The 57,671-nt window shown below is 41.8% G+C and carries 16 protein-coding genes (2 of these 16 cut by a window edge); 5 read left to right on the forward strand and 11 right to left on the reverse strand.

Going from position 1 to position 57,671, the window contains the following annotated elements; genetic code table 11:
* The 10 genes in view from N473_RS20385 to N473_RS20430 are tightly spaced (at most 44 nt apart) and all read right to left on the reverse strand, a layout consistent with a single transcriptional unit that may run on beyond the window.
* On the reverse strand, window positions 1–1,295 hold the beginning of the coding sequence (locus tag N473_RS20385) for an efflux RND transporter permease subunit (RefSeq protein ID WP_063369522.1). The gene continues 2,014 nt to the left of window position 1, outside the view; 1,295 of the gene's 3,309 nt are visible here — the first part of the coding sequence; its start codon is at window positions 1,293–1,295; its stop codon lies beyond the left edge, outside the window.
* Window positions 1,296–1,317: 22 nt separating this feature from the next.
* Window positions 1,318–2,487, reverse strand: a complete 1,170-nt coding sequence (locus N473_RS20390; RefSeq protein ID WP_063369523.1) for an efflux RND transporter periplasmic adaptor subunit — start codon at window positions 2,485–2,487, stop codon at window positions 1,318–1,320.
* A complete protein-coding gene (locus N473_RS20395) occupies window positions 2,480–5,578 on the reverse strand; it encodes a cyclic peptide export ABC transporter (RefSeq protein WP_081221312.1) in 3,099 nt (1,032 codons plus the stop codon). Before N473_RS20395 ends, N473_RS20390 begins: the two co-directional genes overlap by 8 nt.
* A 44-nt stretch (window positions 5,579–5,622) precedes the next feature.
* On the reverse strand, window positions 5,623–10,017 hold the full coding sequence (locus tag N473_RS20400) for a non-ribosomal peptide synthetase (protein ID WP_063369524.1): 4,395 nt from the start codon (window positions 10,015–10,017) through the stop codon (window positions 5,623–5,625).
* Between the two features lies 1 nt (window position 10,018).
* Entirely contained in the window at window positions 10,019–11,038 is a 1,020-nt protein-coding gene (sbnB, locus tag N473_RS20405; protein WP_063369525.1) for a 2,3-diaminopropionate biosynthesis protein SbnB, read from the reverse strand.
* Window positions 11,028–12,056 (reverse strand): 2,3-diaminopropionate biosynthesis protein SbnA, encoded by a 1,029-nt coding sequence (gene sbnA, locus N473_RS20410; RefSeq protein ID WP_063369526.1) that lies wholly within the window; start codon window positions 12,054–12,056, stop codon window positions 11,028–11,030. The genes sbnB and sbnA overlap by 11 nt, the downstream gene beginning before the upstream one ends.
* Complete coding sequence (locus tag N473_RS20415) at window positions 12,053–16,312, reverse strand: non-ribosomal peptide synthetase (RefSeq protein WP_063369527.1); 4,260 nt, start codon at window positions 16,310–16,312, stop codon at window positions 12,053–12,055. The genes sbnA and N473_RS20415 overlap by 4 nt, the downstream gene beginning before the upstream one ends.
* 40 nt (window positions 16,313–16,352) lie before the next feature.
* On the reverse strand, window positions 16,353–25,358 hold the full coding sequence (locus N473_RS20420) for a non-ribosomal peptide synthetase (protein ID WP_063369528.1): 9,006 nt from the start codon (window positions 25,356–25,358) through the stop codon (window positions 16,353–16,355).
* Between the two features lie 4 nt (window positions 25,359–25,362).
* Complete coding sequence (locus N473_RS20425) at window positions 25,363–29,880, reverse strand: MupA/Atu3671 family FMN-dependent luciferase-like monooxygenase (RefSeq protein WP_063369529.1); 4,518 nt, start codon at window positions 29,878–29,880, stop codon at window positions 25,363–25,365.
* A 3-nt stretch (window positions 29,881–29,883) separates the two neighbouring features.
* Window positions 29,884–45,936, reverse strand: a complete 16,053-nt coding sequence (locus N473_RS20430; protein ID WP_196766443.1) for a non-ribosomal peptide synthetase — start codon at window positions 45,934–45,936, stop codon at window positions 29,884–29,886.
* Window positions 45,937–47,139: 1,203 nt separating this feature from the next.
* Here N473_RS20430 and N473_RS20435 point away from each other — a divergent pair.
* The 4 genes from N473_RS20435 to N473_RS20450 all read left to right on the forward strand — a co-directional run bounded on the left by N473_RS20435 (window position 47,140) and on the right by N473_RS20450 (window position 52,948).
* Window positions 47,140–47,865: a TetR/AcrR family transcriptional regulator gene (locus tag N473_RS20435; protein ID WP_063369531.1), complete on the forward strand. Its 726-nt coding sequence runs from the start codon at window positions 47,140–47,142 to the stop codon at window positions 47,863–47,865.
* 18 nt (window positions 47,866–47,883) lie between these two features.
* Window positions 47,884–48,996, forward strand: coding sequence for an efflux RND transporter periplasmic adaptor subunit (locus tag N473_RS20440; RefSeq protein ID WP_063369532.1), 1,113 nt, complete (start codon window positions 47,884–47,886; stop codon window positions 48,994–48,996).
* Window positions 48,996–52,094, forward strand: coding sequence for an efflux RND transporter permease subunit (locus tag N473_RS20445; protein ID WP_063369533.1), 3,099 nt, complete (start codon window positions 48,996–48,998; stop codon window positions 52,092–52,094). Before N473_RS20440 ends, N473_RS20445 begins: the two co-directional genes overlap by 1 nt.
* 152 nt (window positions 52,095–52,246) lie before the next feature.
* Window positions 52,247–52,948 (forward strand): hypothetical protein, encoded by a 702-nt coding sequence (locus tag N473_RS20450; protein ID WP_063369534.1) that lies wholly within the window; start codon window positions 52,247–52,249, stop codon window positions 52,946–52,948.
* Between the two features lie 136 nt (window positions 52,949–53,084).
* On the opposite strand, the gene N473_RS20455 is transcribed toward N473_RS20450, so the two are convergent.
* Window positions 53,085–55,532 (reverse strand): TonB-dependent receptor, encoded by a 2,448-nt coding sequence (locus N473_RS20455; protein WP_063369535.1) that lies wholly within the window; start codon window positions 55,530–55,532, stop codon window positions 53,085–53,087.
* 391 nt (window positions 55,533–55,923) lie between these two features.
* On the opposite strand from N473_RS20455, the gene N473_RS20460 reads away from it, so the two are divergent.
* A protein-coding gene (locus tag N473_RS20460) for a M3 family metallopeptidase (protein ID WP_063369536.1) crosses the window boundary here: on the forward strand, window positions 55,924–57,671 show its 5' portion. Its footprint extends 403 nt past the window's final position; 1,748 of the gene's 2,151 nt are visible here — the first part of the coding sequence; its start codon is at window positions 55,924–55,926; the stop codon falls past the right edge of the window.

Here is a 57,671-nt window from a genome sequence, read left to right on the forward strand (position 1 = left end):
CGTTTGCCCATTTCTTTATGGCGGTAAATATTCTCTAGAACAACGATCGCGCTATCTATCACCATCCCAACAGCAAACGCCATACCAGACAATGACACTATATTAATAGAACGCCCTGCCGCTATAAGTACAATTACAGAGCTCACGATTGATATAGGCACAACAATTGAGATAATACCTATTGCACTGACATTACGAATAAATAAGAATAAAGTTGCTGTTGCAAATAAGCCACCAAGAAGAATATTTTCAAGTACCAACTCAATCGCATTTTCAACATATACGGATGTATCATATGTTTGAATGAGTTCTAAATTACCATTCAAGCCAAGCTCAGCAGCTTTTTGGGCTAATACACCACCTTCATCATTAATACTTTGCAATTCCGCTTTTAATAAAGCCATGACCTCCAACACGTTGCCACTGTGCTCTATGTCAAATGAGAACATTGGCATTGGAATACCGCGCACTCTGACCCAATTTTTAGCTTCTTTATAACTTAATTGCAGATGCGCGAAATCGCTGAGCCTAATTGCTCCTGCTTCAGTACGCTTAATCATTAAATTTTCAAGTTGAGAAAACGCCTTAAAACGACCAATCGTACTTACTTGAACATCAAGCTTACCATTGTTGATTGTTCCCCCCGAGTAGCTGACATTGTTTTGCCTAAGAGCAGTAACTAATTGAGAATAACTTAATCCAAGAGATGCCATTTTTGCTGTATCTATCACAATTGTGACGTCTTGCTCTTTTGCCCCCATCATTCCTACTTTTGCAATACCAGGAATACGTTCGAGGCGGGGTCTCAGGCGTCGATCCATAAAACTGTACAATGTTGTGGTATCAAAGTTTGGATCTGATGAAGACAATGCGGCCCAAGCAATTGTTGCAGCTTGCGAAGGATCAAACTGTGAGACGATCGGCTTTGTTACGCCAACAGGATAGAATGGTACCTCGTCCAGCTTTTGAGCTACCTGCTGCATAGCTTGTTCGAGTTCAACATGGTAATCAAACTCTAATACTATATTGCCTCTGTTGTTTCTACTCGAACTCACCATAGACAACAGCCCCTCGATGTTCCCTAGTACCTGTTCTTGTTCAGATACAACTTCAGACTCAATTTGACTTGGTGTCGCGTTCTCCCAAAATGTATCTACACTTAGATACATAGAGCTCACAGTTGGCGTCATTCTCACTGGTACATTAGAAAATGCCAACACGCCGATCATAAAAGCAGTGACCACAGCAACAATCACTGTCACTGGGTATTTCAAAGATTTTTCAATCAATTGCATGATTTTATTCCATTAGCCTTAACTACATTTTATTCATGTGTGTCAGTGTCAAAGTCTCGATTACAGTGACTGGTGCATTACCAAGAAGGCGTAAGTTGCCTTCCACTACCACTTGATCACCTTGTACCAACTGATGATCAGCAGCTAACGCTACAAAATTCCCTTGTTGAAATAGTGGTTCTACTGCAACAGGGACAGCTTGCTGCTCACTTTCCCCCTCACTTTGTGCTGTCACCACTTTATAAACCAACGTTCCCAAATGATTCTTAACAATTGCACTTTGAGGCACAAATAAAAGTGGCTGGCGCTCTCCGTAGCTCACCCAAGCCGTTAAATTCATACCAGGAAACACTTTCATCGCTTCTTTAGGTAAATCAGCAACCAAATAGAAAGCGCCTGAAGACTTATCAATATTTTGTACAACGCGCACTTGGTCAGATACATAGGTAAGCTCACCTAACCTTACTGTAATAGGCTGAGATTTAAGTTGCTCGATATGTGGTGAAAAACGCGCTGGCACTTCAATCCACGCTTCAAGTTGATTAGATGAATACATCGCAATTGCAGACTCTCCAATTGATAACCATTCACCAAGTTGCGCTGTCCGCTCTGTTACTCGACCATCAAATGGTGCTCGAATGACGCTGTCGAACAATCGAATTTCTAACAGCGCCAGTTCGCTCTCGTAAGACTCAAGAAGAGCTTTGGCTGCTTCATATTCTGTTTTTGAACTGGTCATTTTCGCAGCAGCATTGCGCAATACTTGCTGTGATACTGCGCCACCTACTTCTGTAGAGCGCAGAGCCTGATAATCACTTTCAACATCTGTCGATATAGTTTTATGCTGTAAAACGATATGCTTTTGTCTTTCCACTTCACTTTTTTGTTTTGCCAACAATGCCCGTAAACGAGCACTGTCCAAGCTCAATAAAGCATCTCCTTTTAAAACTTCATCTCCAGGGTTTACAGCCACTTCTGAAACTAAACCACTCTCTGCAGCAGCAAGGTTAGCGAACTCCTTTGCTCTAACATGGCCAACTGCTTTGTAACTCGGTGACGTAGAAAATTGATAAACTGCGTTGACTCTTACAATCTGATTTGCGCTTACAGACCAAGGCATTGCGAACAGCATCGCAACCATGCCAACAGCTATAAAACAATGAGAATACGATTTCACTTTACAACTAAGCATGCAATTCCTCTTTATCCAATAGGCTCATTTGGCCCATTTCCATTTTTATGATTGTGTCTGCAACATGAAAATAATGATCATCGTGTGAAATAACGATAACAAGCTTATTTTGACGCTTAAGCTCAGGCAAAATACCTTCATAAAAGACTTTTCTGAATTTCGGGTCTTGATCAGCAGCCCATTCATCAAATAAATAAACTGGTCGTTCATCTAGGTGACTCACTAGTAATGCAAGTCTTTTTCTCTGCCCAGTCGATAACTTGGTCGAAGAAACAACACCTGACTCGATAGAGACAATGCCCGTTAAGCTCAATGCCTCCAGATGGGAATCGATCTCAGCTCGCTTGCTATCAGCCTCAACCCCATAAATTTTTTGAAACAGGTGATAATCACAAAAGATCGCAGTGTAAAGTGCACTCAATTGTTCTGAATTCACTACATGCCCATCAACTGTAACCTGGCCTTTATCTGGTCTGTATAATCCAGTAATTATTTTTGCCAATGTAGACTTACCACTTCCATTACCACCCGTAATAAAAGTGACTTCCCCAGCTTTAAATTCAAAGTTTATTGGTCCAAGCATAAAGGATTGACGTTGGCCTGAACCATCATGTGATTGATAGCTATAAGTCACATCAGATAGGCGAATGCTATGCGCATTTTTCGATTTTTGAGCTAGTTGTTGTGGTACCTTACTTTCGAATTCATTAAGGTAATTGGAAAACTCAGTAGCTCGACCCCACGCGACTTTAATCTGCATAAGCTGCGGTATATTTTGCAAAATACCATTCACTGGACCTGTCATATATAAAAAGACCAGTACAAAAGTTGTGACATCTGCCGCAGATAAATTACTGAATAACACAGGGTAAATAAACGCCACAAAACCAACCACAACGGTGAACAGTAACTCACCCATGACTAAGACATTTACAAACTTTACGCCTGATTTGACATTGCTTTGTCTGTAATCCTGACAACTTATGTCCATATCTTTGCTAAAGGCATGACTTTTCTTCTCGTTAAGATTTAACTCCTTCAACCCAGAAATTAAGTCATTAATAAAATGAAAAAAGTGTTCTTGAATCGTTCTTGCTTTTTCGATGTAACCATTAACTCGCATACCTGCAATAAAAAACATCGTAATGGCAACCAATACCACCCCTAGGGCAAGCAGTAGACCGGTCAAGTTCACCGTTCCTAAATATATAAAACAGAAAAATAACGTGGTTGCAGAGGTAATAATTGAAATTAGAAAATGCGGAAACTGACTGATCAGCTCTGCGTCGTTATTCAATACCGTTTGAATCTTTTCTTTTTCAACCTGTTCCATTTTAAAATAAGGTGATCTGAGAATTTTATTCACCATCTTCATTCTCATTTCATAGACTGTTTTATGGGTGATATTAAGTACTTGCGTACGAACAATTTTTTGCCCTGCTACATACAAAATCATGCCGAAGAAGAAAATAATATAAGACTGGTTCGCCAGTGGATCATCCATATGAATTGCCATATTGATGGTAAAAATACACAATGTATTTCCAAGTCCACTTATTGCACCTAAAGTTGCATTTGCAAACACCTGCTTATCATCTTGTGCTCGCCACGACATGCTAAATATTAAATAGAGGATGAAACTAAAAGCAGATATTTGTAATGCGATTAAAGCAGGAACAAATGAGGCAGGAGCCCATACAGATACTACGTCCCACGTCACACCTGCAAAAAACAGCTGTGGAATGGTATACAAGCAAACTGCTAAACCAGCCATAAATACTGAGCTTAATAGCAATTTATTAAGCATACCTAACGGGCTACTAATAAACTGTCTTTGGCCTGTAACCGCTTGCTTAATCGCACCACCTAAAAACACCAAACAAATCAGAGTAAAGGGTAAGGTTACCGCCAACACGATTGTAGACACCGTATCCACGTTACGATATTGATCTGCCTCTAATGACTGAGGTTGCACACCCTCGAGTAGGCTATTAATGCCTCGTGCAATATCTTCTGTATTACTCGAATTAATGTTTGCTAATACCGCAATTGCACGACCTTTGTGTGGCTCAAACATAATAAATGAACCAAATGCAGGATTAGAACCGCTGTGCTCATAACGTCCAGCACCTGATTGGATTAACCACCAACCGGAAGCATAAGACCCACCAGTAGCCGAAGGTAGAACCTGTCTATTTGGCACTAAACTCGCTTCAAAACTAGCTTTCAGCAAAGGTGGAAGCTCTTTTTCGCCTGTAAGTAGTTCAAGCCATGTCGTAATATCACGAATATCACTGTTTAAATATGCAGCTGGCGCATTAGCCCGATAATAAGGGGCTTCATAAGGTTTCGCGGTGCCCAGATAAAAACTATGCCCTGAAGCAAGCTGTTCATCTGAAAAGTGCGTATTGGCAAGGCCAAGAGGCTTTAAGATTTGTGCTTCCACGTAACTTTCAAAACTTTGCGATGTCACTCGCTCAATAATCGCCCCTAACAGGTCGTAGTTAATTGTTGCGTACTCAAATCGAGATCCCGGTTGATACTTTAGTTCCATCCCTTTAACGTCTGTAACCAGAACAGATAACGCATCCGGTGAATCAGATACACGCAATATCGATAGCGTATCACTGCCAATACCAGAAGTATGGTAGAGCAAATCATGCACTGTCACCTTGACGTGCTGACCACCGTAGGTCAACAACATGTCATCTAGATATGTATCAATGCTATGTGCTAGCTCAATTTTACCCTGCTGTACCAAGTATTGAATAGCAAGCCCCGTAAAGGCCTTAGAGTTGGAAGCCAACTCAAATCGAGAATTTGCATCAAGTGGCTTACCAGTTTGTGAATTTGAAAAACCAACAACACCTTGATATATCAGCTGACTCCCATCAAGTACTACAGCGGCTACACCTGGAAGCCCTTGCTCCTCAGCTTGGTTTTTAATATAGATCCCGATTTCAGAAGCACTGTCATTCGTTTTAATTATTGTCTGAGGCAGTTCAACTTTATTTGTGTTTAAGTAATAAATTGCTCCCACAAGAAAAATGCATGTGAGCACAACTACTTTCATATATCTTCCAGCTAACATTCTAATCTCCTTCGCTAGCTTATTTAACCTTGATAGCCCATCAACTACTGCAGTAGCTCTTCTAAATCTGCCATATCTAAATCAACGGTAGAGAAGTCAGAAGGCGTAAATTCAACTTCATTTGAAGACATGCAACACTCCACAACCCGTTCAAGCTGCTGCAGATAATTGTCAACAAACGCTTGCATTTGATCGTGAGAGATTAGGGCATGGCTATAATTTATTTCGACTACAATTTGCGCATTTAACACCGCTATATTCATTTCAAGCGGTGCACTAAGGCTGTTGTTTGGATCTTGATACAACGCTAAATTGGTCAATTTGACCTGCGTCGTATCAAAGTTATCAGACATGTCACCCAAAAAATTAAAGCGCATTGTTTGAGCTGGTAATTTCGAATTGGTTGCCTGTAAATGACTCATAAATCCATAGCTTTCGCCATGATCAGGTATTGCTGCATATGCTTCTTTAACCTGCTTAATAGTGTCAGCCAAAGAGCCAAGGTTAAGTGGCAACTGCCACGGATAAATCGCAGTAAACCAGCCAATAACATCACTCAGAGCTAGCTCGTTGTGCCGCCTTCCATGGCTCTCTAATTCAATTGTGACAAAGTCACTTTGGCCGACTTCATTTAAAGAGAGCGATAACGCACTCAGCATCAATAACAGTGGTTCGGTACTAAATCTGCGATTTGCTTCGGAAAGTAACTGCAAACTTAGGTCACTAGGTAAGGTTTCTCTTATATTTGACAGTGTTGAAGCTGGCACTTTGCCCAACAACTTTGGATCAATTCGAAATAAGCTTGAGATGCTGCTAAATTGACTATGTGTATTTGTCCAGTAAGTATGTGCAATATCACTGACGGTATACTGGCTTTGAAACTCCGTTGCTTTTTTCAAGTTATAATGTGGAGGCTTTGATTCATAGCGCTCATTTCGAGTATATGCCTCGAGCGCCCGATTGATTTGAGAGACAAGCAGTCGCCATGACACCCCATCAACAACCAAATGATGGATGCACAATGTCAATTCGTTCGGCTGCCATCCAGCACTGCACAACACGCCGCGTGAAATATCTATATCACCGCTAAGCAAAGCGGGATCTGTCGTGTTTTTTAGCAACAAAGGTTTATATTGGGTATAACGGGGTAATTTGTGACCTGAGTCCCAAGCCAAACTCAACTCATCGTATTGCGACAACACAGCATTTAACAGTTGTTGCATGCACTCTTTTGTCATTGGCTGTTCCAAAGACAGAGTAGCAATATGGCAATAACCATTAGGGTTAACCAAGTTCAAATTGTTAAACCATGCCATCGCTGGGGTTGGTAACACTTCACCTTGCCTGTCTTCTGACTGCAAGGCTTCGCGCTTAGCAAGCAAGATACAATGACCTGTCATCGTGGCAAAATTTGAGCTGCTGAGGATACTCTTGACTTCTAGGCCTATGCCCTGTTCTTTCAATAAAGCAGAAAGCGAGATAGCTTTAATTGAATCTCCACCAGATAAGGTAAAATTATCACTTTCGGTGAGATTATCTCGACCTAAGATTTTACAAGCGGCTTCGATAAGAACGGTTAAAACTTCAACATCTGCATCAACGCTGACAGGGCTAGCAATTATTTCCTCAGGTTCAGGCAATTTGTCAGTATCGACCTTCCCATTTACCGTCAATGGTAGCGTTTGAAGCTCTACAAAAAATGACGGGACCATATAGGTGGGTAAACTACCTTCAACCCAAGTATGCCAATTGACCTTAACTTGCTCATCAAGCGCAAGGTAAGCACATAAAAACTTGGCATCGCCTCGCATTTTTACAACGACTTTAGCGTCTTTTACCTGTTTGTGAGCACGTAAACATTGCTCTACTTCACCGGCTTCTATTCGATAACCATTTAGCTTTATCTGGTGGTCTCGTCGTCCATAGAAGTGGATCACCTCCCCATCACTGCTTGCTATGTCACCAGTTTTATACAAACGGCCTTGCTCAAAAGGGTTTTTTATAAATGCGCGTTTCGTTAACTCAGGTGCATTTATATAGCCCTTAGCAACACCGGCGCCACCAATATATAATTCCCCTTTTTGGCCATCTAGGACTGGCTCTAAGTATTCATCTAAAATATAAATAGCAGTATTTGCAATCGGCAAACCAATTGCTACGTCACTCCCCTCTGCCTGACGCCCATCAAACAAGTACGTCATCGAGCCAACCACGGTCTCTGTAGGCCCATACTCGTTAAATATTCTAACTTTTGCCCCTATTTTCTGCTGCAGTTTATTTGCCGCATCAATACTTAGGCTTTCTCCACCTAAAACAAACGTATATAGCCTTGAGTCAGACTTAATGATCTGATTGAGTAAGCTAAGATGAGCAGGTGTAAGCTTAATCACATCACACACATTATCCATGACAATGTCATGCAGAATATTCTCTTCATCATTAGGCGGATAGACAACAACCTTAGCGCCTGTTATTAAGGGGCAATAGATAGATGTCACAGTGAGATCAAAGGCTGGTGAAGAATAAAACGCCATGGCGCTTTGATTACCTTGCAAATACGTCTTTGCAGCCCAGTTGGCATAGTTGGCAAACCCACCATGAGTCACATCAACCCCTTTGGGCTGCCCAGTAGAACCAGATGTAAAAATAATATATGCACTATCGTTTGGCTCAATACTTGGCCAACTAACTTGCTCATCATGCCCATCTGAATCAATAAATAAGCTCGCGACAGCGGTAGGAGTAACCTTGAGCGACAGGTGAGTAGGTTCATCACTCACAAATATCACACTCTTGGTTTGCTCCAGTACATAGTTCACTCTGGTGGCTGGTGTTGTAATATCAATCGGGCAGTATGCGGCACCTGTTTTTAAAATAGCTAACATGACTACCATGAGCTCCCAGCTAGGTGCCATGGAAATAGTTACAATATCTCCGGGGGCAACTCCCCTATGATTTAACTGCAACGCCACGGTGTTGACCTTGCTGACAAGTTCCGTATACGTTAACTGAAAACCTTTCTGCTCAATCGCTATACCCTGCGGAAACTGCTTACTAATGGCTTCTATTTGGCGAACAACATCTGTAAATGGCTGGGGATTTTCGTCAATCAAATTATAACGGGACAATAGCTGTTGCTTAGTTGCCCCATCCATACTTTGCAGTTTTGAAATACATAATGAACTGTCATCTTTTAGCTGCTGCAAAATATAAAACAGCTGTTTACTCATTTGTTCAATATCATGGGCACGGTAACATGAGCATTTATAATCAATATATAATTTACTCGGGGCTGTATCCGTCTTCGGCGTTAGAACCCATTGCAGATCATGGTCTTGTGCCCCGCTGAAGACTTCGAAGTTACGTGCTGGTACGTCACCATAATGCTCGACATTTTGTCCTTTGTAATAGTTAACGGACATATGATACAAACGCCGTTGCCCACTTTTGGCTAGCGCCAACTCCGAAACCAACTCTTCATACGGGTATTTCTGATGGCGATAATCGTGACGCAATGTCGAACTCACCATATCAATAAACTCAATCAGAGTAGATTGTTCATTAACCAAGAACCTGGAACACACTGTGCTCGTCAGCATCCCAAGCTGCTCTTTAGACTTTGCACATGTGCGATTAAAAACAGGTAACCCTAAAGTAAGATCCGCTTCCCTTGTACGTAGATACATTTGCAATAATGAAGTAGCAACAAGCAAAGTATTTTCTGTACAGCCATACGTTTGGCATAATTGCTCAAATAAAGCGTTTTGCTCGCAACTCAAAGAATGTACATATCGTTGTGAGCGAGCATCATCTCCCGCTGGAAATACACTTAAATCCGGTAATGAGTCAAACTTACTCTGCCAATATTGGGCATCTTTTCTATAACGCTTTGAATTAAAATATTTCTCTTCTTGCTGGAAAAGAAACTCAAAGTCTGTATCCACTGCATCAGTACAAGCAGTCACATCGCAATGATTATATGCGTCAGAGAGCTGGCGACTGATTTGTGCAAATGTCCACCCGTCGGCAATGAAATGGTGCAGTTTAATAAAGAACCCCTGCGTATTATCATTTCCCTTTAGCAATATAAACTCAAATAATGGCGCATTTTCAAACGGCATAACTGTCGCCATTTGTTGCGACGCCCAGTCTAATATTGCATTTTGAACATCTGGCTCTACAAAGTGCTGTACAGGCAACCTTTTCGACTCGATATCACAGAGCACTTGAACGTGCTCTCCCTGAATACAGCGGTACTGCATTCTAAGTATCGGGTTAGCGTTTAGAAGCTGAATAAAGCAGTGATTAAGTCTGTTAAAGTCAACTTCACCATCAAAAATGACGACGCCACCCAAGTTGTGCATAGGGCTATCCGGCATCATCAATTGTGAGTAGCAAACGCGCTTTTGAGCACTGAGCAATGAATACTTCTTAGTCATACTACACCCGGTTCATATCGTAGAAAAAATCGTCGATCTGAGTAGTTTCATCAGATTTTGCAGCCTCGCTATAAACTTTATAACCTACTGCAAGATCTAGTATCCCCATCCCAAATGGCGAAAATACGACCGGTTTATCTCTTGCTGGCGCAGCTTTACCTGCTAGAATTTCAGCTAAAGTGCCAGTGACAAAATCACGATTGCCGACTTTCTGCTCGGTAAGGTGTGGTGAAGTATTCGCTTTCATACAATGCTCCACATCATCAAACACATTATGAGAAGCAAGGATCACTTCAGGACTCAGATCCCGCAAAGAGACGTGTAACACGATGGGATTGTGAGAAAACGCACTTACATTGTGAATGTGTGGCTCTCCTGCTGATGTGGCAAATGTAACGATGTCACTTTGCTGGATTAATGCGTCGGCACTATTGGCTATCATAATCTCTGTATCTTTTAGCTGTGCAAAGTCCTTTTGTATTCGCGCTTTAAACTGCTCAGCATATGCTTCATTTGTATCGAACAAATGAAGATTTTCGATTTCCCAACCACACCCAGCGAAAAACGCAATAATATAGCGTGCAATAAGACCAGTACCGATCACTCCTAAGTTAGCAACTTTCTTTTGCTTGTTATTTAAATGATATGCTGCAGATACCGCAGACGCTGATGTTCTAGAAGCACTGATAATACTCGATTCCAGACAAGCAAAAGGATAACCAGTTTCTAGGTCATTCAAAATTAAAACGGCCGATGCTCTAGGGATACCTTGTTGAATATTTTTTGGAAAACTCGAAATCCACTTCATGCCGCTTACTTTTAATGCATCATCAATATATGCAGGCAAAGCAATTATCCGCGCTTCTGGTTTTTTCTCAAAACGTAAGAAATAGCTATCAGGGTTATGCGCGTTGCCAAGCTGATAAGCAAGGTAAGTTTTCTCAACGATATCAACTATTCCCTGATAGTTGGCACTTACAACGTCATTGACTGACTTGCCGCTAATCACTTCAAACTTCATAATCTAATTCCTTTATTTTCACATCATCGGAAGTATTTTTACTCTTGTAGGGGACGATCTCAGGTAGCGAGCTAAACCGTTCTGCAACCCATTGTGGGTTATATATAGATTTGAGGTACTTTTCGCCGCCATCAGGGGAGATCGCAACAACTGTGTCAGTTGCTTTTATTTTATCTGCGTAATGTCGAATGCCTGTTAAGACACTTCCCGTCGAGCCTCCAAACATAAACCCTTGTTTAGCCCAATAGTGACATTCAGCAATCGTATTTTGCTCAGCGACCAAGTGCACATGTTTAACCGCATCGTGGTCACAGATAGGCGGTACACGACTGGTGCCAATGCCCGGAATATGACGTATGCCTTTTGGGTGACCAAATGTAATCGAGCCTTTGGCATCAATCGCCACTATTCGTGTACTTGGAGAGTGCTCAGCAAAATACTTAATGCATCCCATTAACGTGCCAGTTGTACCAGCTCCTACAAACAACCAGTCAACCTTTTCAAAGGTTGAGAGTATTTCTGGTGCGGTATATTTGTAGTGTGCGTTTACATTGCTACTAGAGGCATATTGATTCGTCCACACTAAGTTAGGATTTTGCTGACATTTATCCTTTATCGTCGCCAAACGAGTCGCTAAAAAACCACCATTTGCGTCTCTATCTTTAACGACTATTAAATTAGCACCGGCGGCTAAAATCGCGGCTCTGGCTTGTTCAGTACAAGCCAGATCCGTCACACAAGTAAATTTATAGCCTCTAGAGGCACAAATTATCGCCAGTGCAACGCCCAAGTTACCTGATGATGATTCTATAATTTCAGAACCAGGCTTTAACTTGCCCTGTTGCTCTAATTCATCTATGAGTGTTAGGGCGGACTTCATTTTTATGGAGCCCGCAGCATTAAACCCTTCGTACTTTAAATGTACCTGAGCTGGGGCAATGCCAGACAGCTCTAAGTACAGATTATTTATGAGCAACTGTTCGGGTTTACTCACTCTTATCGAGTTAAGGCGACTCATAGCTTATTGCGCCATTTTTTCTTCCATCGCCCATCCACGTACTGCTCTGGGTCCATCAGGCGATGTACTTCTTGAACATGTGGAGGATAGAACATGGAATCATGATCCCCTGGCACTTCTATAAATGTTACTTTTTCAGTTGTCATTCTTTGCCAATCCTCCTGTGTTTTAAGCTCTTCAGGATTGCCTATCGCACTAAGGACGGTGATTGGGGTATCTAATAATCTGAATGACTTGCTCTTGTATGAAAGCAAATGTGACATATGTTTATATACTGTCGCTTTCCAATCCTTGAACTCCATCTCTTCATCATCGGCTCTTTGTGATCTATTAATGTTTTCATCTTTCATGTAATACATCACTTTATCGCGCGCCATCTCTAGCTTGTTTGCCCAGTTACCTGGTTTATGACGCTTAGACGCTTTCGTCATTTTCTTGATCAAAGGCTCAGGCCACTCAACTGGAATATCGAGTAACAGTAACTCTTGAACTTCTTTACCTAAATTCTCTAGTACACGCGCCATATCAAACGCAATATGCGTACCGGTACATAAACCACCGATGAGATAAGGCCCCTCTGGCTGAACTTTAAACATCTCATTAAGATACTCACCGATCACTTCAGGTAAGCTATCTGGTAGTACAGATTTATCAGTTAAACCGCGAGCTTGAATGCCATAAACCGTATGTGTTGGCTCAAGTAATTTGGCTAAAGTTCTATACGCGAAGATTGTTCCGTCACCAGCATGTATCAAGAATAGATTGTTTTTAGACGTCGAATTATTGAGCTTGATAGTACATCTCAAACCTTCGATCACTTCACGTTCTTGCTGCATTTCTTGACCCAGTTGCTGGATCGTACGGTGCTCAAAGATTGTATTGATGGTTGTTTGGATCCCGAGGTCAGATGATATCTTATTCACTAACTTGAGAACGGTTACTGAGTTACCACCAATATCAAAGAAGTCATCAGTAATACCAATTTCCGTGATATTCATTTCTAGAACATCGGCCCAAACTTCACGTAAATGAAACTCTAGCTCTTCTTCAGGTTCGACAATCTCCCCTCTGTTCTTTTGAGCTGCAAGTTTACTCAGTGCTTTTCGGTCTACTTTGCCATTTGCACTGAGTGGCAATTTGTCAAAATGATGAACCCGGCTTGGGTGCATATAATCTGGTAGTTCTTGCATTAAGAAACGCTTTAAACGTTCATTAAAACTCTCTTCACTACCGGCTTCAACTTGTTCAGAGTTATAGCAAACACATGCAACAAGCTGCAGGTTCTCTTCATGTCCCTCAGTTATCACACATACTTCTGTAACACCAGAAAAACGCCTGATAGCACTTTCGATATCACCTAATTCAATTCTAAATCCACGGACCTTAATTTGGTGATCGTTTCTACCAAAAAAGTCGATGCTGCCATCTGGGTTCCATGCCCCAACATCACCTGTCTTATATAGCCTTGGATGCTTATCTGACTCATCAATAAAAGCCTGTGCAGTTTTTTCTGGGTCATTGAGATAACCACGTCCGACACCGACACCAGATACACAAATCTCCCCTTTGACTCCAACAGGACATAGATTCATGTTGTCATCAACAATAATGACTTTCATATTGTTAACAGGCTTACCAATTGTGACTCGCTCACTGACAACCTTTTCCTTGATCATGGCATGGGTAATGTCATCTGATGCTTCTGTTGGGCCATATGCATTGACCACTGGAATTTGAGGGTACAGATCAAGCCATTCGTTTACGGCTGTTGGCTTTATCACCTCACCCGTCACCATCAAATATTGTAAGTGCTTGAGTTCTGCCTTTGTTTCTGTCAGTACTTCTTTGAGGACAGATAGATAGGAAGGAACGACTTCCAAGACACTTACTTCATCATCTATGACTCGCTGCATAAATTCTTGTGGCTTGAAAATCAATTCATTGTCATAAATTTTAACTGTTGCACCAAGCATTAACGGTGAAAAGTATTGCCATACCGAAATATCAAAAAATAGGGCAGCATTCTGTGCAATCACACTATTTTTATCCATGCCTAAATCATTGATTTTAGCTTGTGCGTGGTTAACCAGTCCTCGGTGCTCTATCATTACACCTTTGGGTACTCCTGTAGAGCCAGACGTGAAAATCACATACGCTAAGTTATGACCATTGAATTTATCAGCATATGGAGACGTAAAATTTGTCCCTGTATACTGTTTAACAACACTAAAATCATGTTGAGTTTTCTTTTTCGGTTTAACTGAAGAGACTGCCTCAGACTTATTAACGTGTAATATCGAATCAAAGCGGAATTTTGTAAACTCATTGGCGATAGTGTGGATCTTATCGTCACTTTCTACTTTGATGATTTCGTCAAACTCATGCTCCAAATCAGCGAAAAAGTCTTTTGATACAAATAACTCAGCGCGCCAATCAATCTTAGTTTTGACATCCTTACTTGGATGAGAGCGCTTGTATTCCATAAACTCAGTAAGCATCGCCTGCTTGCGATCTTGATCCATCACATCGCCGACAAAAATGATACCTTTATCACCCAATTTATTGATCACATTATTGATCACTTGGCGAAGGTAATTATGACCGTGGAAATCTTGTATAACGCTATTGATTATGACGACATCAAAGTCATCTTCATCAAGGTTTTTCACTTCATGTGCAGGCATCGCCGCCAGCTTGATATTGGTAATGCCCTCTTTTTCAATACGCTGGTTGTTACGCTCAATAATGACATCTGACAGATCAGTACCGACATATTGCCCTACTTCTTGCGCAATTCTGTACATCGTAAAACCGGTGGCACAGCCGATTTCAAGGACTTTGCTTGTCTTGGTTAAATATGGCGCTAACTTTTGGTAAGTATTGTCAACATATTCATCAATCTCTTCTTGCGGGATCAAGCCCCCATCATAGCTGGAGTACCAACCACCGCCTTCTATATCATTCGTCGCTTTTTCACCGATGTAATGCCAAAGCTGCTGACTCATCAGCTCTGACTGCTCAGCCTCTTCAATGCTATATATGCTGTCAGAATCTAAACAAATAAATGATTCAAATGTTTTGGCTTGCCACTGTACATTATTGAGCAATCGTATTTTATTGGACTCTGACAGCACTGTTTTCACTTCTGCGCTATCAAGAATCGTTGTGATGCGGTCTTCAGATAATTCACAATCTACTGGCACGTAAGCGCCACCAGCCTTTAGAATACCGAGCATGGCAGTAAAGCAGGTGATTGAGCGGTCCATCATCACAGCGACGCGTTCTTCAAATTGTAAGCCACGCTCTTTAATCAGATACTCTGCTATCTGATTTGATTTACGCTCTAATTCAGCATATGTGATACTTTGATCATTGTATTGCAGTGCCACTTTTTCAGGCGTTTTGCTCGCTATATCTGAGACCAATAGGCTCACATTTACACCATCAGCAAACTCACTCGGTGCGCGATTAAATTCATTCAATATTTGCTGTTCTGCCTGCTCATCACACAGTGAGATATCTTTGATTACTTGATCCGTATCCAACACGATGCGATTGAGTAGACCAAAATACACCTCAGCCAACTGAGCAATGAAATGTCGGCTATAGTGTGCTATGTCAAATTCAAACGTCGCAGAAAGCCCCTTAGATGTTCGCTTAGCTTTAATGACTAGCGCAAATGTTTTATCTGGCACACTGTTTGGGTTTTGAATATTCTCAAGGCATAGACAAGTATCCACAAGCTGAGGTAACTCAGTTACATCTCCGCTATTACTCTGTAAAAATGCATTGATCTCTTTGATGCTCAGGGTTTGGTTTTGCACCGCATCTAACTGCATATTTTGCGTTTGAACTAACAACTCACGAACATCATATGTCGTTTCTAATTCATTGCGGACCACTAACATACGTTCAGTAATATCAGTGGCATCATCCTTATACCCTGGGGTAGCGACTAACAGTGTTTTCAGGCCACTGTATTTATTAAGCAGTAACGACCAACCTGCCATCAGTAAAACATGCAGCGATTTATCAGAGGCTTTACTCAAATTCCATAAAGGATCAAATTTTACCAAATCCATCTCATAGCTAGCTTTATCTGCTCGTACATCTGTTGCTTTAAACTGGCCATGTTTGTCATTAGGTAGTCTAGAAGCCAGTGTTACTTGATTAAATACTGATTTCCAATAAACTTTTTGCCCCATTACTTGCTGAGAATTGGCAGTACTTTCAGCTCCTGGTGATGTTAAGGACATCCTTCCTCCTAAATTATTGTTATATTCTTAATTATTAACTTTAAAACTCGAATCCAAACTCTTCACTTGATACATGTGCTTTTCGTCGCAGTGTATCAAGCTGTTCAATTTTGCTCTGTGGTGACGCAATCGCTTGAATTGTTACTTGCTTAAATAGCATCAAGAATTGCGTAGCAGAAGCCTCATTGAATAAGTCCTTTGAGTACTCTAGCCTGACCTGCAACTCTCCTTGATATAAATACAAGTCAAATGTCAGGTCATATTTAGCTGTTTCAAATTCTGGTTCATACCCTTCGAAATGGACTCCTTCAATGTCAATATTGCGCTGTGTTTCATCCTCTGTTCTCATGGCGAAACACACATCGAATACAGGTTGACGCGCAGGATCTTTGACCAGCTTCAATTGCTCTACGATCTTTTCAAAAGGCATTTGTTGATTTTCAAAAGCTGCAAGGGTGTTTTCACGCACTGCGGCCACGAGTTCTTCAACCAACATCGAAGGCTTTACCGAATTTCTCAGAGCCAGCATATTGACGAACATACCCATCATATTTTGTAAATCACTGTGCTCGCGCCCAGCCACAGCCGTACCGACAATAATGTCTTCATCGTAGGTAAGTTTATGCAACAAGATATTTACACATGAAAGCATGGTCATAAATAAAGTGCACGATTGCTCCTGAGCAAATGATTGAATTTGAGAGGTAAGCTCTGAGTCGAAAATACTTAAAATGTGCGCGCCCGCGCCACTTTTGACTGCCGGGCGAGAATAATCAGCAGGTAGCTGTATGCTAGGCAAATTACCACCAAGCTGTTCAAGCCAATAAGTACTCTGCTCAGTCATACTTGGCTGCGCTAAACGCTTATTTAACCACCCGCTGTAGTCTTTATAATGCACAGCCAATGGTTGTAATTTCTCGCCTTCATATAACTTGGCAAACTCATGCACAAAGAGGTTCATTGTCACGCCATCAGAAATAATATGGTGCATATCTAACAACAACAACCAACGACCTTGGCCTTCATCATCTGTATCTAAAGAGATGATTTTTGCCCTCAGTAAAGGAGACTGAGCAAGGTCAAAAGGTTGAATAAATGTTTGGATCAAGGACTCAATATCACTGACTTCAGACATATGAGCCAGCTCAACATTAAAATGAACGTCACTAGATATTATTTGCTGGATCTCACCTTGAGAGTCTGATGTAAAGCTGGTTCTAAATACTTCATGACGCTGTACAATCTGCTGCAATGCAGATTGTGCCTTGTTTAGATCAAACTGACCTGACACTTTAATCGCAAAAGGAACGTTATAAGCCAAGGAGCGCTGATCCATAGATGCCACCATAAACATTGACTTTTGGCTAGGCGAAACTGGATAAAATGCGCTATCCGACAATGGTAAAATCTTCAAATGCTGGCTTGTCTCTTGCGCTTCAATTACTGCTACTTGCTGACTTAACTCAGCATTTTGGAATACGTCCGCAATTGAAATTACCGTGTTATATACTTTTTCAACTTCGGCAACGAGTCGCACAGCGAATATAGAGTCGCCGCCCAATGCAAAGAAGTTACTGTGGCTTTCAAAGTGAGTTAATGGCAGATTCAATAAACCAGACCACAATGTTGCAAGCTTGGTTTCTGCAGGTGTAAGAGTAGATAACTCTTCGCCTTCTGCCGAAATAGCATTCTTAACTGCCATTCCAGCCAACGTTTTGTGATCAACTTTACCATTTGCAGTCAATGGGATATGAGACACCAAATGGATATGTTGAGGCACCATATAATGGGGCAACTGCTCACTTAGATGCGATTGAAGTGCCGTCTTTAATGATACCGCTGACGGGTTGCCTGACACGATGAATGCCACTAACCAATTGCGGCCATGAAGTGCAAATGTCGTGACCACAGCATCCACAATCTCTGGATGCGTTTTACAATGCGCCTCTATTTCACCCAATTCGATGCGATAACCCTGCACTTTAACCTGGTGATCAACACGACCTAAAAACTCAATATTACCATCTGGTAATAAGCGCCCTCGATCACCGGTTTTGTATAGTCTCAGTCCAGATTTAGGATGCTTGAAAAATGCATTATCCGTTTTTTCAATGTCGTCCCAATAGCCTCTGGCAAGACCAACACCACCTATATAAAGGTCGCCAATAGACCAGATCGGTGCTGGCTCTAACGATTTATCCAGTACATAAAAAGATTGATTGGCTAAAGCTTTTCCGTATGGCACGGATTTCCAGTGCGCATGCACTTCATCAATGTCGTAATAAATTGACCAAATTGATGCTTCCGTCGCACCGCCCAAACTTGTAATTTTTACCTCAGGGGCGATACACCTAATTTTGTTAGGTAAGTCTAGCGGGATCCAATCTCCGCTCATAAGTACCTGGCGTATTGGTAACAGGTCTTTACTGTCCTTCATTTGCTCGGTCAGCATCACCATCAATGCAGGCACTGTATTCCAAATTGTAACTTGATGATTTTTAATGTACCTCAGCCAACTAGCAGGGTCTCTAACTTCACTCTGCTTCGGTAACACTAATGCACCGCCTTGACCCAGCACGCCAAAAATATCATATACAGACAAGTCAAAGTTTAAATTCGACAGCGCAAACACTGTGTCTTGTGCTGTTACTTGGAAACGCTGGTTTATATCAATACAAGTATTGTTGGCTGCAGCATGTTCGATCATCACGCCTTTTGGCGCACCTGTTGAACCCGATGTGAAAATCACATAGGCCAAATCCGATAGCGTTGCGGCACATTCTAATTGATAAGCTTCGTCAGGTAGTTGCAGGTCAGCCATATGTTCAACGATATGAAGATGCATCGAATCTGGCAATAAATGCGCGCTGCGCTCAGTTGTGACAACATGTGTCACACGACCAGACTCTAATAACAATTCAATACGGCTTTGTGGCAAGCTTGCATCAATAGGTAAATAGGCAGCGCCACTACGACAAATACCAATTGATGCAACAACTTGTTGCCAACACTTATCCATCACAATAGCGACAAGCTCACCTGGTTTCACCGACTTGTGTTGTAATTGCCATGCTAGAGCAGTTGTATAATGCCAAAGTGCCCGATAAGTTAATGTCTTATCATCTGAGTAAATAGCAACCGCATCACCCCGTTGCTGCATTTGACGCTCTACTGCACTATGAAGATAATCTTGAGCAATTGGCGTTTGTGTCTCGTTCGTAGACTCAATTAACTGCATTTGCTGTTCTGGCAGAGGCGCAGGTAATATCGACTCCCAAATCTCACTACTTTCTGTTAACGCAACTAATAAGCGGTCTAAGGACTGGGCAATATCAGAAATCATCCCCTCTGGAAATAATTCATCAACATGATCCCAAGCACAGTGCAGTTCACCTTGAAGCTCGTTCACTTTAACATCTAACCAAACTTGAGATGTTTGAGTGATGGCAAAGTCATCTTTTGAACTTCCGAATGTTTCTTCTGCAATAGCCAGCTGAAGCGTATCTTCTTTCGAAGTATTCGTGTCGCTCTGTTCCTCTAAACCAATCGTACTGGTTACGACAACAGGGAAATTCTGTAGTTGACCAAGATGACTCGATAACGCTTTTTGCATATCAATGCCACCAAAGTGCCTATGGTCAAGATCTTCCCATAACTGTTTTTGAATCCCTTTCACTTGCGTTGCAAAATCCACACTTGGATCGGTTAAATCAACCTCTAATAAAGAAAGAGTTGTGAAATCACCTATGATTTTATTTACCTCTGGGTGCAGAGGCAGGCGATTAAATAAAGTCAAATTAAGCGCAAAATGTTTACTCTCACACCAATGTGAAAGTACCCAAGAAAATGCACCTAAAAACAAACCAGCTGGTGTGATCTGACGCTCCCCTGCAAGCTGCTTCAACTGCTGCCATTGTTCCTTGGTTAGCGAATGCTTAACCCGAGAAAAATGAGGCTGTGAAATAGAATCAGGCTCCATACTTGTCGGCAATAAAGGACGTTCAGGGAATGATTCGACACGAGACTGCCAATAGTCTTGAGACTTTTTAAATATAGGGCTCTCACGAAGCGCATACGATGCAACGACATAATCACGGAACGTGAAGTTTAAAGGTGCTAAGGACAAATCAGGATTGCAATATAATGCGAACAATTCATCAAACAGAATGACCGAGCTAGAACCATCTACAATCAGTGCGTCAGAGCTAAAATGAATGACAGAATCTTGATCATTGAGGTGTGTGATACGAATATCGAATAATGGCCACTCTCGGCCGCTATATACTGCGTGAGAAATTTCTTCCCTGACAGCCAACTGTCCAGCATTGGCCGACTCTTCGTCACTATACTGATATACCTTAAATTGATAATCAGGAGTCTGCTCTAAAACTCGTTGCGTACCATCCTCATTTACTATCATTCGCAGCATATCATGGCGCTTTATTAAAGCATTCCAAGCAGCTTCTAATCGCGCCACATCGAGATTTTTTGCAAATTTCTCAAAGTACCCATGTGTTCCTACATTTCCCATTTCAAAGTCGTCTCGACGACCTACCCAATATGCTCTTTGAATATCATTGAGTTCAAATGGGGCATAACGATTGACGAGGTCTGGCGTGACCTTAGGCAATTCGTATTTCTGCTCTGATATCGAATCAATATGTTGCGCTAGATTTATTATCCCTACATGTTCAAAAAGGGCGCTAATACGAACCGATTTACCAAAATGATTAGCTATCTCATTAGATAAGCGCACAGCCAGTAATGAATGGCCTCCAAGTTCAAAAAAGTCGTCATCACAACTGATAGCTGCTTGCTCAAATCCTAATACTTCACTCCAAATCTCTAATAATACTTGCTCAGAATTGTTTTGAGGTGCAACGATGGTTCTTTCATCACCATCAGATGCTTTGTCTTTGAGCGCTGCCTTATCCACTTTTCCGTGATTATTTAATGGAATATCGTCCACTAGATGAATACGAGTAGGCACCATATAACTCGGTAATGAGTTAGTTAAATATTTGCGAATTTTCGCTACCGATACGTGAGACTCTGGAAATTCAACCACTTCTGATTGATTAAACTTTTGATAAAAAGTATTACCGTTAAACTCACCCGAGTTATGAGTAGAATTAATACTGAAACGTTGTAATTCAACACCTAAACGCTCAAGTGTGAGATTAAGAACATAATTGTGGCCAAGGCCTTCACTTACTGGTTGACGTACCACTTCACCTGAAATCACATCGCCAACATTAACCTCAACACCGACAAGGTCTAGCGGGAAATAGTTAGGTAAAAAGGAGCTATTTTTATCTGCGAATACATCTAAAGTGATATCATCATCTAAGTGAATATTAACCCAAGCTACAAATCCAGTGAGACGCCCACCTTTTGTGACGCTCATCTGCATTCTTTGAGTGCTATTAGCTTCAAATTCCTCAGTAAAATCCAACTCTTCAAATGTAGCTACCTCTGAAATCAGGTGAGACTGTGTGATGTGATCAGCACATAATCGCAAGTCAAACTCACTACCACATTGACGATAAATCTCATCTTTATATTCAGTACCAATTTGATTGAACCCAAATACACATTGAGACTCAGAGAGTGAAACAGCAGCCATCTTCGTCACACACTTTTTAGGAAGCATGTTTTCAGGGCTCGAGAGCCTTGGACGTACGCTATTTAATATATCGCCCGCCCCTTCAGAACTGCCGATAGTGCCAATTAATTCCGAAATACAAAACTCTGGCTGCTCAGGTAATTCAACTGTCTGGATATCGCCAAGTAACACTTCTACTTGATCGGCCAATGCGAGCTCTTGCACTTTGGCCAGCGCTTGTTCGTAAGCCACCGGATTAATCTCTACAGCAATGACTTTTTTAGCGCCAGCTTTAAGTGCCATTTGAGTTAACACAAGCTCAGCACCAGGACCCACTTCAAGTACAACCTTTCCTTTCAATACTTTATTCATAGCCTCTTGAAAGCAGGTATTTCGACGAGTATCTCTGAGCATCGCGGTGTAATGCGCCTGATCAAATAGAAAATGATCGCCTGAAGGAGGGTAAAAAGTGACCTTTTCTTGTTGATTTTCGGCAACTACATAAGCTTCTAAATGTTTCTCAGTCCCCTTATCTGCGATTAATAACGCCGCAGATTGTACTTCCTCTAATTCTGTAATCTTATTTTGAATTTCACCTAACTCAACACGATAACCACGAATTTTTATCTGATCATCAACTCGACCAACAAATTGTAATTGCCCATCATCTAAGTATCTAACTAAGTCGCCTGTTCGGTATATACGAGAATTTGTTGAGTTAGTGAATGGATTTTCAATGAACTTTTGTGCGGTCATTGCATCATTGTTGTGATAGCCCCTAGCTAAGTTATCTCCACCGACCCAAAGCTCACCTACTGAGCCTATCGGCGCTAAATTGCCGGAATAGTCAACAATATAAAGCTGTGTGTTCGCTATCGCATGGCCTATTGAGTCACAATTATCTAATGTTAACTTTGCAACACTTGACCAAACCGTCGTTTCTGTTGGTCCATATTCATTGACTAACTCTACTTCTTGAGGTTGTAATTCAGACCAGCGAGTAAACTTCTCAACCAATTGTTTACTGAATGCCTCACCGGCAATCACAATTGTATTAAGGTAAGGTAATTGTGTGGTGCCAAGCATATCCAACAAGACGTCTAATAGTGTTGGCGTGGTTTCCAAAAATGTAATCGCTTTTTCTGACAGTTGCTGGATTAAATTTTCCGCACTATTGGTCAGTAAGTCATCACCAATACAAAGCTGCCCACCATGGCAAAGCGTATAAAAGATCCCCGCCACAGAACTGTCAAAAGCCACTGAATGTAATAACAAGAAACGCTCAGGAAAAACGAAAACTGGTGTTCGGGCTAACGTCGAATTGAGTAAAGAAGCATGCTCTACTTCTACGCCTTTAGGTTTACCAGTAGAACCTGAAGTATAAATAATATACGCCAAATTTTGAGCATCAACATTGTCTACTTGTGGCTTGGCCTTTGAAGCAGATTGAAAATCGTCAGTACCTAATAAACCTTTTAAGACGATGCAAGCGTTATTACATAATTCACGTATTTTATCTTGATGTTCATCCACCAATACTTGAGAGGCACCTGAGTCTTCTAGAATATATTTAATGCGCTGCTCTGGATATTTGGGATCAATTGGCACGTAGGCGGCGCCAGATTTTAACACGCCAATTATTGCAACTATCATCACCAAAGATCGATCAAAGCATACGGCGACTGGCTGTGAGGACGTGACCCCTTGTGATACAAGGTAGTTGGCCAATTGATTCGCGGCTTCATCTAGCTCACGATAAGTCAAGTGGTTAGAGCCATAGCTCAACGCAACGGCATCTGGCGTTGCTATCGCTTTCTGTTCGATTAAGTGCTGTATTTGCGATACATCAGGTAAAGCCATGAATGTATCATTGCGTGTTGTAACTAGCTCATGTACTTCATCACTGCTCAGCATTGGCAGGGCACTGAGTTCAGCATCTGGTCGCGCGATCATTTCTGAGACCAAGCGTTCAAGATGCATATTCAAAGTATCAATATATGATCTATCGAATAGACTTTCGTCATAAAGCCACTGCCATTTTAATCTTCCCTGATCGAACTCGGCTGTTATATCCAAATCAAATAGATCAACCATTTCGTCACTTTCAACTCGCTCGATAGATACGCCTGAAAGGCTGGCATCACTACTTTCATTGGTGTCCATCGTGAACATTATCTGAAATACAGGTGCATGCTGAGGTGTTCTAGGTACCTTCAAATGATCAACGACTTCACTAAATGGCACGTCTTGATTAGCTTGTGCATCCAAATTTACCTGTCGGATATGGTTTAGATAATCATTAAGTGATGCATGCTGAGTATTGGCCCTAAGTACCAAGGTATTTGTGAAAGCACCAATTAAAGGTTCCAACTCTGCTTGTGGACGGTTAGCTACAGCTGTACCAATTAATATATCTGTGCTGTTGGAATGACGAGATAAAACTAAAGACAGTGCGCCATGCAGCATCATAAATGCCGTGAGTTTTAAATCAGTTGCACTTTGTTGAATTTTGCTGGTAAGTTCTTTGTCGTAATAGTGAGTAACAACCTTATTGAGCCCCGCATTTGCACTTGGCCTGTCCTTTTGTAAAGGCAAACTATGTAAAGTCGGCGCATCCGCTAGCTGCTTCGACCAATAACCTAACTGAACATCAAAAACCTCACCACTTAGCTGCTCTCTTTGCCAAGAAGCGTAATCAACATACTGGATTGGTAATTGCGCTAATTCTTCAACTTTTCCAGACGAAATTTGTTGATAATAGTGAATGAACTCATTAAGCCAAATGCGCTGTGACCAACCATCAGATGCAATGTGATGCATAGTAAATTGAAGTATTACGCTATCTTGTAGTTCAATGCATAACGCTCGAACCAATAACCCCCTAGATAAATCAAACAATGCGACCTTGTCGGCTTCAATTAACTCATGCACTTCGCGAGCATTTGAAGTCAAATGTTTTAAACTTACTTGCTGTAGTGAAAAGTCAACATCTGTGCAAACTTGCTGAACAAGCGTGTCATCTTGCATCTCATATCGTGTACGAAGCACCTCATGGCGCTCTATGACTTTTTGAATAGCCGCTTCAGCAATCGACAAGTTAAATTGCCCAGTAATTTCAAGCGTAAATGGCATATTCTCACTTGCGCTGCCATGATTCACCTGCTCAAGTAACCAAGAGCGCTGCTGCGAAAAAGAAACTGGTAACCAATCCATTGGCTCCCTGTCTATAGGCGCAATACGCTCTGCTGCTGACAAAGTAGCACCAGCCTGATCGAGCTGTGATAGCAAGCTCACCAATGACGCTTTATGCTGCTTTAGTTGTGCCAATAAATCAGGTGTTAAAACGCCTTCAGGGGCTTTTAGTTTCATTTTCCCATCAACGACACTGATGGCAACATTCTTCTCATATAAGCTGGCTAATAAGTTTTCAACAACACTCATTACTTTATATCTCCACTTCCTCGGTTTGCTCGCTTTCCTGCAGCTGAATTTCAGCGGTTTGTTTTAGTTTTTGTAGCTCAATCATTTTGGCCATTTCACGGCAGTCTTTGTATGTGAACAGTTGAATAACAGATAGGTCCACATCAAAGTCTTGCTTTATGAGCGCACCTAATTTCACTAGAAGAAGTGAATGCCCCCCTAATTCAAAAAAGTTTGCCAATACACTGATGGATGAAACTTCTACTTGTAGCAGCTTTGCCCAAATACCAATCAACGCCACTTCAGTATCACTCTCTGGTGGCACCAGTTTATGTTGCTGTAGTGATATTTCTGGCGCAGGCAATGCTTTGCGATTGACCTTCCCATTAGGCGTGAGTGGTAACTTTTTCAGTACCACATATTGACTAGGTTGCATGTAATCTGGCAGTACATCACGCATATGCTCGCGTAACGACTCCGCAAATACTTGCTCGTCTTGCAATTGACTTGTAGGACAGACATAAGCTACTAATCGTGCTTTATGACTCTTCTCATCAACAAGACTAACAACAGCACTTTTAATTTGAGTAAGCTTTTGCAAGTGACTTTCAATATCGCCCAGTTCAATACGAAATCCCCGTAATTTAACTTGATCGTCAACACGACCAATGAACTGCAATTGACCACTCGGTTTCAACCGAACTAAATCTCCCGTCCGATACACCCTCGCATTCGGGCTAGAATCAAATGGACTTGGCAAAAACCTATCTTCAGTCAATGATTGATTGTCAAAGTAGCCACGAGCAACTCCAGCACCACCAATATATAATTCGCCTATCGCGCCTCTTGGTGCTAACCGTCCCTCTGACATAACATAAAACTGGGTGTTGGCAATTGGGCCAGCTAAATGCAAGCCTGTTTGAGAAACATCACTCACACTCGACCAAATTGTTGTTTCGGTAGGACCGTACATATTGAGTAATCGCCAAGGCTGATCAGATAACAATTCAGCTAAATCTGCCGGCATAGCCTCACCACCAACACACAAAGTCGAAACCTGATGCTCAATAGAGGGATCTAACAAAACGTCCGACACTGCATAAGCATGGGACGGTGTACATTGAATATGGGTGATCTCCTCTTGCGCAATGACAGTTTTTAAATCGAACTTCTGCGAATTAGCCGCCAATTCACTAATAAACTGCGCCTGTTTAGCTCGCAATGCATTCAATTCTTTTGCTTCTTTCAAACGCTCTAAACTCACTAACACTTCTTCATGCTCAATCCCGAAGTCAATTAAGCAAGCACATTCATCAACACCGATTTGAGTGATTTTATTAAGTTGATTCGCTACGGAATCAACGGTCCCGAAGAGACCACTTTGAGTAAAGAATCTTTGGTAGCCAACATCAATGACTGCATCCAGATCAGTGTCAATGTCCATGCCAAGCTCTTGAGCTAGCGGCTTCATTAATCCGATAGAATGTTTTAAATAATTTCTAAATGGCTGCTCGACTAGCTCACTGACTTGCGCATGGGTATCTCCAATAAAGGTATGGATCATAAGTGCAACTTTACCTTCTTTAGGATCAAACCCATGTTGCTCTAATGATCGGCGATACAGCATGATCTTCTCGGCCAGTTCATCTAGTGATTGACCTAATAAGTGAGTCAAAATATTTGCGCCAATACTACCCGCATATTCAAAGGTTTCGGGGTTACCAGCTGCTGTGATCCATGTTGGTAATGAAGATTGAATCGGCTGTGGATGCAAAGAAATGGCAATATTTTGATCAATACCATTGCGACGTGTAATTGCACCTCCTCGCCATAAACTATCTAGTTCAACAAGTTTATCGCGCATCACTTGATGCCTGATCTTGAAGTCTTCAGGAAAGAAAACAAAATCATTAGGGTGCCATCCTGATGCAATGGAAAGCTCAACTCGCCCTGCAGACAAGTTATCCACCATAGACCAATCTTCAGCCACTCTGATGGGGTCATGTAATGGTAAAACTACACTGCCTGAGCGGATCCTAATATGCTCCGTCGTGGCTGCAACAGCGGCTGCCGCAACAGATGGATTGGGAAATTGGTCACCAAATTCATGAAAGTGACGTTCAGGGATCCAAACAGCTTTAAAATCATTTTCATCAGCAAATTTTGCGCCTTTAAGTAACAAGTTATATTTGTTTTGTCCTGTTACTTGATCTGCCGCGAAGTAGAATAGGCTAAAGTCTAACGGCTTGTTTTCTTCTGTACGTACAATTCTATCTGGTGAAAGTACGACTTTATGTCCGTTAGACAAAGTCCATAATAATTCCAAAATAGAAATATCAAAGCTGATACTTGTCATCGCCAGCCATGTTGCATCTTGCTGATTTCCAACAGACTGGTTCATTCCATGGAAAAAACTTAGTAGGTTCTGATGCTCAATCATGACCCCTTTCGGTGCGCCGGTAGAACCAGAAGTAAAAATCACATAACTTAAATCATCTGCGGCAATATCCTGTTTTGTCAGGTCTTCCGTCTCACACTCTATTAAGCGACTGACCACTTCATCACTGTCTAAAATCATGGTGTTAGGCAAGTAATTAGGATCTAAAAACGAAGCAATTGACTCAGAAGTGAGCAGCAAATCACATTGAGCCTGATGCAGTGTTGTCTGTAGCCGTTTTGCAGGGAAACTGGGATCTAATGGTACATATGCTGCGCCTGATTTTAATACCGCTAACATTGCGATAAGCATGTCAGGATTACGCGGTAAACACACACCTATACGGCCTTTATCCGTAGTGCTAACTTGTTGAATTAGCCTAGCAAGTTGATTTGCCCTTTGATTCAAAGTCTCAAAACTTAAACGTTGATCATTAAATATAAGTGCTTCTTTTTGAGGCTGGCGTTTTGCTTGCTGTTCGATTAACTCATGCACGAGCAAGTTTGTTTGATAAGGTTCAGCTGTTTGATTATACGTTGACACAAGCGCATGACGTTCAGTTTCACTAATACAAGATAATCGCTCTAAGCTATCGTGTGATGCTGATACCAAGCTATTCAGAAGAATAATATATTGTGATGCAAGTGTTTGAATATACTCATTTTCAAATAATGATTCACTATACAACCATTGAAACTCTATACCATCATCATTTATCTCTGCACTCAAATCTAAGTCATATTTTGCAATCGGTTGTGCCGCTATCATGGGCGTCAGAGAGAGGTTTTCGATTGAAAGCGCAACCTCTGAGTTAGTATTCATACTAAACATCAATTGAAAGAGTGGCGCAATGGCAGGATCTCTGGGAACTTGACTCATTTCAACTAACTGTTCAAACGGCACATCTTGATTATCCTGCATGCCTAAATTAATCGTTTTCACATGATCAAGATAAGCCGCAATACTGTCATGATCAGCATTAACTCTTAACACTAAAGTATTAACAAAATAACCAATTAAGTTTGATAACTCCGAACGCGTTCGGTTTGCCATGGGCGTACCCAAAACAATGTCTTTGCTATTGCTGTGTTTGGATATAAGCAACGCAAAAACGCCTTGCAACAACATAAATGGGGTCAGCTGATGCTTGAGCGCAAAGGTTCTCACACGTTCAGCCGCTTCTTTATCAATTTGTTGCTTGACTATCGCACCGCGATAATCAGGTGCAGCAGGCCTTACATGATCCGTTGGCAAAGCATGTAATGCTGGAATATTTTCTAGCTGTGCTTTCCAGTATTCTTTCTGTCGATTTAAAGCATCACTCTCCTCTCTAAGCGATTGCCATTGTGTATAGTCAACATACTGAATACTAAGCTCAGGTAGCTCGGCTTGCACGCCATTAGCTTGAGCTTGGTAAAGTGCAATAAACTCATTTAATAATAATGATATAGACCAGCCATCAGTCGCAATATGGTGCATGTTAAACAACAATACACCCTCTTCTTCCCCAAGCTTTAACCAACTGGCTCTTAGCATTAAATCATGCTCTAAATCAAACAAAGTCGCTGCATCTTCTTCTAAGATTTTATGAAGTTGCGACTCTTGTTCAGCCTGCTCAAATGCACTCAAATCAACTTGATTAATCGCAAAGCTAAACTCAGGTAAAACGTACTGCTTGGGCTCTCCATCTTGGGCTTTAAATACAGTTCTAAGCGCCTGATGACGCTTAATTATTTGAACTAATGCCTGGTGAGCATTGGTCAGTTCAAAAGGCCCTTTAACACGTAGAGGAGTAGGCAAGTTATATTCTGCACTCCCTTGCTGCAACTGATCAATAAACCACAACCTTTGCTGAGCGAAAGAAGCTGTCACAGTGCCATTTTCAGCAGAACTAACAGGGATCTCACTTTCATTTTGTTGCATCAACTCAGCATTATCTTGTTGTTGTGCTAAAAATTCGATTATTTCTGGCTTTCGTTCTTTAAGTTGGGCAACGATATCCTGTGTTAATTCACCGTCGGGGCACTGTACCTTTAATGCACCATCCACCAGTGTGATTACAATGTTCTTTTTATATAAACTGGTTAAAAATGCTGAGACATTCACCGATTAAATCTCCATTTCAATTACATTATCTGACTTAGCTACCGCTTCTATCGCCGCTTTTTTCGCATGTGATAAATCAATAATTTCAGCCTGCTCACGAACTCTAGGGTTGGAAAAAATATCTCGTACGTTAAGCTCAACTTGAAATTCAGCTCGAATTTGAGCAACTAACTTAACAACCAGTAGAGAGTGACCACCCACCTCGAAAAAGTTGCTATCTATACTGACCTGTTCACTACTTAGACCGAGCAAATCAGCCCACATATTTACGAGTGTTTGCTCAACCTCTGTACTAGGCGCAATATGTGTTTCAAGTTCCAATTTAGGTATTGGTAAGGCGTGTACATTCAATTTACCATTGGTATTGAGTGGCCAGTGGGATACCTCAACCCACGCATCAGGATGCATATAATCTGGCAAGTGCTGTTTCGCTTCAGCTATGACATCCTCTTTGGTGGTTTGAGCATGGTCATACTCTATATAAGACACCAGCATGTCTTTTCCTGATTCATTTCGCTGGATCACATGAGCGTGAATTACGCCTGCTTGCTGACGCAAGTGAGACTCAATATCAGCAAGTTCAACGCGGAAACCTCGGATCTGAACCTGCCTATCGCTGCGACCGTAATACTTGAAGTCATATCCATCAAATAAAACAACGTCGCCAGTGTTATAACAACGTTCACTTTCACCTAAAGCTATAAACTTTTCTGAGTTTTGTAGCTCATTGCCAATGTACTCGCGTGCTAAAGAACATCCTGCAATCCACAACTCACCTTTACTGCCTACAGGCATTAATTGTTGGTGTATTCCAACCACATAGGCGTCTACATTCGGTATTAAGCAACCAATTGGCGGGGCAGTATCGCTACCCGTACCAATTTTATAAGTTGTCACAACGTGCGTTTCAGTTGGACCATAATGGTTCCAAAGTTGGCATTGCGGATTACACGCTAAGAATGTCCTGATGGCTTCGCTCAGTATTAACTGCTCACCGGCCACGATGACTTCTTTAAGCGACACTTTTGTATTCGGGTGCTCAATATATTGTTGAGCTATTAAGTCAAAAACCGCAGGGGGAACAAACAAGCGCTGCACTTGATGTGCTTCAATTAGCCCTCTGATATCTGCGAGCTCCTGCTTTTGGTGCTCCGTCATCAATACTAAACAAGCGCCACTGTGCCATGCTGTAGCAAGCTCTTGAATTGATACATCAAAAGTAATCGGTGTAAATTGAAGACCTGTATAAGGTTGGTCGTGATCACCAGTCTGTACTAAGTTAGCTATCGTTTGATGTGTTTGAAGTACACCTTTTGGCAAACCAGTCGTACCCGAAGTAAATAACAAGTAAGCCGGATCTGATGGTGCTACCTCAATATTTGGATTGTCACGATTTTCATTAGCAACAAGCTCTGCAATTGAAACAAAACGACTAGATATAAAACTGTCCACTGCGGTGATAGGTTGATCATCTTCGACGACCCATAATCTGGCAGATGATGTGCCGATAATATGTTCCATCCGCGCCGCTGGTAGCTGAGTATCAATTGGCAAATAAGTCGCACCCGCTTTTAAAATACCAAGCAACAATGCAATTTGTTCAACCCCTCGGGGCAAGCTCATGGCTATTACATCAAACTGATTCACACCAAGTTCAATCAAGCTATGGCTTATTCTGTTGGCTAATTGATTTAAAGTTTGATATGACACTGTATCGCCATTTGCGGATTGCAAGGCTGGATGGTCTGCTAACTCAATCGCGTTATGCTCTACAAGCGCATGAATTGAAGAGTGTGTATAAAGCTGCTTTTCTCCCTTGACCCCAAGCTGTAATTCGGCCTGCATTTTCTCGTCATATAAGCTCAATTGTGTCAATGAAAGTGCATTAACTTCACCGTTTAGCGCCAGCAAGTTATCAACAAGCTGTATGAAATCACTCGATAGTTTGCTTATATACTCACTAGAGAACAGTGCTTTATCATATATCCAATCAATACCCCACTCAGATGCCCGGTTTTCAACACGAATTTCTAGGTCAAACTTCGCTGATTCTCCCTGTTCAACACGCTGTAAGCTCATGGCTCCATCACAAGTAGGTTCACTCGCTTCAATGAAATTAAGCATTAACTGAGCGAGTGGTGTAAAGGCGGTACTTCGTGGCAAATTGAGTTGCTCTACCAGATACTCAAAAGGAACCAGTTGGTTACGTTGTGCAGCAATGTTGCACTCTTTGATATGCGCAATAAATTCAACAAAACTGTTAAATTCGGTATTACTTCTTAGCACAAGTGTATTGGTGAAAAAGCCGACTAAATCTGTAATTGATTGCTGCTCACGATTTGCTATCGGGGTTAATAATATGACGTCATGATCATTGCTATGACGTGCAATAAGCAGGGAGATCAGTGCGTGCACCAGCATAAACTGCGTTACTTGCAATGATGCACACAACGCAGCCAAACCTGACTTTTGCTCATTATCAAGCACAGTACTCAATACTACAGCATCATTACGTTTAACCTCTGGTCGCTCAAACTGTATGGGTAAACGATGTAATGGTGGAGCATCAGCTAAGTGCTCTAGCCAATATTCAACCTGACTCTCGTAGGCTTGGGTTTGTTCAAACTCATTTCGCCAACTTACATAATCTGAATAGGTTACTGGCAATAGAGGTAACTGAGGCACTTTAGATGCCAACAATGCACCATAAATGGTTTGCAGTTCACGTTCAACAATGTGCATTGACCAACCGTCAAACCCAATATGATGAATATTAAAGATCAACTTACCGCATTGTGGCCCTGTCTTTATTAAACTCACTCTGACCAATGGACCTTTTGACAAATCAAATACATACTCAAATTCGCTCTTCAAAATGTCACGCCATTGAGCTTTTTGACTCGATATAGGCAGCCCCGACAGATCAACTTCATTAAACATCAGGTTATCTGTTTCATTGAGGGACCACATAGGCTGCAAGTCAACCATGTGGTATGTAGCTTGCAGTGGCTCATGTCTAGCGATCAGCGCTTCTATTGACAGCTTCAATACATCCGGGTCAATTGCACTTTGATACTCGTATGCAGTACACATGTTGTATTCTGTTGACTGCTCATTTAGCTGAGATAAAAACCACAGTCTCCTTTGAGCTGGAGCAAGCGGACGCGCTTTCTGATGTTGTAACGGCACAATGTCATATGATGTTCGGCCGACCGATAATGCTTTATCTATCGCCTGAGATTGCTGCTTTATACTTTGGAGCTCAAACAGTTGTGCAAGTCCGATGGAAATACCGAAACGCTTTTGGATAAGGCCGTTTAACTTAACGGCTAGAAGTGAGTTCCCGCCAAGACTAAAAAAGCTTTGTTCAGCATCAAGTACTTCCCCATTTATCCCAAGCAAACTGTGCCAAATTTCAGCCACCACAATCTCTGTTGGGGTTTGTGGTTCAACCGTGACACGCGAAATATTCCAAGCCGGTAAATTCTTTTTGTCTATTTTTCCATTAGGTAGCAAAGGCCATGTATCTAAGGTAACGATTACATTGGGAACCATATGTTTAGGTAAGTTTTTACTGAGATGCTCCCTAACCTGTTGTTCACAATTATCGCTCAATGAAGAAACTTCGATATAAGCAATTAACAGTGTCCGTGTGGGCTCTTGCGCTACTTTTACCAAACAGGCTTCCACAAACTCCAAACGCAATAAATGGAACTCTATCTCACCCAATTCAATCCTAAAGCCATTCACTTTAACCTGATCGTCAATTCGGCCTAAGTAATCCAAGTAGCCTGCTTTTGTATACTTGACCAAGTCCCCGGTTTTATACATTTTACTGCCTGAAATATATGGGTTATCAAGATAGCTATTCGCCGTTAAGTTCGGCTGATTAAGATAACCCATAGAGACCCCTTCACCACTTAAATACAACTCCCCTATACAACCAAATGGCACTAACTGCTGATTCGAATCTAAAATAAGGGCCTGTGTAGATGAAATTGGTTTGCCAATCAGAGGATTGCTGTCGACTGGCTGTGCCATACTGTAAAAAGTTGAATAAGTAGTATCTTCTGAAGGACCGTAAAGGTTAACCACTCTATCGATCGTAGCTAAATCCAATAAGCGGTTCACTGTATTTGCTTGTAAGGGCTCTCCGGCCAAATTCACAGTTATAGCTGATGCTGGGATTCTCCCCTCTTGCAATAACGAGTTTATACCTGAGGGGACTGTATTAATAAGAGTCACATCCAGCGCACAGTGGTCAGCTTCAAGTAAGCTCAATATGCTATCCACTACAACGCACGTCCCACCACTTACCAGTGGTAAAAAGATCTCAAAAATAGATAAATCAAAATTCAATGAAGTGCTCGCCAATACTCGACGTTTTTCTTCATCACTAAAATATTCATTTGCCCAAGCAAGCATAGCAGCGGCATTTCGATGCGATATCATGACGCCTTTGGGATTACCTGTAGAACCAGAGGTATAAATGATATAAGCCATCTGGTTAACATCGCTAAATACCTCTGAAGAAGAACGCTTTGACAGCTGCGGTATTTGCTCAATATTAACGACATTAACATTACCGAATTCAAAACAATGTGCTGTTGAACTATCGATAAAAACTTGCACCGGTTTCGCGTCAGCAAGAATATATTCAATTCGAGCTTTCGGATAATTGGGATCGAGAGGGACATAAGCAGCCCCCACTTTTAAAACAGCCAAAATAACCGCGAGTGTTTTTTCAGAGCGGCTCATACAAATCCCAACAACATCACCGACTGCGGTATTTTGTGAAACCAGATAAGCTGCAATAGACTCTGCTTGTGCGTTTAACTCCTCATAGGTAAGTGTATGACTCCCAGAACACACAGCTACAGCGTGCGGCGTTTTAGTGGCTTGCTCTTCGAATAATCGGTGTAAACACACTGGCACAGAAATATCACTACTTGGATTCATCTGCTGAGTTAAATACTCAACTTCAGTACTAGAAAGCATGTCCAATGACGTGATGTCATCACTGTTGTTCATGCAAACTGAAGCAAATAAATTATGTAGATGCGAATCAAGCTGCTCAATATACGTACTATCAAACAATGCTGTGTCATATACCCAATGAATATCCAGTTTTCTATCATTCGGTACAACACTAATATGAATATCAAATTTACTTTGTACAGGAAAAGCAAATTCATTCAATGATGACAATTCAACATCATTAAGATGAATACCAGCCTGCTCATTGGTATTCATATCTAACATAATTTGAAATATTGGAGATACACCTGGATTTCGACTCACATTCAGTGCATCCACCAATTGCTCAAAAGGTACATCTTGATGTGATTGTGCTTCAATATTGACTTTCTTGACGTGTTGAAGAAAATCTCGTAATGAATGGTGTCCTGCATTAACGCGCAGAACCAAGGTGTTAACAAACAGCCCGACTAAGTCTTTCGTTTGTTCATGTCGACGATTAGCTGTAGGCGTACCAACAACGACATCGTTACTGCCACCATGACGAGCTATTAATAAACTCACCATTGCATGCACCAACATAAACATGGTCATATCATTGTTTTGCGCCACACTTCTCAATCGTACGGTTTGCTCTGGCGATACCGTAGACACGATGCGGGCACCGTCCGTTTGCTTAATCTCAGGTCGATGTCGCAGCAATGGTAAACCGTGAACACAAGGAGCATCAGCTAACTGCGAGCGCCAATATTCTACCTGCTCAGCAACCTGATTTTGTTGTTCAGGGGCATTTAACCAGGTCGCGTAATCTCCATATGAAACTGAATTTTTTGCTAATTGGTTACATATCATAGACGCTGACTGGCCTTGATTTAACAGCTCATAGCAGTGAGAGAATTGCTCTGTTAAAAGCGCAACAGACCATCCATCAACGGCAATATGATGCATGTTAAGAATCAAACAACCTCGCGCCCTACCGCTGTTATCATTTGGCAAGGAAACATAGTACACACGCAGCATGATATCTGTAGATAAATCAAAAGGCTTAATCGCAATGTTTGCTAACTCGTCATAAAAGTCAGCTGATGCATCGACCTTAATATGCTCTACAACACAGTGCACATCACTCATGGGAATGACTTGCTGTATCACCCCTTGCGCAGTCTCTTTATACACGCTACGCAACACTGGGTGCATAGTAAGCAAAATATCTATCGCGCTGTTTACTAAATCTAGTTGCAGATCTCCAAACACTTCAAATGCGACAGGAATATTATAGGCTCCACCGAATTCACCTAGCTTGTCAATAAACCATAGGCGCTGCTGGGCAGGTGAGAGCGCGTATTGACCTTGTTCTGATTTAACAACCTCAATTTCACGCCATTGTCCATCTCGAGAAGAAGACAGCAAGGCTGCCATGGCTGATAACTCAGCGTGTGCATATAAATCACTAATAGATATTTCTACATTCAATTGAGCTTGGATCAGAGCTGACAAACTGATCATACTCAAGGAATGCCCGCCAAGTTCAAAAAAGCCAGTATGTCGGCCTATGCTCTGCGCATCTATTTTTAATACCTGCGCCCACAATCGAGCTACATCTCGCTCTAACTCTGTATTAGGACTTTGAAATTCAACATCCAATTGCAACTCTTGAGCTGCAGGTAACAATTTACTATCGACCTTGCCATTTTTAGTGATCGGCAGTTCTGGCAACATCACATAACAATGTGGAGCCATGTAGGCAGGCAGCGCTGATAAAACTTCCTGCTTTAAAACTTGCAACCAACGCTGGGCAGCATCATTCATTTTGTAATAGGTAGCGCCACCATCATTTAATATTTCAAGCTGGGAGGCTAAATTGGACACATCATCAATCTCAGGAACAACATAAGCTATGAGCTTGGGCTCCATGTTTTCAGCTCGCTGCGCCACAACATACACTTGAGAGACTTGTTGAGATTGCTCGATACCGGCAGATATTTCAGCAAGTTCGACTCGGAATCCTCGTATTTTTAACTGTTGGTCATCACGACCAATAAACTCAACGAGCCCCTTGGCATTAAAACGGACTAAATCCCCAGTGCGATAAAGCCGCTCTACTTGACCATTGGCGGTCTCAACATGAACAAATTTCTCTTCTGACAGTTCAGGCTGATTTAAATAACCTCTGGCCAGCCCGCCACCAACCAACAATTCACCAATCACGCCAGGTGGTTGCAACTTTAGATCTTCTGAGACGATATATACACTATCACCCTGCATAGGTACGCCGATTGGAAGCGGCTTTTCAGCTTTTTGTGATAATGCAGGCACAGCGAAGTATGTAGTAAAAGTTGTATTTTCTGTTGGGCCATAGCAATTGAATACTTGCGCATTGGGCAGCGCCTCTTGCACTTGTCGAACACTTTGAGGAGAGACTATGTCTCCGCCTGACAAAACAACTTGTAAGTTATAGCCTTGCTCACTTTCATTCAGTGAACTAGCCCAACGTCTGAATAAACCTGCTGTAATAAATGTATGTGTGACTGCATGTTGGCCCAAGATTTGATTAAATAGCGCTAAGTCCATATGAGGATGTGTATATAAAACACAACACCCACCGTTTAACAAAGCTCCCCAGATCTCGAATGTCGCAGCATCAAAGGCAAGACTACTGATTTGAATCGTCACCGTTTCTTCATTCATAGCAAGGAAGGGTTGATCAATTAAGCGCAATACACCTGTCTGCTCTATCATTACACCTTTCGGCAGACCCGTCGTGCCTGATGTATAATTGACATACACTAAATCAGTTTGCTGCGCCTCAAAACTTGTAACTGTTGAATTAGGCGCTTGATAAAGTGCTTCGATATCAACTACCAAAACTTCAGCATTTACTGTCACAGCTGACGCATTTAATAAACTATCTAACTGTTCACTGAATTGAAGCTGTGTAAGTACAAGTGATGTTTGGCTGTCATGTAAAAGCTGCGTCACTCGTTGAGCGGGGGTATCGATAGTAATTGGAACATAGGCGCCACCAGCCTTCGTTATAGCCAGTATGCTGACAATAAATTCAATACTTCTAGATTGATATAACGCAATCAAAGTACCTTCGCTAATGCGAATATCACGCTGTCCATTAACCAGCTGACAAATATCACCCGCTAATTTATCGGATAATATGTCTAATTGTTGGTATGTTAGGTGTGACTCACCTGTTCGAATTGCCACACTATGAGGGAAGCTTTGAGCTTGCTTACGAAACCTTGCCTGAATCGTATCTTGGTGACTTAAAGTCATGTTGGTGGGTTTACCCCAATCAGACAACTGCTGAAGTTCTTTAGCGTTTAGCATTGCAACATCACAAAGCTTTACCGCAGGCTCTTCTAGTACTTGCTCCAGCACAGCGATCACATGTTCACTTACTTGAGCTATATGCTGATGTGTAAACAATTGGGAATCAAACGCCCAATTCCATGTAACACCTCGCTCATCAAGAACAACATCAACAGATAGATCAAACTTCGCTACACCATCAAACACCTCTTGCTGCTCAAAATAAACATCTGCAACTTGCTTACTTTGATTTTCGCCACGCATCGTCATCATAATTTGATAGACAGGTGTATAATCTACCGAGCGCTCTATCTGGCAATGCTCAACGACTTGTTCAAACGGGATATCTTGATTGTCTTGCGCTTCACCATTTACCGCTTTGACATGTGACAAATACTCTGAAAAGGTCCTGCAACCGGACAAGGTTGTTCTCAATGCTACCGTATTGACAAATAAGCCAATTAAAGACGCTAGATCAGGGTGGCGTCGCCCAGCTACAGGGGTACCAATCAATATCTCTTGACTATTACTATGTCGCGCCAATACATAACTCAACACACTGTGTAAGAAAACAAACTCAGTGACCTTGAAACGTTCACTTAACGACGTCAAACGACGCTTAACAGAAATAGGTAAAGTGACAGTATGTAGGTCTGCCTGATATAATTTAACCTCTGGTCTGGGGAAATCTAACGATAAGCCATGCACAGCAGGTATATTAGCCAATTGATCATACCAATAAGCTAACTGCTGCTCAGCGCGTGCTTCTCCCATCCATTTTTTTTGCCACTCTACATAGTCGCTGTATTGTAAGGGTAACGAAGATAAAGAACTTGTATCGTTATTTATTAACGACTCATAATGGGTGATGAACTCTTCGAACATATTATCCACGGACAATCCGTCCGAAATAATATGATGAATATTAAACAGTAAAACACCCTGTTCAGATGATATTCGGCAAAAATCACACCGGAATAACGGAGCAGAATCCAATTGGAAATTGAAAGTTTTATTCGCTGTGATCAGCGCTTCGAGTTGATTTTTTTGATCTTCAGGCTCTAACCCAATTAAATTGTATTCAGTCACCTCAGGCTTGAACGAGTCTAAGATAGCCACTTCAAGGCCATGTTCTGTTTTCAAAAACTGGCTTCTCAGCACCTCATGTCTTTGTACCAGCTTGTTTAATGCTGACGTCGCTGATGCAGTATCAAAAGGACCTGTTACATTAAACTCCGACGCCATATTGTAAAGTGGCTCAGACGTAACTTGACTTAAGAACCACATTCTTTGTTGCGCATAAGAAGGCGTTGCAGGCAAGTCACTCTTTTCGATTTTGTGAGCTTGGCTTACTTGCTCTTGGTTCGCCATCAAACTAAGGCAACATTCAATTGTTGGCTCATCATAAAAAGCCGCAATGCTTATTTCTTTGCCATATGCTTTGTAGAGTTCCGAAACCAATTGTACCGACTGTAATGAATTTCCACCTAAAGCGAAAAAATTATCTCTGACACTTATTTCACTCTCTTTTCTGCCGAGTATATTCGCCCATAGTTGAACCAAGGCGCTTTCTTCGTCGCTCCTAGCCGCAACAAACTCTTCACCCTCGTCCGCCATATCAATGTGACTAGACAACTGGTCAAAATCACGGATGAGCAGATTAAGGTCTGTATCCGCTTTAGTAAGCGTTTGCTGTAACAGCTCATTGGCTCTTCGCGCCAATTTCTCAATCGTATCACTGGCAAAAATCGAACCATCATAAACCCACTTCCAATACATACATTTATCATCAGAAGAAATGTCCAAACTTAAATCAAATTTTGCTGTCTGCTCAATGGGTAATACAGGTTCAACTTCAAGCTCCCATAACTCTAAATTAGACAGCGACACCTCATTCATCGTAAACAAGATTTGAAATAGCGGCGTGTATTGCGAAGAGCGACTCACGTTACACAAATCCAACAAACGTTCAAATGGCAGATCTTGATTGCTCAATGCGTTTGCATTAACACCTTTAATGACATTCAAAAACTCTGAAAACGTTTGACTTTCATTGCACTTCACGCGCAATGGAAGGGTATTTACAAACAAGCCTATTTGATCATTGAGTGCATTCAGCTTTCTGCCAGAAACAGGCGTACCGATCACAATATCATTCGATTTGCTCAATTCCATTAACGCGAGGCTAAAAACAGCATGGCTCCACATGAACGGAGTAACACCGAATTCACTTGATTTAGCGACAAGCCGCTCATGAACACTTGATGAGTTTTCAACGGTAAAAGATTGAGAGATGGATGGATTATCTATGTGACGAACAAAGTCTAATGGCAAACGATGTACACTAGGTACATTTTTAAGCGTACTCTGCCAATGCGCTTCTTGTCTCGAATACTGTTCACTTTCCAACCACTTCAATTGCCAGTTTGCATAATCAATGTACTGAACAGAAAGCGGCATTATTTGTGGGGCTTTGTCCTGTGCATATGCTGAGTAATTGTCGGAAAATTCTTGTAGGAAAATACCTATCGAATGACCATCAGCCGCAATATGATGTACATTAAATAGCAACACCCCCTGAGCCTCTCCCAGAGACACATAGCAACTTTGCACCATCAGGTCTCGAGTTAAGTCAAAACTACGTGCAAAAAACTCTGCGGTTATCTCACCTAATGCTTGCTGTTTTTGGTTATGGACGTGACTACCCAGATCCACGAAGTCAAAAATATATTGCTCAACTTCTTGTATGTGCTGAACAAGCTGCTCTTTATCTTGCTGATAAATGGACCTTAATATTTCATGCTTCTGAATTACATCGAGCATGGCTTTTTGTGCGGCTGGTAACCTAAAATTACCTTTAACATCAATGCTGACAGACATATTATACTCAGTGCTATCTGGTCTCATCTTATGTAAGAACCACAAACGCTGCTGAGCAAAAGATACAGGATATGACTGCGCTTCTCCTCCCCGAGTAAGTAAAACTAAGTCATCGTTTATATCGTTCGTTTTTAAACTATCTGCACATTCACGGATCGTTGGCGATGAGTAGAATTCGCTCATATCGAGCGCCATATTCAGTCTGTCTTGAATTTCTGATAACAGCTTAATCGCTAGAAGCGAATGGCCACCCAAGTTAAAGAAGTTGTCATCAATACCCAGTGTATTACTTGGTACACCTAATACGTCAGCCCAAATAGTCACGAGAGCGTGCTGTAGTTGATTTTTCGGCGCTATATATTGAGAAGGTGTAACAGTGGCAGCTCTACTTAGCTCTATACTTTCAAACTGGCTTATTTTGTCCCAGCTCTCAGTTAAAGAACCATCAATGACTGAATTAAGCAAAGTAATGAAGTCATTTGTATATTGCTCTATTCGTGCATCTGAAAATAATGCACAGTCATATAGCCATTCAATTTCGGTTTTGTCCTCACCTAAACGAAGGGTCACTTCAAGATCAAATTTAGAAATTCTGTTATTCGCAGGTAAGGAGTTTAGACAAGCATCGCCAAGCCCTATCGTTTGTGTAGAACTCTGCTCCATCAAAAATAGAATTTGAAACAATGGCGTGTATGCAGGGTCTCGCGAAGCATGGGAGGAATCAACTACCTGCTCAAATGGCGCAGCTTGGTTCGCCTGAGCCTGTAAATTCACCTCTTTAATATGCTTTAAGTATTTCGAAAAAGATGGCTGTTCTAATGAACTTTTTAATACCAATGTATTTGCAAAGAAGCCTATGATGTCATGTAGTTCTTTCTGCTCACGATTAGCAACAACTGTACCTATCGCCACTTCTTTGGACTTACTTTGTATCGCTACAAATAAAGCAAACACTCCCTGAAAAAGCATAAACGGCGTTAATGAATGAGCTTGAGCATAATCACACAAAGCCTTTAACTGTGCTTCATGCAATCCAACTGAAATTGATTTACCTACAGTCTGCTTTGTTTGAGGGCGCTTATAATCAAGTGGTAGACTGTGAGTATCAGGTAATGAGTCAAGCTGATGTTGCCAGTAAGTAAGTTGGCTCTGATATTCTGACGAATTTCTCCAAGTCGTCTGTTGCCAATAAGCGTAATCCGAAAACTGAATACCACTTAGAGATCCAGTTGAAGTATCACCACTTATAAATGCCTCGTAATAGCGGCTAAATGTTGATAACAGTATTGCCTCTGACCAGCCATCAAATGCGATATGATGAACTACTAGCACAAACACTTGTCTATTGTATTGGCCTTTCAAATAACTTGCCCTGAGCATAAGATCTGAGCTTAAATCAAATGCTTTAGTACTGTGCTCAATAATAAGTCGTTCTATTTGCTCATTATTCAATGCCGATTCAATACCATATTTTGTAATATCAAATGACTTCGGCTCTAGTACAACAGGGGCAATTTCACCGTTTTTCTCTAAGAGTGTCGTGCGCAACACTGGATGCTGCATTATGACTTGATATAAAGCGAATTGCGCAGCATCAATATCAAAACTGCCATCAATTTCAAACGCAATTGGCATATTGTATTGGGTGCTTCCCATCAAGCGATCTACAAACCAAATACGCTGCTGAGAAAATGATGGTTTTAGAGGCGCACTTTCTTCTTTAGCTGGTATCGCCAAGGCTTTTTGATAACTAGGCAAGTCGTGAATTTGTTGGGCTAACTGCGCGACACTTGAGTACATAAAAATGTACTGTAATGAGACATCAACATCTAAGCGTTTCGAAATGTCAGCTGCCACTTTCATCGCAGCAAGAGAGTGCCCACCAATTTCAAAGAAATTATCCGAAATACTAACTTGCTCTTGCTCAACACCAAGTACAGTCGCAAAACTCTTTTGTACTTCATGCTCCAAAAAAGTAGCAGGGGCAATATAAGGTGCGCTATGCTCAGCTTGATCTGGTGTAGGTAATGCCTTTTTGTCAATTTTACCACTGGTATTAAGTGGCCATTTCTCAAGAAAGAAAAAGACATTAGGGACCATATAATCTGGCAGCTGCTTTGAAAGCTCAGCCCTTACCTTGCTCTCAAGCTGCGTTGTACCTGAGTTATCTGTTACAACATAAGCAACTAATTGCTGCACACCTTGAGCAGTTTCATGCACTCTAACTAAGGCCGCTTTTACATCGATTAACGCCTGTAAAGACTGCTCTACTTCTCCTAACTCTATTCGATATCCACGAAGCTTTATTTGCTCATCTCTTCGGCCCAGAATATCAATTTCACCATTTTCTATTACACGTGCAATATCACCTGTGAGATATATTCTATCTTCATTTAAAAACTCGCCACTAACGAAGCTTTGGGCTGTTTTTTCAGGCAAATTTAAATATCCGCGAGCCAAAGCTTGCCCCGCTAGAGCAATCTCTCCTCGCACAAAAGGAGGCTGAACATGCCCATTGCGATCTACCACAAATGCCTTCACATTCGCCATTCCATGACCAATGTTCACCGGGTGTGCACTATTAAACTCTTGCCATGTTGCATAAACACTAGCCTCGGTTGGGCCATATAAATTTACAATTTGGCATTGCTCACCAAAATAACGTTGAGCTTGTTTTGCTATTTCTGTAGGCAAAGCTTCACCAGCGAGCATTAATTTTTGCAGCTTTGCTTGACTAAATTCAGAGCGAGCCTGCAACAAAATCATGCTTAACCGAGATGGTGTTGCTTGCAGCATTGCAAAATCTTGTGCATTCAAAAGACCGGCTACACCTTCCCCTTGAATGGTTTGCTGCTTGTCAGCAAGTTGTATCGTTGCACCGGCCAACAATGGCACCAAGGTTTCACCAAAATATACATCAAAGGCAATACCCGTCAGCGAAAGTACTCTATCTTGTGGCTGAAGATTAGCGACCTCACCAAATGCATTACAAAAGCTCAAACACGCTCTATGATCGATCATTACGCCTTTTGGTTTGCCTGTAGAGCCTGAAGTAAACAAGATATAGAGTAAATTATCTGGACTAGCGCTTCTCTTAGGAGCCAAAAACGCTTTATTCATATCATGACTGATCGCTGAAATAGGCCAAAAGTCAATGTCAGCTGTAAGATCCAAAGAGCGGTCACTAATCGCTATTATTGCCCTACATTCCAATGCAATTTGTCCCGCCCTAGAAGGCGGGCTCACCGCATCAACCGGCACATACACAACATCTGCTTTCCAACAAGCTATCATCGTTGCAATCAGCGTGATTGAATTGGGTAAGTAAACTAATACGGACTTCTGTGGTGCATAGCTGGGGCTTGAAACAATTTGCTGCGCAATTTGGTTAGCATAATTATTAAGCTGCTGGTACGTAATCACTCTATCGTCTTGCTCAATTGCAATATATTCAGAGAAAGAAGCAGCCGCACTTTCAAACAGTTCGATGACAGAAGCCTCCCAAGTAGGCTCTTTATATCTTGGGTTTACTTGATTAATGACATCTAGTCGAATATCTCGATCAAGAAGGCTTATCTCTTTCAGTTGGCTATTTGGTTTTGTATAAATACGATCAATAATGAAGCTAAACTGGTTAAGTAATAAAGTAATTAACTCATCATTAAACTGACTACGGTCGTAGTTTAGATCCAGTTTGTATTGCGCAAATAATTGAGCTGTTACAGACATCGGATAATGATTCATTTCCCAATGTTCAGCATCAATCAGCTCAAGTCCGGTGCTATTTAAAATCACGCTTTCATTTAAAGGGTAATTTTCAACCGTAAATAAAGTATCAAATAACTCTGATTCTGCGGATACTCCACTTGACCGCATTATTTCATTTAGATCGACAGGCTGATTCACAAGTGCATTATTGACTGAGGATTGAACCCTTTCAAAGTAATATGCTAACGATTCTGTACTGGCAATATTGAAACGAAGAGGAACAGTCTGTATCCCCATGGTAATGACAGTAGCGAGGTTTTCTGGCAATGTCGCTCTATTACTAATTGCTGTACCAAAACAAATATCATCAGAATTATTATAACAACGTAGCAACAGGCCCCAACAACCGAGCAAAACTGTTGAAGGTGTAATCTGAAACTGTTCTGCAATTTTATCTATTTTGTTTTTATTTAAAGGGCTGGATTGAGATGTATAACCGACCTGAAAATCAGTTTTTAACTCTCTAATGGAAAGCCTGTTTTCCTCAATAAAATCAGAAACTTCTCGTTGCCAGTAATTACTCTTTTGTGTATTTTTTGAAGCGATAAGCTCATGCTTACGATGCTGCTCTAATGACGTTACATTCCAGCTTTTCTTTGCTCGATTAGAGTTGCCTGTAGTAGAACAATACAAATCAAATAAAGACTCTAACAGTAATGCATTACTCCAACCATCTAATATAATGTGATGATTACAAACAATTAATTCATATCGATTTTCTTCGACTTTAATAACTAAAAAACGAATACAAGCCTTTCTTATATCAAATGGTGTATCACGGTCTTTTTCGATAATTTCTCGCGTTTTATTTATTTTTTCTTCATTAGACTCACCACTTAAGTCAACGAAGTTAAATAGCGCTTTTACTTCCTTTAAGACTATTTGAACAGGCTCTTTAATACGTTCCCAGCGGAAAACACTCCTTAATGTTTGATGTGTTTTTACAAGTTGATTAACTGCTTCATGTAAAGAATCGACTGATAAGTTTCCGGCAAGAGATAATCTAAGTTGTGCAGAATAAACACTGTTCCCTTCACTCTTAATGGATTCGATTAACATGCCCTTTTGCACAGAAGTTAATCCTAAAATTTGCTCTATGTTTTTCTGCACAACCAACTCCTTTACAATAAAACCAAACATCAATAACAAATCAAAAACAACTTACCACTTTAATATCACCCAGTCTACATTCCGGTACAAAAATAGAGCGAAAAAGAAGAGTGTCCACTCAGTTTATGACAGATAAAATACACAAAAAACAAAAAACACGCTGTAACACACGAATAAAATGTTAATAAATTAACAATTAATTACAAAAAAACACAAAAATCTAGGCTAAAAGGTAAGAAAGAAGCGGCTATTCAGAGAAGGGCTTTAACTACATAGCACAGCTAGTAGACACCATTAGTTGAGTACCATGAACATAATAAACATATATTTCTATGTATTATTTAAACAGAAGTGAATTTTCAAAACGTAAAAACAATTGAACATAACAACATGAAATAAATAATAAAATTAACCAAAACAAATGGGTGGAAACACATCAAAAGTAATTTTTGAGGAAAGCGAATAAAGAAAAGCAACAAGGATTTGAAACTTAGATTGACTTATGATTTTTTATCAAAAAAACTATTTAAAAATGAAAGTCATCACAGTTATTTTGTAATTAAGTGTAAAAAAACGATTTTTTAAACTTTATGCATTATCTATATCTAAGAAGAGTAACCTCCCTCCTGCCTTACAACACTTTATAATCGATAAAAGACCACTTAAAGCTCAGCTTTTTAGACCTCACAGAAAGGTGAAACTAGTCATCAATAGATGTATCTCACGCTTCAGTGTTTTTTAAGAAAGAAAGCGATGGTGTAAAAATGATGAAAGCCGTTTAAGGCTAAACTCGCTTCAATAGACTTATAGAATGTTGCTCTAATCACTCTGCTTAGCCGACATCTCCTCTTTTAAGCGCATTCAGCACGATTGACCTCGTAATTGTGTCGGCTGTGACTACATTTCAAATAATATAAATAGCAAACTTGCGCTCAACTTAAGCTTGCTATGCGATTCGAATCGTAAAATCATAGCGAGCCAGCAGCCACTTAGTTTGTGGCTCTGCATTAGTACTTTCTACATTTACAGAACATCGCTTTGATGTTTGAAAAAGTATCACGATCGCATGCTAGCCTGTTTCCCTAGTAAAGAAGCAAAAATAAGTCCGATATATTTAATTGACTTCAGGGGCGTTCAAGTTAAAATAATGACATTCGAATATCATTCGAATGAAAATCAAACTGCTAATCTAGAGGTACTTGTATGGCTCCTGCGCCAAAATATGACCAACACACTCAGCAAAAGATGATCCTTTCAGCCGCCGAGCAATGTATCAATGAGTCATCAATTACTGACTTCACCATGGCAAAAGTCGCGCGTATTGCCGGACTTTCTATGGGATCTGTCTATAAATTCGTACAAAGTAAAGAAGACATCGTATTGGCCCTTGCCAACGAGTCTTTCATTCACCTCTCCAATGTATTTACCCAAGTACTGGCCCTTGAACTCACCGCACCTGAAAAAATCATCGCCATTAGCCTCATTTCACCTCAAAAACTTCAGTTATTCGAGTTTGATTACGCACTTCAAACATACGCCACCAATGAAGCTGTCATCAAAAAAGGCTCTAATTACTGGACCGGTAAAATTATTGAAGCCCAGTCTCGCTGTGAGTCTTCTTTTAAAGTGGCACTCGCCGAAGGTATTAATGCAGGAGAGCTTGAAGCTGTGCCAAACTTGTCTGAAGTCATAGAAGAGATCATCATCAGTGGCTGGGCGCTGACCGTCGGCTACGAGCAAGTACAGCGTGTACAACAAACAAAACAAATTATAGAAGGAACTGATTCTTTGCTGGCCTCACTACCACTTAATCACCCAATAATCAGAAGCTCTGTGCGTCTACTTAATAGCTACCCGTGGAAGCAACCACTTACTGACGCTTCGCTTAATCACATTGAACAACAGTTGATAGCGCTCAATCTGCGTTAATCACAAATAGGAGTAATTATGAACATTAAACGTTGGCTCACCGCTATTTTTATTGTCCTTGTTGTGATTGCCAGTCTTGGCTTCATTAAATTTAGCCAAATACAAGCGATGATTGCGTTCGGTGAATCCTTTCCTGAACCATCTGCCTCAGTGAAAAGCACCTATGCGCAAGCGGTTGAGCATACCACTCATATTAAAGTCGTTGGTCAACTACAAGCGCGTCAAAACATGACAATCAGCAATGAGTATCCGGGACAGATCACCTTTGTTGGATTTAACCCTGGTGACACGGTTAATGCAGGGGATGTATTAATCAAACTTGACACCAGTATCGATGAAGCCAATCTAAAAGCGGCAAAAGCACGCGTTAAACTGGCTAAATCAACCTATGCTCGTGTGGTCAAATTACTTGAACAAAAACGAATTAGCCCTGATGAGGTTGATCAAGCAGAAGCGAATGTCAGCATTGGCGAAGCCGAAGTACAAAACCTAGAAGCTTTAATCGCTAAAAAAACCATCACTGCACCTTTTGCAGGTCACACTGGATTTGATCAATACCAAGTGGGCCAGTTTCTCGACGTAAATAGTCAAATTACCACTATGGTAGGCAAAGATGACGCTATTTGGGTCGATTTCCATGTGCCACAAACCTTGTCTCAGCCAAGCATTGGCAGTGAAGTCAGCATCTCATTTTCAAATAACAACCAAAATGTTCAAAGCGACTATCAAGCACAGATCATCGCAAAGAAACCAAGTATCGATTTAAACTCACGCCAGCAAAGCTATCGTGCTTTGTTACCTAATACAGACAAGTTGTTTAATCACAACCAAATGGCCATGGTGAAAATCCCTTCTGCAACAGTAAACGCCGTGATGGTCCCCACCAATGCCATTACACGTAGCCACTTTGGTGAGTTTGTATACAAGTTAGAAAAAGACGATGAGCAAAACTGGCGTGCAACCCCCATTAAAGTGACGTTAGGTGACAAAGTTCAAGACAATCAAATTGTATTGTCAGGGCTCACAGGCGGTGAATTTATTGCCAGTGAAGGGGCATTTAAACTCAGAGAAAACTTATTGGTTTTTACCGAGCAAACAGCGTCAACACAAAGTGAAAACGGAGTGCAGTAATGAGCTCATTACACGAAAATAAACCCTCAATAATGGATATTTTTGTCAACCGTCCGGTGTTGGCAATTGTCTTGTCCTTATTGATTATTTTAGCGGGTGTGAATGCCGCTCGGCAGATCTCCGTTCAGCAGTATCCAAAAATTGAAAGTGCCTCGCTCGTCATCAATACCGTCTACACAGGTGCAGCGGCCGATGTTGTCAAAGGCTATGTTACCGAGCCCATAGAACGTGTGGCTTCGACTGTGCCCGGCGTAGACTACGTTGACTCTGTCACCACATCAGGGCTCAGCAAAGTAACCGCTTGGCTTGATTTGAATCACAGCACAACCGATGCCCTTGCAGAGCTAACAACACGCCTTAACCAAATTAAATTTGAGCTGCCGACAGGCGCGGAAGACCCAGCCATTCAAATTGTGCGAGCTGATAGCCCCTACGCAGTATTTTATTTAGATGTTGAATCGCAAGGCTTACCGAGAAATGAAGTCAGTGATTATCTGGTCAGAAATGTCGTGCCGTCTATGTCTGACATTCCTGGGGTGCAAAAAGTCACCCTAGAGGGCGGTAGAAACCCAGCGATGCGCGTTTGGTTAGACACAGATAAACTGGCCATTTATAACCTCAGCGCCAGCGATGTGTTTGCTGCACTGCAAGCCAACAATACCATTGCAACTATTGGTTACACCGAAAATAATCGTCAACGCATCGACTTAATGGCCAACACCAGTCTAAAAAACGTCGCTGATTTTGAGCAACTGGTTGTAAAAGAAACAGACACTGCACAGTTAAAGCTAGGCGACATTGCCGATATTGAAATTGGCGAAGCCCCCGGTATGGTGACCGCCCGTTTAGATTATCACGATACAGTATTCTTAGCTGTTTGGGCGCTACCTGGTGCCAATGAGATCAATATCGGTGATGCGCTCTATGCAAAGCTGGACGAAATCAACCAGATATTGCCTGACGGCATGCAAATCTCGATAGGTTACGACGGCACACTCTACATGCGGGATTCAATCAAGGAGATCTTTACTACCCTTGCTGAGACTGTACTCCTAGTCGGTATCGTTGTCGTTGCCATGATGGGGTCATTCAGAACCGCCATGGTGCCGCTTATCACTATTCCAATCTCTATTTTAGGTGCTATTGCGGTGATCTCAGTCATGGGATTCTCGTTAAATCTACTCACCATTTTGGCCATCGTGCTCTCGGTTGGCTTGGTCGTCGATGATGCCATTGTGGTCGTTGAAAATGTTGCTCGACATATGCGAGAAGGCAAACCCAGATTACAAGCGGCGCTGATCAGCTCAAGGCAGCTACTTGTGCCCGTCATTGCGATGACCTTAACTCTTGCCGCCGTTTATGCACCGATTGGCTTTTTAACGGGCTTAACTGGCTTCTTGTTCCGTGAATTTGCCTTTACTTTGGCCATTGCAGTCTTAATTTCAGGGCTAGTGGCTGTGACGCTTTCGCCCATCATGAGTGCCTATGTTAGCCCTGAAGGCGGCAAAGAAGGCAAGTTGACTCAAGCAGTGAATGGCTACTTTGATAGACTGCAAGCATTCTATTTCAAAAGCTTAGACACCTTGTTCCAGTGGCGTACACAAATATTTTTTGTCGCTATTGTGTTCTCACTCCTGTCAGTGCCGTTTTACTTGTTATCGCAAAAAGAACTGGCACCGATTGAAGATCAGAGCAGTGTGCAAGTGGTGATAGAAGCGCCACCTGAGTCCTCGCAGGTCTATACCGCTGAGAAAATGAATGAAACAGCACGCGTGATGAACGCGACCGAAGGCGGTCAATTTACTTGGCAAATTGTCACAGCAGCTGCGGGTTTTGGTGGTGTGGAGCTGGCCCCATATGAAGAGCGCGAAAACTCAGTGCATGACTTATTGTTTGATTTATACGGTCGTCTTGGTAGCGTCACAGGTTTAAGCTTATTCCCTATCCTACCGGCCTCTTTACCGACCGCAGGCCAGTTTGATGTCGAAGTGGTACTGAGATCCAGTGATGATGCGCAGACGATGAAGCAATACGCAGACCAAATCATTGCCAAGGCCAACGCCAGCGGCCAATTTATGTTTGTGAATACCGACCTTAAAATTGACTTACCACAGGCGGAGCTTGAAATAGATCGCTTACTGGTCGCAGATCTGGGTCTGGATCTCGCGGATGTAAATAACCAGCTGAGCGTGTTGATGTCCAACAACTTTGTGAACTATTTCAACAAAGATGGGAAAGCTTACCGCGTGATCCCAATTGTGGGTGATGATGAGCGTTACAACCCTGAAAATATTCTCGATATGCAAGTTAGAAATGACCATGGCACGCTCATTCCAGTCTCTGCGTTTGCCACTTTGCGCACCTTCACCAGCCCTCGTGTTTTGGGCTCATTTAACCAACAAGACTCGTTCAGGATCTTAGCGGGCGTGCTGCCACACATCACCAAGGAGCAAGGCCTAAGCAGTATTGAAGACATTGCCAAAGAAATCCTTCCTGCACATTACTCAATTGATTATGCGGGCGAATCAAGGCAGCTTCGTAAAGAAGGTAATACCATGGTTGGCGTACTCTTGGTCGCCATGATTGTGGTGTATTTCTTATTAGCGATTCAATTTAATAGCTTTAGAGATCCCCTTGTGGTGCTACTCGGATGTGCACCTTTGGCCTTATCTGGCGCACTGATGTTGCCGTTTTTATCGCTTACCACAGTGAATATTTACAGCCAAATCGGCCTTATTACCTTAATTGGTCTTATCGCTAAAAATGGGATTTTAATTGTGGAGTTTGCCAATCATTTACAACTTGAAGGTAAAAACAAATTTGAAGCTGTCAAAGGCGCTGCGGCAACCCGCCTTCGTCCTATCTTGATGACAACGGGCGCAACCGTGCTGGGTCACTTCCCGCTAGTCCTTGTTACAGGTGCTGGTGCAGAAGCGAGAAACAGCATTGGTATTATTCTGGTTGCGGGTATGCTGATCGGGACGTTCTTCACGCTGATTGTATTACCGCTGCTTTATGAAAAGCTAGCTACTGACCATCGAGGAGAAGTTGAGTCTGAAAAAGCGCTAAACGAAACACAGTTTGCCACTGAAATTTAAAGCAAACAGGTGCGCAGTTAATCGCTGAGCACCTAACCCTATCCACTCAGCCTAACTGCTCTCCCAATCTTCCTCGGTAACAATAAATAACAAATAGCGTTCCTATTTTAGTCCATACTTTATAGCGTAAAATTGATATTAAAGGATTTACTATGCGTTATTTACGATCAGCTGGATTAGTTATTTTGGTGACAACCTTATTTGGCTGCGGCTCAGACTCAAGTGGGCCGACAGTTCCTCAACCACCAAGCGAGCCCCAAACCGAAAAAATCGTAAAAGGTGTAGAGCTGTATTTATTTAATCGCGAACTAAACTCCACACTTTCAAAAGAAGACATTAAACGCGACGAGTCTTATCAAGAAAATACACCGATTAAATACAATCATTTAATTTTTGGATTAGACACAGTCACAGAAATAGTGACTCACAAGGCATCTTTATTTAATTTAATGCCGCCCTCACTCATCAGTAAGGCCTATGCGCTGTCACCAGTACCTGAGACAACCAAAGAAAACATCCAGTCCATCGTGATCACTTCTCCTTATGATTTTAATGAATCGGCCCCTGCTGGCAGCAACTTAAACCAATTCTTTTCAGTGTCTTTTGCCAGCTTCCCAAATCAATACTATGTCTATAAAAACGATAAACGCATCTATACCGCATTAAATGAGTACATTGAAACAGCCGATGGCGAGCCTTTAAAATCACTTGGCTTTACGACAGATTTAATTTTGAATACAGCACCAGATGTAAACTATCCGATGAGTTTTTACATTGAAATGACACTCGACGATGGCCGAGTATTTTCGCTTGAAAGTCCTGAAATTCAGTTTTTAAAAAGCAGTGAAGAATAAACCCACTGTCAGCTTTGGGCTTCATTGAAATATGCTTTAGGTAAGTGTCATTATTCAGATACACTCATTCAGACGTACTCATTATTCAAACAATGAAAAAAGGGGCCTAAGCCCCTTTGACTACAGTGACAAAAAATTAGAAATAGCCTCTAAAACCAAACGCAAAACTTCTGCCTGGCATAGGTGCTTTATCCTTTAAGAAAGAGGTGTGCACGCGTGCCTCTGTATCCGTTAGGTTGTGTCCTTTTAGATACATGACCCAGTCTTGGCCTAGTGCAGCAAAATCATAATTAATGCTGGCATCAACTAGGGTATAACCCGGTGTTACCGTTTCATGGGCTGCGATGTGAGACTGCTTCTGATATCGCACAACATCAAGGTTTACGGTGAATTCATCAAGGTTGTAGGTCAATTTAGTACCAAAGCGCACCGGTGAAACCATTGGCAAATCGCCGCCTTGATCTAAGCGTGCACGGACTAAATCTGCAAATAAAGTTGCGTGCAATGCATCTGTTGCTTGCCATGCAAACTCGGCCTCAAAACCATGTGTGATCACATCATCTGTTTTAAAGACATAAACAGGTAAACCATGATCTTCATGTTCGCCATGCTCTTCATGTTCACCATGGTCGTGCTCATCACCATGTTCTCCATGATCATGGTGGTGATCATGACCATCATCGGCCATCAAACCCGTGTTAACTTGATAATAGTAATTATCGATTTGGTTGTAGAACGCGTTCAGTACAAAACCGAAATCCCCTTCCAGCTTTCGCCAAGTTAAGTCGATATTGTGCGCGCGCTCTAAGTCAATATCCTCTGGATTTAATTCAAATGACAAGCTATCTGCTTTTTGTCTAAACAAAGCTCCCACTTCATAAGTACCAGTACCGATATGTGGACCAAACGAAAATAATTCTGATGCAGCAGGTGCACGTTCTGATCGTGATACTGAAATACCGACGTTATAGCCCGGTTGGTAATCCCACACCGCACCTGCTGATAAGCTAACAGGGGTAAATTCATGATCAACGGCAAAAACACGATCGGCGACTAAATTACCATGGTCATGGTCGTGGTCGTGGTCGTGGTCGTGGTCGTGGTCGTGGTCGTGGTCGTGGTCGTGGTCGTCATCACCTTGCAAGTCACCGCTTGATAAAACAACATTTGGCGCATCAATAGTGACGCGCTCAACACGTGCGCCCAACTGTACTAATACATCAGAAAAATGACGCTCTTCCATTAAGGCAATGGCAAAGGTTTCGCTTACCGATGGCGGTGTGAATGCCTCGGCACCTTGCGCTGAAAAGTCACTGCGCTTGTAGTGCACACTGACGCCACCGCGCCAGCCAGAGATGGGTTGATGCATCACATCTAATCGCGCTTCATGGCTTTCGTTGGCAAAAATAGTCCCCACTTCTCCATGCTCTATTTCTGCATGCTCATAATCTGTGTAAGCCGCTCTAAAGTTTGCTTCATTTAGCCATGCATGATCAAAGCTATATTTACCGATAAGCTGCCATCTGTCTTGATCTAAATCTGCATAAACCGTTGGCGCTTCATCGCCATGGCTGTGCCCTGGAATGCCATATTCACGGGTCATTTTACCGTAAGAAACACCTACATAACCTTGATCAAATAGATAGGATGTACCTACGGTGCCGCCTGATGACTCCTCAGCACTATTTTCAACGGTATAGTCACCCGATTGACTTTTTTCTGAGCCGACTTCAGCAGGCACAGGGATCTCATAATCCTCTGAGTCTCTGACATAACCATCCACATGAAACGCAAACTGCTCAACACCCGTGTTTAAGTTAAAGCTGGCTAGCTTTTGCTCATCGCCCGTGGCATGCTCAATTAATACTTCACCAAATGTGTCACTGCGCGTAGGCACGCGCTCATCTACCACATTGACCACACCACCAATTGCACCACTGCCATAAAATAGCGTTGCTGGTCCGCGAAGAACTTCGACTTGCTGGGCAGTTGAGGTTTCTGATGCTACAGAGTGATCAGGGCCAACACGAGAGGCATCGCTCACATCGAGACTGTTTTGCGTGATTAATACACGTGGGCCACTTAAGCCTCGAATAACCGGAGTACTGGCCACCTTGGCATGAAAGCTGGTGTGTACGCCTACTTGTTTTGAAAGCGTGTCACCAAGTGTTGCAGCTTGTTGCTCGCGAAGCTTGTCGCCAGACAATACGCTCACTGGCATTGAAGATTCCATCATCGACGCATGAAATGGAGACGCTTTGACATCGAGCACTTCAATCGCTGACGCATTTAAAGTTACTAACACATTACTTGTGCCTGTGCTTGATGCAGCTACTACTTTATTTTGATGAGCAAAACCAGATGCCGTGATATGTAGTTCAACATCACCACTTGAGTTTGTCTGCAAAACAAACTTACCGTTACTGTCTGACTGGGCTGTTCGCTGTGAACCCATGACCGATACGGTCGCATTGGCAACTGCATTACCATCTTGATCTTGAACCTGACCTTGGATGTTTTGCGCATAAGCGTGGACTGATAACGGCGCGATTAAGCCTAGCATCAGTGGTGAAAGTTTAAACATAATCATCTCATCTTAATAATTGTTATAATATAACATCGCACAACTTAGTGATTTGCAAGTTTTTTTATCCTGTTTTTTGTAGACATCATCGAAGATTCATATTCACTTTACCCACAGCAATAACGCGTACTTGCGCAGCCATAACCAATATAAATCAATAAAATCATAATCTTAATAATTTGTTGCAATAATTGAGAGAAATATAATTGCATTTATTTTGTTACAATATAACATATCATGCAATTCAATAGTTCAGGTACATTGCGCAAAGAACGCACAGAACATCATGCTTAAAGCGACTCCCAACCAACTTTTTGCATGAATGTTTTTTTAAAAAAAGCCTCAACCATTGCATTAAATATTCAGTACACACTTATCTCGGAAGTACACTATGATAAAGAAAACAATCGCATTGGCCGTCAGCTCGGTAATATTACTCGGCGCATGCAATAGCCAAAACGCAACTCAGCTAATGACAAACACACAAGCAACTGCGCAAAAGACAGCACAAAACCCGCTAATGAGCCCAAGCGCATTGCAGTATCAAGCACCGGACTTTACGGTCATTAAAGATGAGCACATCGCCCCTGCATTTGAACTTGGCTTTACACAGCAGCTTCAAGAAGTCGATGACATCATTGCGCAAAATACAGTGACATTTGAAAATACCATTGTTGCCCTTGAAAAAAGCGGTGCACAGCTTAGCCGTGCAAGTGCGTACTTTTCAAACGTCAGTGGCACTGACTCAAACCCAACCCGACGAGCATTAGCGCAGAAATTTTCGCCACTCATGGCTCAGCATTTCGACAATATTTATCTAAACGATAAGCTATTTGCGCGTGTGCAAGAGATCCATGATAAACGCACCACTTTAAACCTTGACCCCGAGTCAGTAAGACTCATTGAGGTGTACTACAGGCGCTTTGTCAGAGCGGGGGCTAAGCTAAACGAATCACAAAAAACGCAGATCAGAGCACTCAACAAAGAGCACTCACAACTGACAACGCAATTTAGCCAAAACCTGCTGCAAGAAACACAAAACATTGCTGTTGTTGTTGAAGACAAAGCACAGCTTAAAGGCTTAACAGACGCGCAAATTGACGTCATGGCAACGGCTGCTGAAAAAGCGGGCCACAAGGGTAAATACCTCATTAGCATTACCAATACCACGCGCCAGCCAATCCTTGCACAGCTAGAAAACCGTGATTTAAGAGAGCGCGTATGGCTTGCTTCTGCAAACCGTGCACAAACTGGCAAAACCAATAACACTGAGATAGTCAGTCGCCTTGCGCAGATTCGTGCAACACGCGCTCAAATACTTGGCTTTGATAGCTGGGCCGATTATGGTTTATCTGATCAAATGGCGCAGAATCCACAAGCGGTATTTGACATGTTTTCTGGCATGACTGAGCAGTTAATGAAAAACGCGGCACAAGAGACTCAGGCAATTCAAGACAAAATAACGCAAAACGGTGAAAGCTTTAAAGTGCAACCATGGGATTGGGCATTTTATGCTGAGCAAGTGCGCCAAGATAAGTTTGCGTTAAATGAAAGCAGTGTTAGACCTTATTTTGAGTTTAACCGTGTGTTGGAAGACGGCGTATTCTTTACCATGAAAGAGCTATACGGTATCGAGTTTAAACTGCGCCCAGATTTACCTGTCTATCACCCAGAGGTTAAAGCGTATGAAGTTTTTGACCACGATGGCAAGAGTCTAGCAATTTTCTATGCAGACTACTTTGCTCGTCAGGGTAAAAGTGGCGGTGCTTGGATGAATTCATTTGTTGATCAGTCGCATTTACTTGAGCAAAAACCTGTGGTCGTGAACGTGATGAATATTGCCAAAGCGCCTGAAGGACAGCCTACCTTGCTAAGCTATGGCGAAGTCACGACCATCTTCCATGAGCTTGGGCATGGCATTCACGGCATGCTGTCGGATGTAAACTATCCTTCTTTGTCAGGCACGTCGGTTTCAAGAGACTTTGTTGAGTTTCCATCTACCTTTGAAGAAGACTGGGCCATTCACCCAAAAGTTATTGCTAATTACGCCAAGCACTACAAAACTAACGAGCCAATCCCACCAGCCTTACTTGATAAGTTAGTGCGCTCACGTAGCTTTAACCAAGGCTTTGATACCCT

This window comes from Pseudoalteromonas luteoviolacea CPMOR-1, assembly GCF_001625685.1.
Lineage (GTDB): Bacteria > Pseudomonadota > Gammaproteobacteria > Enterobacterales > Alteromonadaceae > Pseudoalteromonas > Pseudoalteromonas luteoviolacea_K.

Coding starts and splice junctions, on each gene's coding strand:
- N473_RS20395 (WP_081221312.1), bottom strand. CDS start 5,578: ATGTTAGCTGGAAGATATATGAAAGTAGTTGTGCTCACATGCATTTTT.
- N473_RS20440 (WP_063369532.1), top strand. CDS start 47,884: ATGAACATTAAACGTTGGCTCACCGCTATTTTTATTGTCCTTGTTGTG.
- N473_RS20420 (WP_063369528.1), bottom strand. CDS start 25,358: ATGAGTGTTGTTGAAAACTTATTAGCCAGCTTATATGAGAAGAATGTT.
- N473_RS20390 (WP_063369523.1), bottom strand. CDS start 2,487: ATGCTTAGTTGTAAAGTGAAATCGTATTCTCATTGTTTTATAGCTGTT.
- N473_RS20450 (WP_063369534.1), top strand. CDS start 52,247: ATGCGTTATTTACGATCAGCTGGATTAGTTATTTTGGTGACAACCTTA.
- N473_RS20435 (WP_063369531.1), top strand. CDS start 47,140: ATGGCTCCTGCGCCAAAATATGACCAACACACTCAGCAAAAGATGATC.
- N473_RS20455 (WP_063369535.1), bottom strand. CDS start 55,532: ATGTTTAAACTTTCACCACTGATGCTAGGCTTAATCGCGCCGTTATCA.
- N473_RS20415 (WP_063369527.1), bottom strand. CDS start 16,312: ATGTCCTTAACATCACCAGGAGCTGAAAGTACTGCCAATTCTCAGCAA.
- N473_RS20445 (WP_063369533.1), top strand. CDS start 48,996: ATGAGCTCATTACACGAAAATAAACCCTCAATAATGGATATTTTTGTC.
- sbnA (WP_063369526.1), bottom strand. CDS start 12,056: ATGAGTCGCCTTAACTCGATAAGAGTGAGTAAACCCGAACAGTTGCTC.
- N473_RS20400 (WP_063369524.1), bottom strand. CDS start 10,017: ATGACTAAGAAGTATTCATTGCTCAGTGCTCAAAAGCGCGTTTGCTAC.
- sbnB (WP_063369525.1), bottom strand. CDS start 11,038: ATGAAGTTTGAAGTGATTAGCGGCAAGTCAGTCAATGACGTTGTAAGT.